At 69.4% G+C, this 57,001-nt stretch carries 50 protein-coding genes, 1 pseudogene and 1 riboswitch (2 of these 52 running past the window's edge); of the genes and pseudogenes, 25 read left to right on the top strand and 26 right to left on the bottom strand.

From position 1 onward, the window contains the following. The 3 genes from ACFSVL_RS03065 to ACFSVL_RS03055 form a co-directional block, all read right to left on the bottom strand. Positions 1 to 1,116, bottom strand: partial view of a fatty acyl-AMP ligase gene (locus ACFSVL_RS03065; RefSeq protein WP_378300189.1) — the 5' portion only. The gene continues 573 nt to the left of window position 1, outside the view; 1,116 of the gene's 1,689 nt are visible here — the first part of the coding sequence; the start codon lies at positions 1,114 to 1,116; the stop codon falls past the left edge of the window. A gap of 80 nt (positions 1,117 to 1,196) precedes the next feature. Next, entirely contained in the window at positions 1,197 to 2,966 is a 1,770-nt protein-coding gene (locus ACFSVL_RS03060) for an ABC-F family ATP-binding cassette domain-containing protein (RefSeq protein ID WP_378300187.1), read from the bottom strand. Positions 2,967 to 3,011: 45 nt separating this feature from the next. After that, on the bottom strand, positions 3,012 to 3,980 hold the full coding sequence (locus tag ACFSVL_RS03055; RefSeq protein ID WP_378300185.1) for a 4-(cytidine 5'-diphospho)-2-C-methyl-D-erythritol kinase: 969 nt from the start codon (positions 3,978 to 3,980) through the stop codon (positions 3,012 to 3,014). A gap of 121 nt (positions 3,981 to 4,101) precedes the next feature. On the opposite strand from ACFSVL_RS03055, the gene ACFSVL_RS03050 reads away from it, so the two are divergent. Continuing rightward, positions 4,102 to 4,572, top strand: coding sequence for a hypothetical protein (locus tag ACFSVL_RS03050; protein WP_378300183.1), 471 nt, complete (start codon positions 4,102 to 4,104; stop codon positions 4,570 to 4,572). 108 nt (positions 4,573 to 4,680) lie between these two features. Here ACFSVL_RS03050 and ACFSVL_RS03045 read toward each other — a convergent pair whose 3' ends face one another. From ACFSVL_RS03045 to metG, 6 genes are all read right to left on the bottom strand, one after another. Continuing rightward, the gene (locus tag ACFSVL_RS03045) at positions 4,681 to 5,694 is read right to left on the bottom strand and encodes a methionine ABC transporter ATP-binding protein (RefSeq protein WP_378300181.1); all 1,014 of its coding nucleotides are present in this window, start codon (positions 5,692 to 5,694) and stop codon (positions 4,681 to 4,683) included. A 216-nt stretch (positions 5,695 to 5,910) separates the two neighbouring features. After that, positions 5,911 to 6,001: riboswitch (SAM riboswitch) on the bottom strand. 461 nt (positions 6,002 to 6,462) lie between these two features. Beyond that, complete coding sequence (locus tag ACFSVL_RS03040) at positions 6,463 to 6,771, bottom strand: hypothetical protein (RefSeq protein ID WP_378300179.1); 309 nt, start codon at positions 6,769 to 6,771, stop codon at positions 6,463 to 6,465. A gap of 41 nt (positions 6,772 to 6,812) precedes the next feature. Further along, positions 6,813 to 7,655, bottom strand: a complete 843-nt coding sequence (rsmA, locus tag ACFSVL_RS03035) for a 16S rRNA (adenine(1518)-N(6)/adenine(1519)-N(6))-dimethyltransferase RsmA (protein WP_378300177.1) — start codon at positions 7,653 to 7,655, stop codon at positions 6,813 to 6,815. Positions 7,656 to 7,746: 91 nt separating this feature from the next. Beyond that, positions 7,747 to 9,207, bottom strand: coding sequence for a transglycosylase family protein (locus tag ACFSVL_RS03030; RefSeq protein WP_378300175.1), 1,461 nt, complete (start codon positions 9,205 to 9,207; stop codon positions 7,747 to 7,749). A gap of 349 nt (positions 9,208 to 9,556) precedes the next feature. Continuing rightward, positions 9,557 to 10,381 (bottom strand): TatD family hydrolase, encoded by an 825-nt coding sequence (locus ACFSVL_RS03025; protein WP_378300173.1) that lies wholly within the window; start codon positions 10,379 to 10,381, stop codon positions 9,557 to 9,559. 490 nt (positions 10,382 to 10,871) lie between these two features. Further along, positions 10,872 to 12,668 carry a methionine--tRNA ligase gene (metG, locus tag ACFSVL_RS03020; protein ID WP_378300171.1) on the bottom strand — a complete coding sequence of 599 codons (1,797 nt, stop codon included), beginning with the start codon at positions 12,666 to 12,668 and terminating at the stop codon, positions 10,872 to 10,874. A 61-nt stretch (positions 12,669 to 12,729) separates the two neighbouring features. Between metG and ACFSVL_RS03015 the strand changes: the two genes are divergently transcribed. The 5 genes from ACFSVL_RS03015 to ACFSVL_RS02995 all read left to right on the top strand — a co-directional run bounded on the left by ACFSVL_RS03015 (position 12,730) and on the right by ACFSVL_RS02995 (position 17,173). Further along, the gene (locus ACFSVL_RS03015; protein ID WP_378300169.1) at positions 12,730 to 13,317 is read left to right on the top strand and encodes a PadR family transcriptional regulator; all 588 of its coding nucleotides are present in this window, start codon (positions 12,730 to 12,732) and stop codon (positions 13,315 to 13,317) included. A gap of 95 nt (positions 13,318 to 13,412) precedes the next feature. Further along, on the top strand, positions 13,413 to 14,411 hold the full coding sequence (locus ACFSVL_RS03010) for an ATP-binding cassette domain-containing protein (RefSeq protein ID WP_378300167.1): 999 nt from the start codon (positions 13,413 to 13,415) through the stop codon (positions 14,409 to 14,411). Then, on the top strand, positions 14,401 to 15,165 hold the full coding sequence (locus ACFSVL_RS03005) for an ABC transporter permease (RefSeq protein WP_378300165.1): 765 nt from the start codon (positions 14,401 to 14,403) through the stop codon (positions 15,163 to 15,165). Before ACFSVL_RS03010 ends, ACFSVL_RS03005 begins: the two co-directional genes overlap by 11 nt. A 97-nt stretch (positions 15,166 to 15,262) precedes the next feature. Continuing rightward, a complete protein-coding gene (locus tag ACFSVL_RS03000) occupies positions 15,263 to 15,877 on the top strand; it encodes a glycoside hydrolase family 25 protein (RefSeq protein ID WP_378300163.1) in 615 nt (204 codons plus the stop codon). Positions 15,878 to 15,922: 45 nt separating this feature from the next. Further along, entirely contained in the window at positions 15,923 to 17,173 is a 1,251-nt protein-coding gene (locus ACFSVL_RS02995; RefSeq protein WP_378300161.1) for an aminodeoxychorismate synthase component I, read from the top strand. Between the two features lie 22 nt (positions 17,174 to 17,195). Here ACFSVL_RS02995 and ACFSVL_RS02990 read toward each other — a convergent pair whose 3' ends face one another. Then, positions 17,196 to 18,155 (bottom strand): quinone oxidoreductase family protein, encoded by a 960-nt coding sequence (locus ACFSVL_RS02990; RefSeq protein WP_378300159.1) that lies wholly within the window; start codon positions 18,153 to 18,155, stop codon positions 17,196 to 17,198. 176 nt (positions 18,156 to 18,331) lie between these two features. On the opposite strand from ACFSVL_RS02990, the gene ACFSVL_RS02985 reads away from it, so the two are divergent. After that, complete coding sequence (locus tag ACFSVL_RS02985; RefSeq protein ID WP_378300157.1) at positions 18,332 to 18,805, top strand: QsdR family transcriptional regulator; 474 nt, start codon at positions 18,332 to 18,334, stop codon at positions 18,803 to 18,805. Positions 18,806 to 18,988: 183 nt separating this feature from the next. On the opposite strand, the gene rsmI is transcribed toward ACFSVL_RS02985, so the two are convergent. After that, positions 18,989 to 19,828 (bottom strand): 16S rRNA (cytidine(1402)-2'-O)-methyltransferase, encoded by an 840-nt coding sequence (gene rsmI, locus ACFSVL_RS02980; protein WP_378300155.1) that lies wholly within the window; start codon positions 19,826 to 19,828, stop codon positions 18,989 to 18,991. Between the two features lie 54 nt (positions 19,829 to 19,882). On the opposite strand from rsmI, the gene ACFSVL_RS02975 reads away from it, so the two are divergent. Next, positions 19,883 to 21,451: a dolichyl-phosphate-mannose--protein mannosyltransferase gene (locus tag ACFSVL_RS02975; protein ID WP_378300153.1), complete on the top strand. Its 1,569-nt coding sequence runs from the start codon at positions 19,883 to 19,885 to the stop codon at positions 21,449 to 21,451. Here ACFSVL_RS02975 and ACFSVL_RS02970 read toward each other — a convergent pair. Beyond that, the gene (locus tag ACFSVL_RS02970) at positions 21,402 to 22,181 is read right to left on the bottom strand and encodes an AraC family transcriptional regulator (RefSeq protein ID WP_378300151.1); all 780 of its coding nucleotides are present in this window, start codon (positions 22,179 to 22,181) and stop codon (positions 21,402 to 21,404) included. The genes ACFSVL_RS02975 and ACFSVL_RS02970 overlap by 50 nt on opposite strands. 55 nt (positions 22,182 to 22,236) lie before the next feature. Between ACFSVL_RS02970 and ACFSVL_RS02965 the strand changes: the two genes are divergently transcribed. Further along, on the top strand, positions 22,237 to 22,806 hold the full coding sequence (locus ACFSVL_RS02965) for a class I SAM-dependent methyltransferase (RefSeq protein ID WP_378300150.1): 570 nt from the start codon (positions 22,237 to 22,239) through the stop codon (positions 22,804 to 22,806). A gap of 41 nt (positions 22,807 to 22,847) precedes the next feature. On the opposite strand, the gene ACFSVL_RS02960 is transcribed toward ACFSVL_RS02965, so the two are convergent. Then, positions 22,848 to 24,566, bottom strand: coding sequence for a protein kinase domain-containing protein (locus tag ACFSVL_RS02960; RefSeq protein WP_378300149.1), 1,719 nt, complete (start codon positions 24,564 to 24,566; stop codon positions 22,848 to 22,850). A gap of 177 nt (positions 24,567 to 24,743) precedes the next feature. Between ACFSVL_RS02960 and ACFSVL_RS02955 the strand changes: the two genes are divergently transcribed. Continuing rightward, positions 24,744 to 26,657: a propionyl-CoA synthetase gene (locus ACFSVL_RS02955; RefSeq protein WP_449224361.1), complete on the top strand. Its 1,914-nt coding sequence runs from the start codon at positions 24,744 to 24,746 to the stop codon at positions 26,655 to 26,657. A gap of 302 nt (positions 26,658 to 26,959) precedes the next feature. After that, complete coding sequence (locus ACFSVL_RS02950) at positions 26,960 to 28,534, top strand: beta-N-acetylhexosaminidase (protein ID WP_378300145.1); 1,575 nt, start codon at positions 26,960 to 26,962, stop codon at positions 28,532 to 28,534. On the opposite strand, the gene ACFSVL_RS02945 is transcribed toward ACFSVL_RS02950, so the two are convergent. Then, entirely contained in the window at positions 28,535 to 29,446 is a 912-nt protein-coding gene (locus tag ACFSVL_RS02945) for a LysR family transcriptional regulator (protein WP_378300143.1), read from the bottom strand. Positions 29,447 to 29,574: 128 nt separating this feature from the next. Here ACFSVL_RS02945 and ACFSVL_RS02940 point away from each other — a divergent pair, with 128 nt between their 5' ends. Both ACFSVL_RS02940 and ACFSVL_RS02935 read left to right on the top strand, forming a co-directional pair. Then, positions 29,575 to 30,954, top strand: a complete 1,380-nt coding sequence (locus ACFSVL_RS02940) for a M20 family metallopeptidase (protein WP_378300141.1) — start codon at positions 29,575 to 29,577, stop codon at positions 30,952 to 30,954. Continuing rightward, positions 30,948 to 32,228 (top strand): MFS transporter, encoded by a 1,281-nt coding sequence (locus ACFSVL_RS02935; RefSeq protein ID WP_378300139.1) that lies wholly within the window; start codon positions 30,948 to 30,950, stop codon positions 32,226 to 32,228. The genes ACFSVL_RS02940 and ACFSVL_RS02935 overlap by 7 nt, the downstream gene beginning before the upstream one ends. 10 nt (positions 32,229 to 32,238) lie before the next feature. On the opposite strand, the gene ACFSVL_RS02930 is transcribed toward ACFSVL_RS02935, so the two are convergent. Both ACFSVL_RS02930 and adh read right to left on the bottom strand, forming a co-directional pair. Then, positions 32,239 to 32,610, bottom strand: coding sequence for a DUF779 domain-containing protein (locus ACFSVL_RS02930; RefSeq protein ID WP_378300137.1), 372 nt, complete (start codon positions 32,608 to 32,610; stop codon positions 32,239 to 32,241). Then, a complete protein-coding gene (adh, locus tag ACFSVL_RS02925; protein ID WP_378300135.1) occupies positions 32,610 to 34,133 on the bottom strand; it encodes an aldehyde dehydrogenase in 1,524 nt (507 codons plus the stop codon). The genes ACFSVL_RS02930 and adh overlap by 1 nt, the downstream gene beginning before the upstream one ends. 106 nt (positions 34,134 to 34,239) lie before the next feature. Here adh and ACFSVL_RS02920 point away from each other — a divergent pair, with 106 nt between their 5' ends. Continuing rightward, positions 34,240 to 35,712 carry a helix-turn-helix domain-containing protein gene (locus ACFSVL_RS02920; protein WP_378300133.1) on the top strand — a complete coding sequence of 491 codons (1,473 nt, stop codon included), beginning with the start codon at positions 34,240 to 34,242 and terminating at the stop codon, positions 35,710 to 35,712. Between the two features lie 63 nt (positions 35,713 to 35,775). On the opposite strand, the gene ACFSVL_RS02915 is transcribed toward ACFSVL_RS02920, so the two are convergent. After that, positions 35,776 to 36,420: a lytic polysaccharide monooxygenase auxiliary activity family 9 protein gene (locus ACFSVL_RS02915; RefSeq protein WP_378300131.1), complete on the bottom strand. Its 645-nt coding sequence runs from the start codon at positions 36,418 to 36,420 to the stop codon at positions 35,776 to 35,778. Between the two features lie 172 nt (positions 36,421 to 36,592). Continuing rightward, positions 36,593 to 36,928 (bottom strand): ArsR/SmtB family transcription factor, encoded by a 336-nt coding sequence (locus tag ACFSVL_RS02910; RefSeq protein ID WP_378300129.1) that lies wholly within the window; start codon positions 36,926 to 36,928, stop codon positions 36,593 to 36,595. Positions 36,929 to 37,033: 105 nt separating this feature from the next. On the opposite strand from ACFSVL_RS02910, the gene ACFSVL_RS02905 reads away from it, so the two are divergent. Further along, positions 37,034 to 38,176, top strand: coding sequence for an FAD-dependent monooxygenase (locus ACFSVL_RS02905; protein WP_378300127.1), 1,143 nt, complete (start codon positions 37,034 to 37,036; stop codon positions 38,174 to 38,176). Between the two features lie 13 nt (positions 38,177 to 38,189). On the opposite strand, the gene ACFSVL_RS02900 is transcribed toward ACFSVL_RS02905, so the two are convergent. Continuing rightward, positions 38,190 to 38,984 carry a methyltransferase domain-containing protein gene (locus tag ACFSVL_RS02900; protein WP_378300125.1) on the bottom strand — a complete coding sequence of 265 codons (795 nt, stop codon included), beginning with the start codon at positions 38,982 to 38,984 and terminating at the stop codon, positions 38,190 to 38,192. 262 nt (positions 38,985 to 39,246) lie between these two features. On the opposite strand from ACFSVL_RS02900, the gene ACFSVL_RS02895 reads away from it, so the two are divergent. The 5 genes from ACFSVL_RS02895 (at position 39,247) to ACFSVL_RS02875 (ending at position 43,148) form a co-directional block, all read left to right on the top strand. Then, entirely contained in the window at positions 39,247 to 39,714 is a 468-nt protein-coding gene (locus tag ACFSVL_RS02895; protein WP_378300123.1) for an NUDIX hydrolase, read from the top strand. A gap of 79 nt (positions 39,715 to 39,793) precedes the next feature. Then, positions 39,794 to 40,579, top strand: coding sequence for an SGNH/GDSL hydrolase family protein (locus ACFSVL_RS02890; protein WP_378300121.1), 786 nt, complete (start codon positions 39,794 to 39,796; stop codon positions 40,577 to 40,579). Next, positions 40,576 to 41,145 (top strand): TetR/AcrR family transcriptional regulator, encoded by a 570-nt coding sequence (locus ACFSVL_RS02885; protein ID WP_378300119.1) that lies wholly within the window; start codon positions 40,576 to 40,578, stop codon positions 41,143 to 41,145. The genes ACFSVL_RS02890 and ACFSVL_RS02885 overlap by 4 nt, the downstream gene beginning before the upstream one ends. Before the next feature lie 213 nt (positions 41,146 to 41,358). Further along, the gene (locus ACFSVL_RS02880; protein WP_378300395.1) at positions 41,359 to 42,501 is read left to right on the top strand and encodes a sensor histidine kinase; all 1,143 of its coding nucleotides are present in this window, start codon (positions 41,359 to 41,361) and stop codon (positions 42,499 to 42,501) included. Further along, positions 42,498 to 43,148: a response regulator gene (locus ACFSVL_RS02875; RefSeq protein WP_378300117.1), complete on the top strand. Its 651-nt coding sequence runs from the start codon at positions 42,498 to 42,500 to the stop codon at positions 43,146 to 43,148. Before ACFSVL_RS02880 ends, ACFSVL_RS02875 begins: the two co-directional genes overlap by 4 nt. Here ACFSVL_RS02875 and ACFSVL_RS02870 read toward each other — a convergent pair. Together ACFSVL_RS02870 and ACFSVL_RS02865 are read right to left on the bottom strand one after the other, a co-directional pair. Continuing rightward, positions 43,115 to 43,339 (bottom strand): annotated as a pseudogene (locus ACFSVL_RS02870) (dehydrogenase); the annotation flags it as partial. The gene ACFSVL_RS02875 and the pseudogene ACFSVL_RS02870 overlap by 34 nt on opposite strands. Positions 43,340 to 43,377: 38 nt before the next feature. After that, positions 43,378 to 44,811, bottom strand: a complete 1,434-nt coding sequence (locus ACFSVL_RS02865; protein WP_378300115.1) for a phytoene desaturase family protein — start codon at positions 44,809 to 44,811, stop codon at positions 43,378 to 43,380. A 135-nt stretch (positions 44,812 to 44,946) separates the two neighbouring features. On the opposite strand from ACFSVL_RS02865, the gene ACFSVL_RS02860 reads away from it, so the two are divergent. Then, positions 44,947 to 45,678 (top strand): DUF2786 domain-containing protein, encoded by a 732-nt coding sequence (locus tag ACFSVL_RS02860; RefSeq protein WP_378300113.1) that lies wholly within the window; start codon positions 44,947 to 44,949, stop codon positions 45,676 to 45,678. A gap of 501 nt (positions 45,679 to 46,179) precedes the next feature. On the opposite strand, the gene ACFSVL_RS02855 is transcribed toward ACFSVL_RS02860, so the two are convergent. Beyond that, the gene (locus tag ACFSVL_RS02855; protein ID WP_378300111.1) at positions 46,180 to 47,103 is read right to left on the bottom strand and encodes a LysR family transcriptional regulator; all 924 of its coding nucleotides are present in this window, start codon (positions 47,101 to 47,103) and stop codon (positions 46,180 to 46,182) included. 204 nt (positions 47,104 to 47,307) lie between these two features. Here ACFSVL_RS02855 and ACFSVL_RS02850 point away from each other — a divergent pair, with 204 nt between their 5' ends. Then, a complete protein-coding gene (locus ACFSVL_RS02850) occupies positions 47,308 to 48,996 on the top strand; it encodes a 2-isopropylmalate synthase (RefSeq protein WP_378300109.1) in 1,689 nt (562 codons plus the stop codon). Here ACFSVL_RS02850 and ACFSVL_RS02845 read toward each other — a convergent pair. After that, a complete protein-coding gene (locus ACFSVL_RS02845) occupies positions 48,993 to 51,140 on the bottom strand; it encodes an MMPL family transporter (protein ID WP_378300107.1) in 2,148 nt (715 codons plus the stop codon). The two genes, ACFSVL_RS02850 and ACFSVL_RS02845, sit on opposite strands and share 4 nt — an antisense overlap. Before the next feature lie 223 nt (positions 51,141 to 51,363). On the opposite strand from ACFSVL_RS02845, the gene ACFSVL_RS02840 reads away from it, so the two are divergent. Then, entirely contained in the window at positions 51,364 to 52,545 is a 1,182-nt protein-coding gene (locus tag ACFSVL_RS02840) for a sensor histidine kinase (RefSeq protein ID WP_378300105.1), read from the top strand. Continuing rightward, a complete protein-coding gene (locus tag ACFSVL_RS02835; protein WP_378300103.1) occupies positions 52,542 to 53,222 on the top strand; it encodes a response regulator in 681 nt (226 codons plus the stop codon). Before ACFSVL_RS02840 ends, ACFSVL_RS02835 begins: the two co-directional genes overlap by 4 nt. 1 nt (position 53,223) lies before the next feature. Here ACFSVL_RS02835 and ACFSVL_RS02830 read toward each other — a convergent pair whose 3' ends face one another. Together ACFSVL_RS02830 and ACFSVL_RS02825 are read right to left on the bottom strand one after the other, a co-directional pair. Further along, positions 53,224 to 53,871 carry a response regulator gene (locus ACFSVL_RS02830; RefSeq protein ID WP_378300393.1) on the bottom strand — a complete coding sequence of 216 codons (648 nt, stop codon included), beginning with the start codon at positions 53,869 to 53,871 and terminating at the stop codon, positions 53,224 to 53,226. A gap of 11 nt (positions 53,872 to 53,882) precedes the next feature. Then, positions 53,883 to 55,214, bottom strand: coding sequence for a sensor histidine kinase (locus tag ACFSVL_RS02825; protein WP_378300101.1), 1,332 nt, complete (start codon positions 55,212 to 55,214; stop codon positions 53,883 to 53,885). Between the two features lie 169 nt (positions 55,215 to 55,383). Between ACFSVL_RS02825 and ACFSVL_RS02820 the strand changes: the two genes are divergently transcribed. Beyond that, complete coding sequence (locus ACFSVL_RS02820) at positions 55,384 to 56,559, top strand: MFS transporter (RefSeq protein ID WP_378300099.1); 1,176 nt, start codon at positions 55,384 to 55,386, stop codon at positions 56,557 to 56,559. On the opposite strand, the gene ACFSVL_RS02815 is transcribed toward ACFSVL_RS02820, so the two are convergent. Further along, a protein-coding gene (locus ACFSVL_RS02815) for a polysaccharide deacetylase family protein (RefSeq protein WP_378300097.1) crosses the window boundary here: on the bottom strand, positions 56,509 to 57,001 show its 3' portion. It continues 425 nt past the right edge of the window; the window shows 493 of its 918 coding nt (coding positions 426–918); the start codon falls outside the window, past its right edge — the gene reads right to left on this strand; it ends in the stop codon at positions 56,509 to 56,511. The two genes, ACFSVL_RS02820 and ACFSVL_RS02815, sit on opposite strands and share 51 nt — an antisense overlap.

Raw genomic sequence — 57,001 nt, 5'->3', positions numbered from 1 at the left:
AAGCAACGCGAACGATCGCACCTCGTCCGTCCCCCGCCGAGGATCCCCCTCCGGAACCGGCACCGCACGATTGTCTGCCTCAAGCGCATCGGCTTCGACAATGTCCAAAGTCAACCCAGTGAACAACGGCGCGAACGAAACCGCCAACGTCGCCTCAGCCATCCCATAAGCGGGAAAAACACACTCCGGCGGCATCTTGAATCGCTTCCCAGCGTCCACAAAGGTCTGGACGGCGGTCTCGTCGATCGGCTCCGCACCATTAAGTGCAATCCGCAGCTTCGACAAATCATAGGCGTTGTCGTCCTCGACCCGCGCCATCCGCTTACCCACAATGGCGTACGCGAAGTTCGGCGCGGCCGTCGTGGTACCGCCGTATTTGCTGATCAGTTCCGGCCAGATCAACGGCCCGGTGAGAAACTCGACCGGCGTGATCTTGACCAGCTCGACGCCGAACGTCATCGGCACGGTCAGGAAGCCGACCATGCCCATGTCGTGGAAGGTCGGCAGCCACGACACCATCACGTCGGTGTCGAATTCGAACTCCGCGCGGTCGACCATCGCCTTGACGTTGGTGTACAGGTTGCCGTAGGTGATCCGGACGGCCTTCGGCTCCGCGGTGGATCCGCTGGTGAGCTGCAGCAGCGCGGTGTCGTCCTCGGCGGTCGGCACGATCTCGGGCAGCGGTTCGGCTTTGGCGAGGTCGGAGATCAGCCGGTAGCTGATGCCCTTGCCCTCGAGCACCGGCGCGAGCTGGTCGAACGGTTCACCGAGCACGACCAGTTCGGCCCCGATCATCTCGAGCACCTTCACCGTGTCCTCGGCCCATTCGCCGAGGTCGGTGCGCGGCGTCGGCTGGTGCAGCATCGTCACACTGCCGCCGGCGAGCCACACCGCCTGCACGGTCGGCGCGATGAGCACCGGCGCGGCGGCCAGCACCGCCACCGCGCTTCCCGGCGCCAACCCGCCGCTGACCAGCCCGCCCGCGATCCGGCGCGCCTCGTCGTGCACCTGCGCCCAGGTCCGGCGCACCGGCTCCTTGGGCTCGCCGGTCACCATGCCGCGCCGCTGTCCCCGGTCCGCCGCAGTTCCGACCAGTGTGTCCACAAACCGACTCATGTGCGTCAGATTACTGTCCGGTTTCCGCGGACCGCCCGCGGCGGCGTGAACAGCGGATGTCCGGCGTCAGACGAGCTGCGTCACTCGGCGAGTTCGGAGGTCTCCAGCCACCGCGCCTCGACGTCGTCCTTCTCCGCCAGGACGGCCTTCAGTTCGGTGTTCAGCTCGATCAGCTTTTCCGGGTCGGTGGCCGCCTCGGCCAGCGACGCGTGCAGCTTCTCCTCACGCTTCGCCAGCTGGTCCAGCTTCCGCTCCAGGCGACCGAGTTCCTTTTGCGCCGCACGGGTTTCCGCCGCGCTGCGCTTGGCCTCGGTCTTCTCCGCCGCCGGTGCTTCCCGGCGCGGCGCGGCTTCCTTCGCGCGAGCGCGCCGCTGCAGGTACTCCTCGATGCCGCCCGGCAGGTGCGTGACCTTGCCGTCGCCGAGGAGCGCGTACGTGGCGTCGCAGACGCGCTCGACCAGGTACCGGTCGTGCGAGACCACGACCATCGTGCCCGGCCAGCCGTCGAGCAGGTCTTCGAGCTGTTGCAGGGTGTCGATGTCCAGGTCGTTCGTCGGCTCGTCCAGCAGCAGCACGTTCGGCTCGGCCATCAGCAACCGGCACAGCTGCAGCCGGCGGCGTTCGCCACCGGAGAGGTCACCGACCGGCGTCCACTGGCGGGCGGCCGGGAAGCCGAGCTTCTCGCCAAGCTGCGACGCGGTCATCTCCTGCTTGCCGAACACGACACGGCCCGCGACCTGCTCGATCGCCTGCAGCACCCGGAGGTCAGCGGGCAGATCGTCGAGTTCCTGGCGCAGGTGCGCGAGCGCGACCGTCTTGCCCTGCACGCGCCGGCCAGTCGGCGATTCGACGTCGCCGCCCAGCAGCTTCAGCAGCGTGGTCTTGCCGGAGCCGTTCACGCCGACGAGGCCGATCCGGTCGCCGGGGCCGATCCGCCACGTCACGTGGTCGACCAGCGTCCGGTCGCCGACCGTGAGCGACGCGTCTTCCAGCTCCAGCACCGTCTTGCCGAGCCGGCGTTTCGCGAACGCCATCAGCTCCACGGAATCGCGCGGCGGCGGCACGTCGGCGATCAGCGCCTCGGCCGCTTCGACGCGGTAGCGCGGCTTCGACGAACGCGCCTGCGGACCGCGGCGCAGCCACGCCAGTTCCTTGCGCGCCAGGTTCTGCCGCTTCTCCTCGGCGGTCGCGGCGAGGCGAGCCCGTTCGGCGCGCGCGAAAATCCAGTCCGCGTAGCCGCCTTCGTACTGTTCGACCCGGCCGTTCGCGACCTCCCAGGTGAGGCTCGCGACCGTGTCGAGGAACCACCGGTCGTGCGTGACGACCACGACCGCGATCCGCCGGCCCAGCAGGTGATCGGCGAGCCAGCGCACGCCTTCGACATCAAGGTGGTTAGTGGGCTCGTCGAGCACCACCAGGTCCAGTTCGCCAGTCAGCGCGGCGGCCAGCGCGACGCGGCGGCGTTCGCCACCGGACAGGTTCGCGGTCGGGGTGTCGAGGCCGATCGCGGTGATCCCCAGCCCGTCCACAATAGACCGGACGCGCGCGTCGGCGGCCCATTCGTGCTCGGCTCCGTAGCGCTGCAACACCACGTCGCCGACCGTGCTCCCGTCCGGCAGCTCGGTGCGCTGGGTGACGACGGCCATCCGCAGGTCGCGAACTTGGCTCACCCGGCCGGAATCCGGTTCGCTCAGTCCGGAAAGGACTTCGAGCAGCGTCGTCTTGCCGCCGCCGTTGAGCCCGACGACGCCGATCCGCTGCCCCTCGGCGACACCGAGGGAAACGTTGTCCAGCAACGGCTTCACACCGTAGGACTTGCTCACCGACTCCAGGTTGACCAGGTTGGCCATCCGGATCCTTTCCACTGTGGACTATTGATTCAAGCGATGGTTTTTTCAGGCGTGCACGCGTGGCGGCACGTTGCGCGGTGCGTCGTCGCCGCCGACCACGCGCGCGCCGGGCACCGGGCCGTGCGCGACCCGCACCGTGCGGCACACTCCCGCGCCGGACAGTTCGGCGGCCACCTCGACCGCGGTTTCCGCGTCGGAGCACAGGAACGCGCACGTGGGCCCGGAGCCGGACACACAGCCGGCCAGCGCGCCCGCGTTCACCCCGGCACGCAGCGTGCGCCGCAGGCCTGGCCGCAGCGACACCGCGGCCGCCTGCAAGTCGTTGCCGAGCAACAGGGCCAGCTGGCGAGGATCACCCGACGCGAGCGCCTCCACGACCGGCGTGTGCGACCCGATCCGCGGCGGTTTGCCGTCCGCGCGCAGCCGGTCGAGTTCGCCGAAGACCTTGGGGGTGGACAGGCCCTCCTCGTCGAAGGCCAGCACCCAGTGGAACGTGTGCCGCGCGAGCACCGGCACGAGCTGCTCGCCGCGGCCGGTGCCGAGCGCGGTGCCGCCGTACAGCGCGAAAGGCACGTCGCTGCCCAGCCGGCCGGCGATGGTGGCCAGCTCGTCGCGGGTGACGTCGAGCTTCCAGAGCGACGAGAGCCCGACCAGCGCCGCCGCCGCGTCCGCGCTCCCGCCCGCCATGCCGCCGGCGACCGGAATGCCCTTGCGCAGCACGATGCGTACCTTCGGCGCATCCGCGTCCGGCCTTCCGGCGTAGGCGGCCAGCTCGCGAGCCGCGCGCCACGCCAGGTTGGCACCGTCGGTGGGCACCCTGCGCTCGCCCTCGCCGTACACCTCGAGCCCCGGCTCGTCGGTGGCCGCGACGGTCACCTCATCGGTGAGCGAAAGCGCCTGGAAGACGGTGACCAGCTCGTGGAACCCGTCCGCCCGCAGGTCGCCGACGGCCAGGTGCAGGTTGACCTTGGCCGGGACCCGGACGGTGACTGGTGGTGGAACGACAGCGAGCACCCGTCCAGCCTACGTGGCTGCCGCAGGTCAGGCGCCGCCAGGAGAAAACGTTGGCACAGAAGTTCCCCCAGCCGTCGCTCCGGATTGGCCCGCCGGGCCAGTTTGGAAGTACTTTGGAAGTATGCGCGTGCCGGAGGTCAACCTGTCGGAGCTGTCGCTGCGCCCGCGCCAGGTGGTGGACCAGCTCGAACGTTCGCCGAGCCGTTCGGTCCGGATTCGCCGACGGGAGAAGGACAAACCAGATCTGCTGCTGGTCACCGCCGAGCGCGCGGAGCAGGTGGCTGCCGCGGTTTCGGCGGCCGTCACGCTCCTCGTGGAGCTGATGCGCCGCAACACGGAGACCGCGGAGACCGCCGAGGTGCTGCCCGCCGCGTTCCCGTGGGCGCGGTACCTGTCGGCGGCGGAGGTACGGACATTCGTCGGCGAACTGGCCGAAACCCTGGAGCGAGCCGAATCTCTCGGCAATCCGGTCCCGGTCGCCACCCTCGTCGCGAAGTGGAAGCAGACCGCGGAAGCGCACGCGGATCCGGCGCTGGCCGAGATCCTCCGCCGGAACGACCACAAAGGACAGTCGTCAGGACAGCTGTCCTAAAAGTTTGCCCACGTGACCTGACTGATGGGTCTCCGTGTCCCGCAGACGCGGCGAGGGCCGCCCCAATCGAATGGGACGGCCCTCGAAAACGGTTCGGCGAAAGGGAAATCAGGCAGCGACGACGCTCTGCGGACCGCGAGCCGGCTGGCTCACGTGCGCACCCCGGTCGGCGATCCAGGACAGCGCCGCGTCGGCCCGCTCGCCGCGGACACCGAGACGGAAGCGGGCGATCGGGGTGTCCCCGATGCGGGTGAGCCCGCCGCCGATGGTGGCCAGCTCCACGTCGAAGCGGCTGGCCGCCTCGGGCAGCAGGGCGCCCACCGACGCGAAGCCGATCAGCACGACATCGACCGAGCGGTCGTACTTCGCGGACTGGGCGCGCGACGTCTCGATCGACGGCAGCACCGCCTGCGCGGTCCAGCTGTCCGGCGTCGAGATCAGGTCCAGCACCGTGCCGCGCTCGACGATCGCACCGTTGTCGAGCACCGCGACGTCGTCGCAGACCCGGCGGACGACGTCCGCGTCCGGCGTGGTGACCACGATCGTCACGCCCAGCTCGGCGCGCGCCCGGTCGAGCACGGCGAGCACCGCGCCGGAGTCCTCCGGAGCGATCCCGGCGGTCGGGTCGTCGGCGAGCAGCACGGCCGGTCCGGCGGCGAGCGCCTTGGCCACCGCGACCCGGCGGAGCTGGCCTTCGGTGAGTTCTTCGGGCTTCTGCGTCGCGCGGGCGGTGAGGCCGACCAGGTCGAGCAGCGAGCCGACCCGGCTGCGCCGCTGCGGGCCGTCGACGCCGAGCTGCTCCAGCGGGCTGGCGATGTTGCCGGCGATGGTGCGCTCGGCGATCAGCTCCGGCTTGGTCCCGATCACGCCGAGCTGACGGCGGATCTCGCGCAGCCGCTTGCCGTCGAGCGTCGCGGTGTTGAGGCCGTCGAGCCGCACGACGCCGCGGTCGGGCCGCTCCTGCAGCGCGATGCAGCGGGCGAGGGTCGACTTGCCGGAACCGGACGGGCCCACGACGCCGAACAGCGAGCCGGCTTGCACGTCGACACTCACGTCGCGCAGGGCGGCGACACGATTTCCGTGGAAGGGAAAGGACTTGGACACGTTTTCGACAGTGATCACGAAAGGGCTCCAGGCAAAACGAGGCGCGGCGCCGTTTCCGGGCGCGCCAGGCGTCATCGAATTACCGTCCACAATGGACGGCGCAAGAAACTGCGGAAAAGACGATCAGGCGATGACCATGGAGCGTTGACACGCACATACCGTGCGGCGACCTTCGTCGACTACGCGCCGGCGGGTCAGCAGGAGCGGGCGGGTGACCCTCTTCATCGAAAACAGCCTCCATCGGTCCTGGCGGTAGCACCTGCCCTGCGGAGGGTGGTTGCTGCGACTTCGGCGAGCCAGGTCTCTCAGTCGCTCGGGATGGACGCTTTCGAGTAAAGCCGATCCCATTGGCTGAACGCAAGCTCGTTGGTGCAGATCACACGTCTGGTGGTGCCCGCATACCGGAACACCGCGTCCAGGACCCGGAAACCCGGAACCTCGGTCGCCGAACAGTGCCTCGACCTGCGCACCTGGCCCGCCAGCCGTCGGTCGCGAACAAGTTCGTTCCACTGTGGACGATCAGGAGATCTTATGGATCAATAGTTTTCTCGTTGTCAAGGGTGAGCTGGATGCGTGCCCCGGCACTCTCGCTGCCGCGTCGGCAACCGAGCCGAGATAGCACCTCGAAGCGAAGCATCTCGAACCGAGACAGCTGAACAATCCGTGCCGGGGAGCAGTCGGACTCCCCCGAATGCCAGCGCGCTGAGGAGCCGTCAGTCACAGCAAACCGGCCATCTCGGCAGCGACTGAGAGTAGTTGTACGGACACTCAGAAGGATTGATCCTGCTACCACCGGTACCGCTTCTTCGACGCGAAGTAGGCCACCGGGATCCCGGCCAGCACGCCCGCGAAGGAGAACCCGGCGATGTACGGGCTGCGGTCGTAGGAGGCCTGCTGCGCCCGCGCCATGGACTCGTAGGTGCCGCCGCCGCTGCAGAAGTACGACGGATCGCGCGGCATCACCCGGTCGCCGCACATCACCGCGTCCGGATCGTTGTACCGCATCGCCACCCCGGCCGCGATGCCGAGCAGCCCGCCGACGATCAGCAACGCGCCGACGAGCTGGAACAAGGCCAGCAAGAGGTTCCGGAGCATGCCGCGGAAGCTAGCCCGGTCCCGGCGGGAGGGGTCCCCGGTCAGGCGCCGGCGGCCGCGATCCGGGCGAACGCGTGCACGTCGAGCTGCTCGCCGCGCGTCTTCGGGTCGATCCCGGCCTCGGCGAGCAGTTCGCCCGCCCGCTCGGCGGATCCGGCCCACCCGGCCAGCGCCGCCCGCAAAGTCTTGCGCCGCTGCGAGAACGCCGCGTCGACCACCGCGAACAGCCGCGCGCGGTCCACTCCGGCGACCGGGTCGGTGCGGGTGAACGACACCAGCGCGGAATCGACGTTCGGGACCGGCCAGAACACCGCGCGTGGCACGGCTGCGACCTTGCGCGCCGGGCCGTACCAAGCCAGCTTCACGCTCGGCACGCCGTAGGTGCGGCTGCCCGGCCCGGCCGCCATCCGGTCCGCGACCTCGGTCTGGACCATCACGAGCCCGCTGCGCAGCGACGGCAGCTCAGCCAGCAGGTGCAGCACCACCGGCACCGCGACGTTGTACGGCAGGTTCGCCACGATCGACACCGGCTCAGCGGGCAGCTCAGCGGCGCGGACCCGCAGCGCGTCGGCACCGACGACGGTCAGCCGGTCCGCCGCCTCTGGCGCGCGCTCAGCCACCGTGCGCGGCAGCCGGGCGGCGAGCACCGGGTCGATCTCCACGGCGATGACCTCGGCACCGGCGGCGAGCAGGCCGAGCGTCAGCGACCCGAGACCGGGCCCGACCTCCAGCACGACGTCCCCCGGCGCCACGCCGCCGAGTTCGACGATGCGGCGGACCGTGTTGGGGTCGTGCACGAAGTTCTGCCCGAGCTTCTTCGTGGGCCGGACGTCGAGTTCGTCGGCCAGCCCGCGGATTTCGGCAGGCCCCAGCAGTTCCACCACCGGACGAGCCTACCCAGCGACAACGGGGCATACGAAAACAGGCGGCCGGGAGCGCGAGGCTCCCGGCCGCCTGCCGGAAATCGGAGGGTGCTCAGGCCTTGTGGCCGCAGCCCCATGCGCTGTAGCCGCCGCGGTCCTCGCGCACCTTCTCGGCGATCGCGATCTGCTGCTCGCGGGTGGCCTTGTCGGCCGTCGGGGCGTACTGCTGGCCGCCGTAGGCGTTCCAGGTCTGGCGGTCGAACTGGAGGCCGCCGTAGTACCCGTTGCCGGTGTTGATGGACCAGTTGCCGCCCGACTCGCACTGCGCGATGCGGTCCCACGCGCCGGTGTCGCCGATCGCGGGCGTCGGCGGCTTCTTGGTGCCGACCTTGATGATCTTGGCCTTGGCCTCGACGAGGACCTTCTCCGAGACGTGCTCGCGGGAGATCTCTTCGCCGTTTTTCTTGGTGACCTTGTAGGTCACGAGCTTCTTGCCCGGCGTGCCCTGGTCCTGGACGTTCTGCTGGCCCTGCAGCAACGTGGGGTCGTCGACCTTCTGCACCTCGGGGTCGATGGTCTCTTCCTGGTTGACCATCGACACGCCCATGCGGCTGACGTGGACCTCGGCGCCGTTCTTCAGGCTGACGTCGAGACCGCCGTCGATCGCGTCGTCCGGGCCGAGGTTCAGCTTGAGGTCGGAGACGAACTCCTTGGTGGTCACCGCGGTGGTGTCCACCTTGCGGGGCGCGTTGGTGCCGTCGAAAAGCGTGATGTGCTTGAGGGTCTTGACCTGGACGGTGGAGCCCTCGAGCGGCAGTTCGCCGGACGACGGCATCGACGTCCACGCGCCCTGGGACATCATGCTGCCCATGCCGAGCTGGTCCATGGCCTGGCCGAGCGTGGTCGCGCGGACCCAGGAGGGCCGCGACACGCCGTCCACGACGAGGTTCAGCTGACGCCCGCGCTCAAGCTTGATGACGCCGCCGTCGCCGACCGCGGCCTGTGGGGAGGGCGAAAGCGCGTCGTGCGCGCCGACCGACAGGCCCGCGTCCTCGAGCACCTCGCCGACGGTGTCGCCGTAGCTGTGCACGGTCTGCTGGTGGCCGTCGACGTCGACGGTGACGCTCTTGTTCATCGCGAGCGCCGCCGCGCCGCCGCCACCGATGGTGACCAGCAGCGAAAGCACGGCACCCTTGAGGAAGCGGCGCTTCCAGGTCTTGGTCGCCTCGCGCAGCCCCTCCTCGACCTCGACCTTCTTGGCCTGGGGGGAGGCGGTGCGGTCCTGCTCGACCTCGTCCGGGAGGACGAGCGGCGGAAGCATCGTGGTCTCGGCGTTGATGAGCCGGATCAGCTCGTCCACGTCGACGTCGATCTCCGACATCAGCGCGTCGGCGTCCGGGCCGAGTGCGGCGAGCACGTCCTGCTCGGTCACGCGAAGCTCGTCGGAGAAGTCGATCTGCCCGTAGGCGGTGTCCTCAAGCTCGCGGTCGAGCACGGCCACCGAACCAGCGGAGGAGGAGAAATACGCCGAACCCGCGTCAAGACGCGTGTCATCCTGCCGACTACCAGTCACCGGGTCGTTCCCTTTCCCAAGACATCGCGCGTACCTCGCGCGTCGTCCTTCGTTCGCGACGCACCCTCGGGCGCGCCTCTCAAGTCCGACACCCCCAGCCAGCGCCATCGTCACGGTCCCGAGTCGTACCAACCCCGGTTCCGCTTCCCCGACGTGCACTGACGTGACTGGTGGGCGTATCAGCCGGTTCCGCGTCGCGGTACCGACCGGCACGATCACGGGACAGTAACGGGTGTTGGCAGGTTGCGCAAACACCCCCCGGAGTGTCGTGACTTGCGTCACTCATCAGGTGGACGAATGCGCCTCCTCGAATGTCGCAATCCGTGCAACCCGTTGTGACAGTACGGAATCAGGCAGGCAGCCGGTATGCGCGTTCGGCAGTGGTCCGGACCGCTTCGGCCACCTCGTGGACCGCTTCGCCGCGCAGCTGAGCGAGGAAGCGGACGGTGTAAGCCGTGCAATACGGCTCGTTCGGCCGCCCACGGTAGGGATGAGGCGTCAGAAACGGCGCGTCCGTCTCCGCGAGGAACTGCCCACGCGGCACGATCCGCGCGGCTTCGTGCAGCCCGCGCGCGTTCTTAAAGGTGACCGTGCCGGCGAAGGACAGGATGTAACCCTTGTCGATACAACGGCGCGCGATGTGCTCGTCGCCGGAGAAGCAGTGGAAGACGACCGTCTCGGGCGCGCCTTCCTCGTCGAGGATGCGAAGCACGTCCTCGTGCGCGTCGCGGTCGTGAATCATCAGCGCCTTGCCAAGCCGCTTCGCAAGGTCGATGTGCCAGCGAAACGCCACCTGCTGCGCATCGTGCGGCGAGTAGTCCCAGTAGTAGTCGAGCCCCGTCTCACCGACCGCGACCACCCGCTCACCACGGGCCAGACGCTCCACTTCGGACTGTTCCGCAGGCCCGAACTCCTTGGTGCGCGTGGGATGGATGGCAACCGCAGCGAAAACCCGCGAGTCCCAGGTGGACGCTTCGGAGGCCCACCGAGCAGCCGCAAGATCATCAGCAACGGTGACGACACGAGCAACCCCCGCCCGCTCCGCCCGGTCGATCATCTCCGCGACATCAGCCGCGGTCTTCGCGCCACAAGCGTCGAGATGAGTGTGCGCGTCAACCACCGTCACCGGCAGCCGATCGGGAACCGGCGGAAGCTCACGCTTTTCGTCACCCATGCCCTCAAACTACTGCGCGCCAGCCGCCCAAAGCCGTGAGGGGAACCCTCACAGCCCCAGATTCCCCCAGGGTTCCCCTCACAGCCCCTCGGCGAGCCCGCCCATCCGTGAGGGGCCCCTTCACAGACCCAGATTCCCTCAAGGAGTCCTTCACGGACCACCCCCGCACCCACCCGCCGAAGCGCCCCAATGTGGCATTGGGTGCATCCCACGCACCCAATGTGGCGTTGGGTGCATCCCACGCACCCAACGCCACATTGGGGCGCAAGCCCCACCCCCACCAAAACCGCCACCAACGCACCCAAACCATCGAGGCACCCACACCACCCCCGCACCCCGATACGAAGCCCAAATGCGGACGGCGGGTGCTTGTCAAGGCATCTTTCCCGCCTTGACAAGCACCCGCCGTCCGTCATCACAATCGGGCTTCGGGGTGCCCCCACCGAGGACAAACCGCAATGTCGCCGCCAGGCGACGAGCCGTCAGCCAGTCACTCAGTCACAATCGGAGCCCACTCCGGCCCAGTCTCCCCCAACTTGGGATCCAGCTTCGTAAACAACGGCGTCGGCTTCTCCAGCGGCCGCCCCACCTCGATCGGCCGGGACTCCCACCGAGCCTGCTCCCCCGCGTAATCCCCGGTCAGAATCGGATTGACCCGATCCGGAAGATCAAGATCCTCAACCTCCTGAAGCTCAGGCTGAGCAGCCCAAACCCCAGTCCCGCCCAACGCCTCATGCACCTTCTGCGCCGAATGCGGCAGGAACGGCGTCAACAGGGTGTTCGCGTCACTAACCACCTGCAACGCGGTATGCAACACCGCGTCCCGCCGATCCGGATCCTCCTTGAGCTTCCAAGGCTCCTGATCCGACAGATACCGGTTAGCCGCAGTCACCACCCGCATCGCCTCAGCCGCAGCCAGTTTGAACCGCGACCGCGCCAAATGCCCACCAGCAGTCTCAAACGCCTGCCGAGACAGCGCCTTCAGCTCCTCATCCGCCGGAGCAGGCGCGGTGGGCGCAGGAATCGCCCCGTTGTTCTTGTGCGCCATCGAGATCGACCGGTTGACGAGGTTGCCCCACTCGTTGGCCAGCTCGAAGTTGGTCCGCCGGACGAACTCGTCCCACGTGAAGTCCGTGTCCTGAGTCTCCGGCCCAGCCACCGAGATGAAGTACCGCAGCGCGTCCGGCCCGAACTCGCGCAGGAAGTCGTGGACGTAGATGACCGTGCCCCGGGAGGTCGAGAACTTCGACCCGCTCATGGTGAGGAACTCGCTGGACACGATCTCGTCCGGCAGGTGCAGCTTGCCGTACTTGCCCGCTTCGCCGCCGTGGTCGCCTTCGCCGTTCTGGCCGAGCAGCAGCGCGGGCCAGATCTGGGCGTGGAAGGTGATGTTGTCCTTGCCCATGAAGTAGTACGAGCGGGCGTCGGGGTTGTTCCACCACTCCTGCCACGCGTCCGGCGTGCCGTTGCGGCGTGCCCATTCGACGCTCGCGGAGAAGTAGCCGATGACCGCGTCGAACCAGACGTAGAACCGCTTGAGCGGCTGGTCGCGCCAGCCGTCCAGCGGGATCTTCACGCCCCAGTCCAGGTCGCGGGTGATCGGGCGCGGCCGCATGTCGTCGATCAGGTTGCGGGTGAAGTTGAGGACGTTCGGGCGCCAGTCGGTCTTGGTGCCCAGCCAGTCGCCGAGGGTTTTGGTGAACGCGGGCAGGTCGAGGAAGTAGTGCTCGGTCTCGACGAACTTCGGCGTCTCGCCGTTGATCCGCGACTTCGGGTTGATCAGTTCGGCGGCGTCGAGCTGGTTGCCGCAGTTGTCGCACTGGTCGCCGCGCGCGCCGTCGTAGCCGCAGATCGGGCAGGTGCCCTCGATGTAGCGGTCGGGCAGCGTACGGCCGGTGGACGGGCTGATCGCGCCGCGGGTGGTCTTCGGGACCACGTAGCCGTTGCGGTTGAGGGCGAGGAAGATCTCCTGCGTCACCGCGGCGTGGTTGCCGGTGCTGGTGCGGGTGAACAGGTCATACGACAGGCCGAGGCCCTGGAGGTCCTCGTCGATCTGGCGGGTGTACTTGTCCGCGGTCTGCTGCGGGGTCATCCCCTCTTTGTCCGCCTGGACGGTGATCGGCGTGCCGTGTTCGTCGGTACCGGACACCATGAGCACCCGGTTGCCGGCCATTCGCTGGTAGCGGGAGAAGACGTCGGACGGGACGCCGAATCCGGACACGTGGCCGATGTGGCGGGGGCCGTTGGCGTAAGGCCAGGCCACCGCAGTCAACACAGGGGTGCTCATACCTGTTTAGCCTACGGATGCGCTCCAGTGCGTTTCGTGGTGGTCGGGGAAGGGAGAGCCGGTGTCGGCGACACGTCTGCTGGTGCTCGGGGTCGTGCGGATGTTCGGCCGCGCGCACGGCTACCAGGTGCGCCGCGAACTGCTGTCGTGGTCGGCGGACAAGTGGGCGAACGTCCAGCCCGGCTCGATCTATCACGCACTCAAGAAAATGACCGCCGAGGACCTGCTGGAGAAGATCGACGTCGAACCGGGCGACGGCGGTCCGGACCGGGTCGCCTACCGGCTTTCCCCAGCTGGCGAGCAGGAGTTCCAGGTCCTGCTCTCGAAGGGCCTGTCCGATCCGGGCGCGAGCAACGCGGAGCTGTGCGCGGCGATCAGCCTGATGCCCGCGCTCCCGCGCCGGAACGTGATCAGCCTGCTCCGGCAGAACCTGATCCACTTCGAGGCCGAAGAGCGCCGGTCACAGCTGGGCCTGGAAGACGAGACCTGGAACAAGCCGCCGCACGTGTCCGAGCTGTTCCGGCTGTGGGGCGGGATCGCCAGGGCCAGCCGGGAATGGCTCACCGGGCTGATCACCAGGCTGGAAGCGGGCGAGTACGTGATGGCCGACGACCCCGGCTCGGCGTTCGGGTCGCCCGCCCCCGAGTAATCAAATTTGACTAACCGCTCTTTTCTCGGGCACAGTGTGCGCGTCAACTAGTCAAGATTGACTAGTTGATCTTCTGGGAGGAGAGGGGTTTGTCCATGATCACGGCACGCGGACTCGAGCGGCGGTTCCGCCGCAAGGGCCGAGCCGGCGGGGAAGTGCACGCGGTGAAGGGGGTCGATCTCGACGTCGAGGCGGGCGAACTGGTCGGGTTTCTCGGCCCGAACGGGGCGGGCAAGACCACCACCCTGCGGATGCTCACCACGTTGCTGAAGCCGACCGCGGGCACGGCGACCGTCGGCGGGCACGACCTGCTCACCGACGCGGCGGGGGTGCGCCGCAACATCGGGTACGTCGCACAGGGCGGCGGGACCGCGCCCGAATCGCGCGTCGGCGAAGAGCTGGAAATGCAGGGCAGGCTGTACCGGATGAGCAAGGCCGACGCGATCGCGCGCGGCAAGGTGCTCGCCGACCAGCTCGACCTGGCCGGGCTTGACCAGCGGGCCACGAAGACGCTGTCCGGGGGCCAGCGGCGCAGGCTCGACATCGCGATGGGGCTGATCCACTCGCCGGGGCTGGTCTTCCTCGACGAGCCGTCCACCGGGCTCGACCCGCAGAGCCGGGCGAATCTGTGGGACCACATCCGGCGACTGCGCACGGAACAGGGCGTGACGATCTTCCTGACCACGCACTACCTCGACGAGGCGGACGCGCTGGCCGACCGGCTGATCGTGATCGACGACGGCCGGATCGTCGCCGAGGGACATCCGGACGCGCTGAAAGCACAGGTGTCCGGCGACGGCGTGGCGATCGAGGTGGCTCCCGAAGCCACCGAGGCCGCCGCGGACCTGGCCCGGCAGCTGACCGGCGCGCACGAGTTCGCGGTGACCCCGGGGTCGATCCGGTTCCGGGTGCCGCGCGGCGACACCGCGATGCCGGAACTGCTGCGCGCGCTCGACGCCAAGGACATCACGATGACCGCCATGCAGGTCACGCGGCCGACCTTGGACGACGTATTCCTTACTCTCACCGGCCGGTCGCTGCGCGAAGCCGAGCAGCCCGCGCCGGCGGAACCGGAGGTGTCCGGTGTTGCATGACACCTGGCTGATTTTCCGCCGCGACATGACCGCGGCGCTGCGGAACCCGGCGTGGCTGCTGATCGGCCTCGCCCAGCCGCTGCTGTACCTGTTCTTCTTCGGCCCGCTGCTGGTGAAGTCGCTGAACGCGCAGGGAATGTCCGATGTCGACGGCTGGATGGTGCTCACGCCGGCGCTGATCGCGCAGCTGGCGCTGTTCGGCAGTTCGTTCGTGGGCTTCGGGCTGCTGGCCGAGTTCCGGTCCGGCGTGGTCGAGCGGATGCGGGTCACCCCGGTGCACCGGACCGCGCTGCTGCTCGGGAAGGTGCTGGCGAACGCGCTGCAGGCGGTCGTGCAGTCGGTGCTGATCATCCTGCTCGCCTACCTGGTGTTCGACCTGAACGCGCCGTTCGGCGGGGTGCTGCTGAGCCTGCTGATCGTGTTCCTGCTCGCGCTCACGCTGGCGTCGTGCTCCTACGCGCTGGCGCTCACGCTCAAGAGCGAGGAGTCGTTCCCGGCGCTGCTCAACGCGGTGCTCATGCCGTTGCTGCTGCTGTCCGGGATCCTCATCCCGATCACCGCGGGACTGGCGCCGAAGTGGCTGTACACGATCTCGCAGATCAACCCGTTCCGGCACGTGGTCGACGTGGAGCGCAACAGCTTCCGCGGCGACTTCTCGATGGACGCGCTGTTCACCGGAAGCGTGGTCATCCTGGTCATGGCCGTTTTGGCCGTGTGGTGGGGAACGCGCACCTTCCAGCGGGAAAACGCCTGATCAAAGCCTATCGACACGCCGGGAAAGGTCACCCCGCTCCGGAATTCCGGACGTAGGGTGGCCTTTCACCCGTCGTGGGGCTTGTCAGGGGTGCGAGGTGGCGGAACCGGAGAGTGGGCGCGGGCTCACGCTCACTCATCGCGAGCAAGTGCTCGATTGGGCGGCGGTGCGCGGCGCCGACGTGCGATTCGCCTCGGTGACCATCAGTGAGAACGTCAACTGGAGCGACCCCGGCGCGGAGCGGACGCTCGCCGCGGCCCAGCACGCGGGCATCCACACCGGAGCCCGGCACTACGCGCGGCCCGGCGCTGTGCACGACCAGGCCGACCATTTCGTCCGGACGGCGAGCAGGCTCGGGGCGTTCGCGCCCGGCTCGCTCGCGCCCGCGCTGGAGGTGGATGCCCAGAGCGTCGACGACCGGTTCGTGAAGGCGTGGATCAAGCACGTGCGGCACGCCGCGAAGATCCGCCGGGTGCTCGTGTACGCCGGGCACGACTGCTGGGCGCACCGGCTGCACCCGGATCGCTGGGCCGACCCCGACGTGGTGCTGTGGCTCGTGCGGCACAACGGCATTCCCGGGCGGCCCGGCTGGTTCCACTCACGGCTCGGGCTGCACCAGCACGCCTTCGCGCCGGATGTGCCGGGCGTCGACGGGCCGGTGGCACAGGACGCGGTGGTGTATCCCTTCGCACTGTCCGATGTGCTGCTCTGATCACCTTTTCCGCTGGTCATCCCCGGTTTCCGGCACAATGGCGCGATGCGTTTCCAGCGGCTGCGGACCGACCTGACCCCTTCGCGGGTGCTCGTCCTGCTGTCCGCGTACGCCCGGGCGCACGGACTGCCCGAGCCGGCCGCGGTGTGCGGGGACTGGTTCGGTTCGCGGGCGGTGGTGGCGCCGTTCGTGGCGGTGACTCCGCGGCCGTTCCCGTCGGCTTTTTCGGTCTCGGGTCCGTCCGACCGGATCGGTGGCGGGTGGTTCGGGTTCCTGGCTTACGACCAGGCGGATCCGTCCGGCCGATCGACCGGGGTTCCGTTGTCGGCCTGGGGCTGGGCGGATCATGTGCTGCGCTGGGACGCGGCGGGAGCGTGCTGGTTCGAGTCGCTCGAAGGGGACGCCGACGCACAGTTTGCCGTGATTGAGCGTGCGCTGGCTGGGTCCGCCGAGTTGTCGTGGTCCGCCAGCTCATTGGACCGGCCTGCCGGACACGAGCAGGCGGTGAAGGCGTGCGTGCACGAGATCGAGGCGGGCGAACTGTTCCAGGCGAACGTCTGCTCGCGGTTCACCGGGACGTTCGAGGGTTCGCCTGCCGCACTGTTCGCCGAGGGGGTGCGGCGGCTGGCTCCGCGGCGGGCGGCTTACGTCACCGGTGAATGGGGTTCGGTGGTTTCGCTGTCGCCGGAACTGTTTTTGGAGCGCCGCGGCCGTCGCGTGCGGTCCTCGCCGATCAAGGGGACGTTGCCCCGTCGCGGTCCGGCGGACGACGGCAACGCGATCCGGTTGCGGCGGTCGGAGAAGGACGTCGCGGAGAACGTGATGATCACCGACCTGGTGCGCAATGACCTCGGGCGGGTGTGCGAGGTCGGCAGCGTCGTGGTGCCGGAACTGCTTGCCGTGCATCCAGCTCCGGGGGTGTGGCATCTGGCGTCCACTGTGGAGGGTGTGCTGGCGGACGGGGTGACCGACGCCGGGCTGCTGGCGGCGACGTTCCCGCCGGGTTCGGTTACCGGCGCGCCGAAGATCCGGGCGCTGGACCTGATCGCCGAGCTGGAACCGGCCGCGCGCGGCGTGTACACCGGCGCGGTCGGATTGCTGTCACCACTGGCGGGGCTGGAGCTGAACGTGGCGATCCGGACGTTCGAGATCGCCGGGGGCCGGATCGCGCTGGGGGTCGGCGGCGGGATCACGGCGGACTCGGACAGTGCCGCGGAGTGGCAGGAATGCCTGGACAAAGCCGCGCCGCTGGAGGAGTTGCTGGCTGGGCCTCGTGAGTGTGAAACCCGGTTCTAACCGGGTTTCACACTCACGAGGCTTACCGGCGCGGGTCGAGCAGCAGCTTGCCCGTCGTGCCGCGCGAGCGCAGCGCCTCGTGTGCCTTCCGGGCGTCCGCCAGCGCGTACTCGCCGCCCGCGATCGCGCGGATCTTCCCGTCCCGCACCATGGTGAACAGCTCGGTGAGCGCGGTGCCGAAAACGTTGCCCGGCAAGCGGAACACGTGCGGCAGCCACATCCCGGCGACGGTCGTGCTGTGGCCGAGCAGGTTGCGCAGCTCGATCGGCTTCGGCGAGCGGCGGCCGGCCATCCCGTAGAACACCAGGCGGCCGAACGGGGCCAGCGCGGCGATGCTCTGGTCGGTCGTCGGGCCGCCGACCATGTCGAGAACGATGTCGACTCGCTTGCCGCCGTTGGCTTCCCGCAGGACTTCGGTCATGTTCTCCGCACGGGAGTCGACCGCGACGTCCGCGCCGAGTTCGATCGCCAGCGCGCGCTTTTCGTCGCTGCTGGCGGTCGCGATGACGCGGCCCGCGCCCCATGCGTTCGCCAGTTGCACCGCGATCGACCCGACCCCGCCCGCCGCGGCGTGCACGACCACGGTCTCGCCGGGTTCCAGGTGGGCGTTCTTGCGCAGCATGATCCACGCGGTCGCGCCCTGGACCAGCATGGACAGCGCGTTCAGATCGTCGACGCCGTCCGGCACCGGGAAGGTCATGGCTTCGTCGGCCGCGACGCGCTCGGCGTAACCGCCGCCGCCGTTGAGCAGCGCGACCACGCGCTTGCCGTCCGCCGTGCGACCGACGACCTCGCCGCCCGGCACGAGGGGCAGCTTGCTCGGGGCGAGGTACGAGTTCTCCGCCTGGTGCGTGTCGGCGTAGTTGAGCCCGACGCGGTCGACCTCGATCAGCACCTGCCCCGGCCCGGCCACCGGATCCGGCAGCTCGACCGGCTTCAGCACCTCGGGACCGCCGAACTCGGTCACCTGCACAGCACGCATCTTCGCGGCTCCTCTCGCTCTTCGTGAGACATTCTGCCATATGTCTCATCGATGGGACACTCTCTGCTAACGTCTCACTCATCGACACGCCACTAGCCACCCGTACCTCGCGACCCGACGCCGTCGCGGCCTTCCGGCTCGCCCGCGCCCGGTTCCTCGCCGGCGACCGCGTGGACATGCGCGACCTGGCCGGCGACCTCGGCGTCAGCCGCGCGACCCTGCACCGCTGGGTCGGCAGCCGCGATCACCTGCTGAGCGAAATCCTGTGGGCGGAAACGGCCTCGGTGCTGGATAACGTGAGTTATGCAGGCCGCGGCGGGGACGGCATCGCGGAGGCAATCGGGGCGTTCGTGCGGACGGTCAACGCGTCGTCTCCGTTTCGCGCGTTTCTGCGACGGGAGCCGGAGCGCGCGCTGCGGTTGCTGACGACTAAGGCGAGCTTGGTGCAGTCGCGCACGATCGAGAAGGTGCGGACGCTGCTGGCGGACGAGGCGGCAGCGGGACGGCTGGAGTCGCCGCTGCCGGTGGGGGATCTGGCGTATTTGCTGGTGCGGGTCGGGGAGTCGTTTATCTACACCGACGCCATCACCGGCGAGGAGCCGGACGCGGAAAAGGCTTTGGTGGCGGCGAAAATGCTCTTGCGTCACTAAAGTGCCAGGCTTCGCCCAGGGGGCAATGACGAAAATCTCGCGAAATGCCCGATTAGTGCCCGTGCGACCAGGTACCTAGGTCCGTGAGGGGCACCCTGAGGGAATCTGATTCCCTCAGGGTGCCCCTCACGGACCTGAGAACAAGCGGTGGCAGCGAAAAAGCTCGTTCGCGGCGGGGACGCATCACTTCCGAGCCGCGAGCACCGCCGCGTAAAGCTCCTTTGTAGACACCCCAGCCGCACCAGCCACTTCAGCCGCGACGGTCTTCAGCCGCTCCCCCGAGGCGACCCGCTCCGCCACCTCCGGCACCAGATCCGACACCTCCACCTGCCGAGGCGTCGCGCCCTCCAGCACCACGGTGATCTCCCCGCGAACCCCGTCTGCGGCCCACTCGGCCAGTTCCGCGAGCGTGCCGCGTTTGACCTCTTCGTACGTCTTCGTCAACTCCCGGCACACGGCGGCCCGGCGCGTCCCGCCCAGCGCGGAAGCAGCGTCCGACAGCAGCGAAGCGACCCGGTGCGGCGATTCGAAGAACACGACCGTCCGGCGTTCCCCGTCCAGCTCCGCCAGCCACTTCGTCCGCTCGCCAGGCTTGCGCGGTGCGAAGCCTTCGAAGCAGAACCGGTCGCACGGCAGCCCGGACAACGCAAGCGCCGTCGTCACCGCCGACGGGCCGGGCAGGCAGGTGATCGGCAGGTCTTCCTCGACGCACGCGGCCACGAGACGGAAGCCGGGGTCGGAAACGCTCGGCATGCCTGCGTCGGTCACCACCAGCACGGTCTCGCCGCCGTGCAGCGCCTCCAGCAGCTTGGGCAGCCGGGCGGTCTCGACGTCCTCGTAGAAGCTGACCACCCGGCCGACGGGCGACACGCCGAGTGCGGAAGCGAGGCCGCGCAGGCGCCGGGTGTCCTCGGCCGCGATCACGTCTGCCGAGCCCAGCGCCTCGATCAGCCGGGCGGACGCGTCGCCGGGATCGCCCAGCGGGGTGGCAGCGAGCACGAGCCGTCCGGACGCAGAAGTCATGGCAGTCAGCCTAACCAGACGCCGCCGGTGGATCAGGCCGTACTATCGGGCCCCGTGACCGCGCTGCTGACCCGTGCCGACGACGAGAGCGTGCGGCCGGACCCGGTCGACGCGCGCCGCCCTCCGACTGACCGCGTAGCCACCCTGCTCGGCCGGGCCATGCCCGCCGACCGGCTGCGCGGCTGGATCGTCACGATCGTGCTGACCGTGATCGGCGGCGTCGTCCGGCTGCAGAATCTGGGCTTTCCCACCGACCACAACAGTCCCGTCTTCGACGAGAAGCACTACGTGCCCCAGGCCGCGCAGATGCTGCGCAACGGCGGGTACGAGGACAACGCCGGGTACGAGCTGATCGTGCACCCGCCGCTGGCCAAGGACTTCATCGCGTTCGGCGAGTGGCTGTTCGGCTACAACGGCTGGGGCTGGCGATTCATGTCGGCCGTGGCCGGCACGCTGATCGTGCTGCTCACCGTGCGCATCGCGCGCAGGCTGACCCGCTCGACGCTGCTCGGCGGCATCGCGGGCGTGCTGGTGATCTGCGACGGCGTGCTGCACCTGCAGTCGCGGATGGGGATGCTCGACATCTTCATCGCGTTCTTCGTGCTCGCCGCGTTCGCCTGTGTGCTCTGCGACCGCGACCAGGTGCGGCAGCGGCTGGCCGTCGCGGTGCGCGAGGGCTGGGTCGGCGAATCGCAGTGGGGGCCGAAGCTCGGCTTCCGGTGGTGGCGGTTCGCGGGCGGGCTGATGATCGGCCTGACCTTCGGCGTGAAGTGGTCGGCGCTCTACTATATCGCGGCGTTCGGCCTGCTGACGGTGTTCTTCGACGTCGCGGCCCGGCGCGCGGCGGGCGTGCAGCGGCCGTGGGTCGGCACGATCCGGCGGGACGTCGCGCCCGCGCTGTGGGCGATCGTCGTCGTGCCGGTGCTGATGTACCTGGCGGCGTACTGGGCGTGGTTCGCCAGCGAGACCGCGACCGACCGGCACTACACCGAGATCAAGAATCTCGACCCGGGCATGTTCGGCTGGATCCCGCCCGCGCTGCGCTCGCTCGGCAGCTACACCGCCAACGTGCTGCATTTCCACGAAACCCTGCTGACGCCCAAGGACAATCCGCATCCGTGGGAGTCGAAGCCGTGGACGTGGCCGATGGGCCTGCGGCCGATGCTCTACTACTACGACGGCAACGTCACCGGCTGCGGCGAATCGCGCTGCCTCGGCGCGACGATGCTGATCGGCACGCCCGCGATGTGGTGGCTGGCCGTTCCAGTGCTCGGCTGGGGCCTGTGGCGCTGGTTCTTCCGCGCGGACTGGCGCTACGCCGCCGTGCTCACCGGTTACTTCGCCGGCTACCTGCCCTGGTTCACCAACATCGACCGGCAGATGTACTTCTTCTACGCCACGCCGATGGCCCCGTTCCTGGTGCTCGGGCTGGTGCTGGCGCTCGGGCAGATCCTCGGCAGCGCCAAACGCGGATTCGAACGCCGGGGCACCGGTCTGCTCGTCGTGTCGCTCTACGTCGGGCTGGTGGTGGCGAACTTCGCCTGGCTGTGGCCGATTCTGAACGGCATCCCGATCACGAACGACCACTGGCAGGCGGAGATGTGGCTGCCTTCGTGGCGCTGAAGTAGGCCCCCGGCGGCACCCCGACAGCCCGGCGGAAAGCGGCGACGAACGCGCTGGCTGTCGCGTACCCGATGCGGTGCGCGACGGTCGTCATCGGCAGTCCCTGCGCCAGCAACGGCAATGCCGCGCGCAGCCGTGCTTGCGTGCGCCAGGTGCCGAACGTCATCCGGCAGTCGCGGACGAACGCGCGGGCCAGCGTCCGTTCGCTCGCGCCGACTTCCCTGCCTAGCTCCGCCAGGCTGCGCGAGTCGGCCGGGTCGGCGAGCACCGCGTCGGCGACGTCCTTCGCGCGCGGGTCGGCGGGTGCGGGCACGACGATCGGTGCCACGTCCATCGGCTCCAGCAGATCGAACGCGACCGCCTCGGCGCGGCGGCGGGCGTCGTCGCTGATGCCGTCCGCGGACAGGTGCTCAAGCAGTTCCCGCAGCAACGGCCGGACGATCACGATTCGCGGAGCAGGCCAGTCGACTGGGCACTGGTCCGGATAGGCGTAGATGCCGCGCAGTTCGGTGTGCCCGACCGCGCCGGTGCGATGCCAGACGCCGACCGGGATCCAGAGCGCGCGCGTGGACGGCAGCACCCATTGCGCGTCGCCGACCATCACCGCGGCGACCCCGCGCGCGGCCCAGACGAGCTGATGCGCCGGATGCTCGTGCCAGGGGAACCAGGCACCGGCCGAGATCGGGAGGTCGCCCAGCAGCATCGCGCCGGTTTGACCGTACTGCGACATGACGTGACAGCCTATCGTCTTCCGGTCAGAGTAAGCCCACCCTAACGTCGGGATCATGCCGATGAACCTGATGCACCGGAAGCTCTGCAGCTCGGAGAAATGGGCCTCGATGGTGGCCGGGGTGCTGCCGGATTGGCTCGCCCGCTTCTCGCTCGGCGACGACGTGCTGGAAATCGGACCCGGGTTCGGGGCCACCACGCGAGTGCTGGTGGACGCCTTGCCGCGGCTGACCGCGATCGAGATCGACCCGGCGTCGACCCGGCTGCTGGAGGAGAAGTACGGGGACCGGGCGGACATCGTCGAGGGCAGCGGCGCGGAAATGCCGTTCGATGACGGCCGGTTCTCCGGGGTCGTGTGCTTCAACATGCTGCACCACGTGCCGACCGACGCACTGCAGGACCGGATCTTCGGGGAGGCGTTCCGGGTGCTGCGTCCGGGCGGCACCTACTGCGGGGTGGACAGCCAGCTCAGCTTCGGATTTCGGTTGCTGCACATCGGGGACACGATGAACGTCCTCGATGCGGGCACGCTGCCTGAGCGGTTGGCGGCGGCGGGGTTCGAGCAGGTGCGGGTGGAGTGCGAGCCGAAGAAACGGCTGGAGTTTTCGGCGGTGAAGCCGTCGTGAGTGTTAATCGCGGTTCTAACCGGGATTAACACTCACGAGGCTCAACGAGGCGACCGGCGCGGCACGATCTGCGTGACTGGTCCGTCCAACGGCTTGCCCGCCCGGCTCAGCCAGCCGTCGACCTCACGGCGCACCGAGTTCAGCGTCGGACGCCGGCGCGGCTCCGGATCCAGCGACGCCGCCAGGATCCGCGCGTGCACCGAACGCTGCGGCATGTGCGTGACCGGATCGGCCCTGGCCGCGGCCATCAGCGCGGCCATCGGCGTCTCGCGGGTGCCGCGCGGCGGCTGGCCGGTGAGCGCGTAGCTGACCGTGGCGGCGAGCTGCCAGGCGTCCGAGGCCGGGCTCGCCGGGGAGCCCATCGCCTGCTCCGGCGCGACGAAATCGGGCGTGCCGATCATCATCCCGGTGGCGGTCATCTTGGAATCGCCCTGGCTGCGGGCGATGCCGAAGTCGATGAGGTGCGCGATGCCCGCCGGGTCGAGGATGACGTTGGACGGCTTCACGTCGCGGTGCAGCACGCCCCGCTCGTGTGCCGCGACCAGCGCGCCCGCCATCGTGGACCACAACCGGCCCGCGGCGACGTCGTCGATCGGGCCCTGTCCGTCGACCACCTCGGCGAGCGGGCGGCCCTGCAGGTACTCCATGACGAGCGCGAGCCCGTCCGGCTCCTCGGCCAGGTCGTACACGCGGACGCAGTTGGGGTGGTTGACCACGGCCAGCGCCCGCGCCTCGCGCTGCATGCGCTCCTCGGTGTCCCGGTCGGGCGCGTGCGCGATCTTCAGCGCGACAGTGCGGTTGAGCTGGGTGTCGACGGCCTCCCAGACCGTGCCGAACCCGCCGGTCCCGAGCTGGCGGACACGCCGGTACCGGCTGCTGCCCGCGTTGCGCGAGCCGGGCGGCGGCGGGATCATCCCGGGCGCGGCGGCCAGTGCCCCGGCGGGCGGCGGCTCCGGCGCGGAGGTCAGCGCGGTGGCCGGGTACGGCTTGTTCTGCGGCGGCGGAGGCGGCGGCAGCGGCTCCCGGCGCGGCGGCGGCGCGGCGGGCGGTTCGTCGCGGCGCGGCTCCGGCCGGTTGATCACCGACCACGGCGGCGGGCCGACCAGCGCGACCGGGATCAGCCCCAGGATGCTGAACGGCAGGAACCCGAGCCAGAAGTGCACCGCGGTGTTGGCCGACATGCCCGCCGACGCGACCGCCATGACCACGAACGGAATCCAGAAGAACCGCGACGGCCACTTCGGCCCGCGCCGGAAGGCGGTGCGCGCCTGCAGCATCACGAACAGCAGCGAACCGACCGGCAGCACGGTGAAGGCGAGCAGGTACAGCGCGTAGGACAGCTTGAGTCCACGCGGGTAGAAGAGCGTCTCGAAGACGTTCGAACCGCCGCCGAGGTAGGTCTTCTGCACACCGACGAACGAGCAGTAGTCCTTGCTCAGCGTGCCCGCCTCGGAGGCGGACAGCCCGCTCGCGCCGCCCGCGTTGGCCGCGCGGAACGTTTCCGAGATGCCCGACGAGATCAGCCACGGGAACACCAGCACGCTGACCACGCCGATCAGCCCGAACACGGTGAGCGTGGTCGCGTCGTACCGGTTTCCGGTCCCCTTGCGCACGATCGCCACGATCAGCGCCCCGGCCGCCGGGAAGAGCGCGACGAGCGCACCCGCTGTGGTCGTCGCCCACACCCAGTCGCCCGGGCAGAACTCCGGGCCGAACAGGGTGTGCGCGAGCGAGAGCAGCGCGCTCCCGATTCCGCTCACCGGCTGATTCCCCTCACTGTCAGTGTTGACCTCATGCCGCTGCGCGGCCAGTCTCCCTGGTCCAGCTTAGGACGCACACGTCCTTCGCGGGGTTGCCGGGTCACGCCGGGATCGTGATCCACTGCATCATTCTCGCCTGACCTCGCTGACCTGCGACCGGCCGCGCGAAAGGCCATCATGAGGGCAGATTTGGCCGTCGACGGCAAAGGAGACCTCGTGGGCGCGTACACCGAGACGTACCGGCGCAGCCTGGACGACCCGGAGCAGTTCTGGCTTGAAGCCGCCCGGGCGATCGACTGGACGCAACGTCCTACCCGCGCGCTCGACTCGTCCGCCGCGCCGTTCTACCGCTGGTATCCCGACGGCGAGCTGAACACGTCGTACAACGCGCTCGACCGGCACGCTGACAGCGGCCGCGGCGCGCAGGACGCGTTGATCTGGGATTCGCCGGTCACTGGACGGAAGCGCCGCTACACCTACGCCGAACTGCGGGACGAGGTCGCGACCTTCGCCGGGGCGCTGTCGGCGCTCGGCGTCACCCGCGGCGATCGCGTGATCCTTTACCTGCCGATGATTCCGCAGGCGGTCATCGCGATGCTCGCCTGCGCGCGGATCGGCGCGGTGCACTCCGTGGTGTTCGGCGGGTTCGCGCCGAAGGAACTGGCCGCACGGATCGAGGACGCGAAGCCGAAGCTGATCCTCGCCGCGTCGTGCGGGATCGAGCCGACGCGGATCGTCGAGTACAAGCCGATCATCGACGCCGCCCTCGCGACCACCGAGCATCAGCCGGACCACGTCGTGGTGTTCCAGCGCGAGCAGGCGCGCGCGGAGCTGTCCGGCACCGACCTCGACTGGAACGAGCTTGCCGCCGACGCCGACCCGGTGGATCCGGTTCCGGTGAAGGCGACCGATCCGCTGTACATCCTCTACACCTCCGGCACCACCGGCCGGCCGAAGGGCGTGGTCCGCGACGCGGGCGGGCACGCGGTCGCGCTGGCGTGGTCGATGGGGGCGCTGTACGACGTCCATGCCGGGGATGTCTGGTGGACGGCTTCCGACGTCGGCTGGGTCGTCGGGCATTCGTACATCGTCTACGCGCCGTTGCTGGTCGGCGCGACAACCGTGCTGTACGAAGGGAAACCCGTCGGGACTCCGGACGCGGGCGCGTTCTGGCGGGTCATCTCCGAACACGGCGTACAGGCGCTCTTCACCGCGCCGACGGCGTTGCGCGCGGTGAAGAAGGTGGACCCGGACGCGGACGAGCTCAAGAAGTACGACCTGGCCAGGTTCCGCACCCTGTTCATGGCGGGTGAGCGGCTCGATCCCGAGACTTACCACTGGGCGCACGACATCCTCGGCACGCCGGTCGTCGACCACTGGTGGCAGACCGAAACCGGGTGGCCGATCGCGGCCAATCCGCGCGGGCTCGAACCGATGCCGGTCAAACCCGGGTCGGCGACGAAACCGGTGCCTGGCTGGGACGTGCGCATTCTTGATCAAGCGGGCGAAGAACTCCCTGCGGGCCGCGAAGGCGCGATCACGTTGAAGCTGCCGCTGCCGCCGGGCTCGCTGCCGACGCTGTGGGGTGACGACGAGCGCTACCGCGAGGCGTACCTCTCGCGCTACCCCGGCTACTACCTGACCGGCGACTCGGGCTACCTCGACGAGGACGGCTACCTCTTCGTGATGGGCCGCACCGACGACGTGATCAACGTGGCCGGGCACCGGCTGTCGACCGGTTCGATGGAGGCGGTGCTGGCGTCGCATCCGGCGGTCGCGGAGTGTGCGGTGATCGGGGTCGCGGACCAGCTGAAGGGGCAGGTGCCGCGCGGTTTCGTGGTGCTGAAGGCGGGCGTGGAGCTGTCCGAGGAGCAGCTGCGGGACGAGCTGGTCGCGCTGGTCCGCCGGGATATCGGGCCGGTGGCGGCGTTCCGGGACGTGTCGGTGGTCGGGGCTTTGCCGAAGACGCGCTCGGGGAAGATCCTGCGCAAGACGATGCGCGGGATCGCCGACGGCCGCGACGAGCCGGTTCCGTCGACGATCGAGGACCCGTCGGTGCTCGACGCGCTGCGGACGATCCTGCGGCCCTGACGACCGCCCCAATGCCACATTCGGTGCGCTCAACGCACCCAATGTGGCGTTCGGTGCGCTCAACGCACCCAAAGTGGCGTTCGGTGCGTCCAGCGCACCCAATGTGGCGTTCGGTGCGTCCAGCGCACCCAATGTGGCGTTCGGTGCGTCCAGCGCACCCAATGTGGCATTGGGGGCGTGCGGGGATCCCGGCGAACGGGACATCCGCGGTGAGCCGACCCTTTCGGGCGTTGTCAGCGCCCCGCAAAGTGGTCTATACCTCTTGAAGTCCGCCTTCTCCGCGACGCGACCGGAGGTATGCCGTGAGGAAGACCCTGTCCAGGGCCGTGCTCGGGGTGACCGTGCTCGGGCTCGCCGCGGTGGGAGTGCCCGGGCCGGCCTCGGCGAGTCCCGCGCCCAGCGAACGGCAGGTCACCGACCTCGTGCCGGTGCCAGTGCACGCCGTGGCGAAGGCGGACGCGACCTTCCGGCTCACCCCGCTCACGGTGATCCGCGCCGGGCACGGCACCGGCGACGTCGCCGCGTACCTGCGCGGGCTGCTGCGGCCCGCGACCGGCTTCCCGCTGCCGGTGGTCCCGGCGAGCCCGGGGCTGTCCACGATCTCGCTCGACCTCGGCAACGCCGACCCGCGCGTCGGTGACGAGGGGTACCAGCTCGACGTCACGAAGAAGGGCGTCCGGCTGCGGGCCAACACTTCCGCCGGGCTGTTCGTCGGCGTCCAGTCGCTGCGGCAGCTGCTGCCGTCGGCGATCGAGGCGAGGACCGTGCAGCATCGCGCGTGGACGATCGCCGGCGGCAGCGTGCTCGACTACCCGCGGTTCGCCCACCGCGGCGCGATGCTCGACGTCGCGCGGCATTTCTTCACGCCCGCGCAGGTGAAGAAGTACATCGACCAGATCGTCCAGTACAAGATCAACACGCTGCACCTGCACCTCAGCGACGACCAGGGCTGGCGGATCGAGATCAAGAGCTGGCCCCGGCTCGCGACCGAGGGCGGCAAGACCGCGGCGTACGGCGACCCGGGCGGGTACTACACGCAGGAGCAGTACAAGGACATCGTCGCCTATGCCGCGAGCAGGCACGTGACGGTCGTGCCGGAAATCGACATGCCGGGGCACACGAATTCGGCGCAGTCGGTGTACGCCGAACTTAACTGTGACGGCAAAGCGGTCCCGCCGCGTACGGACATCGAGGTCGGCTACAGCTCGTTGTGCATCAATTCGCCGACCACGTACCGATTCGTGGAAGACGTGATCCGCGAACTGGCCGCGATCACGCCGGGCAAATACATCAGCATCGGTGGCGATGAGGCGCATTCGACGCCTGCGGAGGACTACAAGACCTTCTACGAGAAGGTCAGCCCGATGGTCGCCAAGTACGGCAAGCTGATCACCGGCTGGCACGAAATCGTGAAGACCCCGCTGCCGACGTCTGCCGTTCCGCAGTACTGGGATCAGGGCGGTCCGAACGCGGACATGGCCGCCGCCGCGGCGCGCGGGAACAAGTTCATCATGTCGCCCGCCAATCACTCCTATCTGGACATGAAGTACACGGAATCGACGAAGCTGGGCCAGGATTGGGCTGGTCTGGTCGAGGTCCGCGACGCATACGAATGGGATCCGGCGACGCTGGTGCCCGGCGTCGAGGAGAAGTCCGTCGCCGGGGTCGAGGCTCCACTGTGGACGGAGACGATCCGCACCAGCGACGATATCGAGTACATGGCCTTCCCGCGGCTGCCGGGAGTCGCGGAGATCGGGTGGTCGCCGCGCTCCGCCCGGGCCTGGGAGCCCTACCGGGAGCGCATCGCCAAGCAAGCGCCCCGCTGGGAAGCGCAGGGAATCGACTTCTACCGCTCCCCGCAGGTCGACTGGAAGTAGTCACCGCGTCCGGGGAGCGCGGACCAGCGAGGTCAGCACCGACAGGAACCGGGTGAGCGCCGGCGGCAGCGACCGGCCGGCCATCGTCTGCACCTGCGCCTCCCGCTTCCCGAAGACCGGATTGTCCACCAGCACGTAAGCAACGCCTTCCTCCGCCGCGTCGGCGTGCGGGTCGCCGAGCCCGCCTACCAGCGCGAGCCCGCCGCCGCGGCGCACGAACTCGTACTGCGGGGCCAGCTCGCCGCACGTCAGGACCCCGTTCACCGTCCGGTCCTCGATCCGGACCGCGATGTCCAGCAGTTCCCGCAGGCTGTGGCCGGGGACGGGCAGCGCGATCGGGTACTCGCACAGCTCGGCCACGCTCATGCTGTCTCGGCCGGCCAGCGGGTGATCGGTCGGCACGATCGCGTACACCGGCACGACCACCGCGCTTTCCACCCGTACCCCGCGCTGCGGTCCGGTCGCGTAAGTCACCGCGACGTCCGCCGAACCTTCCAGCACCCGCCGGGTCGCCTCCGCCCGCCCGACGACGTCGAGCTGGAACGTCACCTCGGGGTGCTGCTCGCGAAACCGCGCCATCGCCTGCGGCACCACCCGCCGCGCGAACCCTTCCGAACACGCCACGGTCAGCATCCTGGCTTGCCTGGCCCGGCCCGAACGCAGCTCGCCGAGCAGCGCCGCGGACTCGGCTTCGGTGCGGCGCAGGTGGTCCAGCAGCAGGCTCCCGGCTTCGGTCGGCAGCATGCCGCGCGGATGCCGGACGAACAGCGGCACCCCGATCGACGTCTCCAGCTTCGCGATCTGCCTGCTGATCGCCGACGGCGCGACGGTCAGCGTGGTCGCCGCTTCGGTCACCGAACCCGTGCGGGCGACTTCCAGGAAGTAGGCCAGCCCTGTCGGCAGGAGTCGCATGGCACCCTCTTTCGGTTCCGGTTTGCCGAAATCAGCACGGTAGCCGATGAAAACGGCAATGGTCACGGCCGGGGAGAGCGGCTTACGCTGCGCGCACCAGCCGGAGCCGACTCCCGGGAGACGCCCTCATGACCGCACCCGAACTACGTTCCCGCGCCCAGAATCTGGTGGACTCCGGCGAGTTCTTCGCCGCGCTGGCACGGGCGGTCAGCTATCCGACGGTCAGCACCAGTCCGGACGGCCGAGTTGCCGTCAAGGCATACCTGGACGAGGTGCTGACCCCCGCGTTGACCGACCTTGGCTGCACGGCCGAGACATACCCGAATCCCGATCCGGCCGGTGGCCCGTTCCTCGTCGGGACCCGGGTGGAGTCGCCCGAACTGCCGACGGTGCTGTGCTACGGGCACGCCGACGTCGTCGACGGACACGCCGGCCAGTGGCGCGAGGGCCGCGACCCGTGGACGCTGACCGCGGACGGCGACCGCTGGTACGGCCGCGGCGCCGCCGACAACAAGGGACAGCACCTGATCAACCTCACCGCGTTGCGGCTGGTGCTGGAACACCGGGGCGCGCTCGGCTTCAACCTGAAGTTCCTGTTCGAAACCGGCGAGGAGATCGGTTCCCCCGGGCTCGCCGAGTTCGCCGCGCAGCACCAGGATCTGCTGGCGGCGGACGTGCTGATCGCGTCCGACGGACCTCGGCTGGACGCGGCCACGCCGACGCTGTTCCTCGGCGCACGGGGCGGCGTCCGGATCGATCTCGACGTGGACCTCCGGCCGGACGCCTACCACTCCGGCAACTGGGGCGGGCTGTTGCGCAACCCCGCGACGACCCTCGCCGGCGCGATTTCGTGTCTCGTCGACGGACACGGCCGCGTGCGGGTTCCGGAGCTGCTGCCCAGCGAACTGCCGCACACCGTGCGCGAGGCGCTGAGCGGCGTCGTCGTCGCGAACACCCCGGGCGATCCCGTCCCGGACGAGAACTGGGGAGCGCCGGGGCTGACCGCGGCCGAACGCCTTTACGGCTGGAACACGTTGGAGGTGCTGGCGTTCGGCGCGGCGGACATCGACCATCCGGTGAACGCGATTCCGGGCCGGGCGCGGGCGGTGCTGCAACTGCGTTACGTCACCGGGACCACGCTCGACGGCATGGCCGAGGCGATCCGTAAACACCTTGCGGCGCAAGGGTTTTCGATGGTCGAGGTGAGCCTGTCCGAGAGCTACGTCGCGAGTCGCACGCCGGTCGAGGACCCATGGGTCGGCTGGGCGCGGGCCGTCCTGTCGTCGGTCGCCGAGCTTCCCGTCGCCACCTTGCCCAGCTTCGGCGGCGGCCTGCCCAACCACGTCTTCACCGACATCCTCGGCATGCCAACGCTGTGGCTGCCGCATTCGTACCCCGGTTGCCTGCAGCACGCACCGGACGAGCACCTGCTCATGCCGATCGCCCGCGAGGGACTCGTGCTCGCCACCGCGCTGTTCGACGCCCTCAGGGAGGACGCCCCGTGCTGAGCGCGAAGAACTCGTCCCCCGCGACGGCCCGAAGCGGCGTCGGCACCCGTCGCGCCGTCGTCGCGGCGGTCATCGGCAACGCGCTGGAATGGTTCGACATCGCGATCTACGCGTTGATGGCGAGCTACATCGGCAAGGCGTTCTTCCCCGGCGACAACCCGGGGATCCAGCTCGTGGAGGCGTACGCCGTCTTCGGCATCACCTTCCTGATCCGGCCGCTCGGCGGGCTGATCCTCGGCTCATACGCCGACCGCCGGGGCAGGCGGCGCGCGCTGGTGCTGACGATCCGGCTGATGGTCCTCGGCACCTTTCTGCTCGCGGTGCTGCCGGGGTACGACACGATCGGCGTGTTCGCCCCGCTCGGCGTGATCGTCGCCCGGCTCGTGCAGGGCTTCGCCGCGGGCGGCGAATTCGGGGCGGCGACGTCGTTCCTGATCGAGCGCGACGATCGGCGCAAGGGCTTCCTCGGCAGTTTCCAGTTCGCCAGCCAGGGCTTCGCGACCCTGCTGTCGGCCGCGTTCGCCGCCGGGCTGACGGCGCTGCTGCCCGCCGCAGAGATGGCGTCGTGGGGCTGGCGAGTCCCGTTCGTATTCGGCCTGCTCGTCGGCCCGGCTGGCTACTACCTGCGCAAGCACGTCGACGAATCGCCGCGCGCGGAGGCGGACCGGCCGGAATCCGCGGTGCGCGAGGTGTTCCGCGACCAGTGGGGCGGCCTGCTGATCGCCGGCGGCGCATTGGTCGTGTCGACGGCGCTGAACTTCATCCTGCAATCGCTGCCCGCGTTCGCGATCAAGAATCTCGGCCTCGACGCCTCGGCCTCGTTCACCGCGCTGCTGATCACGTCCGTGCTGCTGACCTTGGTGCCGCCGCTGGCCGGGATGCTCTCGGACCGCGTCGGCCGCATCCGCATGATGAGCGGCGCGGCGGTGCTGATCGGGATTTCCGTGGTGCCGCTGTATCTCTGGGTCACCTCGGCGAGGTCGTTCGCCGTGCTGGCCGTCGCGATGGCCGCGCTTGGCTTGCTGAAAGCGGTCTACTTCGGACCGTTGCCCGCGGTGATGGCCGACGCCTTCCCGGCGAAGACGCGGGCGACCGGGCTCGCCTTCAGCTACAACGTCTCGGTCGGCCTCTTCGGCGGCTTCACCCCGACCATCGCCACCGCGCTGGTCACCGCCACCGGCTCGCCGGTCTCCCCCGGCTACTACCTGGCGGCGACGGCGATGGTGAGCCTGGCGGCGCTGTTCGCCGCTCACCGGCGCCGAGGCATCCGGTGAGCGGCGAGGGTTATCCGTTCAGCGCCGCCGATTCCTCGTCGCTGAGCAGCCGGGACCGGATGAGGAACCGGACCCCTTCCGGTGCTTCGAGGGAGAATCCGCTGCCCCGCCCGGGCACCACGTCGATGGTCAGATGCGTGTGCTTCCAGTACTCGAACTGCGGTCCGGACATCCACACCGGCACCGCGCCGACGCCGTCCACCGCCAGGTCGCCCAGATGCACGTCGCGGGCGCCGACGCGGAATTCGCCCGCCGGGTAACACATCGGGGCGCTGCCGTCGCAGCATCCGCCGGACTGGTGGAACATCACCGGCCCGTGGACCGGCGCCAGCCGCCGCAGCAGGTCGGCGGCGGCAGGCGTCAGGTCCACCCGCTGGCTCATCAGAAGAAGCCCAGCGCCTGGTCGGAGTAGGAGACCAGGAGGTTCTTCGTCTGCTGGTAGTGGTCCAGCATCATCTTGTGGTTCTCGCGGCCGATGCCGGACGCCTTGTAGCCGCCGAAGGCCGCGTGCGCCGGGTAGGCGTGGTAGTTGTTCACCCACACACGACCGGCCTGGATGTCGCGGCCCGCGCGGTAAGCGGTGTTCCCGTCGCGCGACCAGACGCCGGCACCGAGGCCGTACAGGGTGTCGTTGGCGATCTTCAGCGCGTCGGCGTAGTCGTCGAACCTCGCCACCGACACCACCGGGCCGAAGATCTCCTCCTGGAAGATCCGCATCTTGTTGTCGCCCTCGAACACCGTCGGCTGCACGTAGTAGCCGCCGGACAGGTCGCCGCCGAGGTCGGACCGCTCCCCGCCGGTGAGCACCTTCGCGCCTTCCTGCTTGCCGATGTCGATGTAGGACAGGATTTTCTCGAGCTGATCGTTCGAGGCCTGCGCGCCGATCATCGTCTCGGTGTCGAGCGGGTTGCCCTGCTTGATCTTCTTCACGCGCTCGACCGCGTCGCCGAGGAACCGGTCGTAGATGCCGGACTGGATCAGCGCGCGCGACGGGCAGGTGCAGACCTCGCCCTGGTTCAGCGCGAAGAGCGCGAAACCCTCCTGTGCCTTGTCGTAGAACGCGTCGTTGGCCGCGGCGACGTCGTCGAAGAAGATGTTCGGGCTCTTGCCGCCGAGTTCGACGGTCACCGGGATGATGTTTTCGCTGGCGTACTGCAGGATCAGCCGTCCGGTGGTGGTCTCGCCGGTGAAGGCGACCTTGCGCACGCGGTCGCTCGACGCGAGCGGTTTGCCCGCCTCGACGCCGAATCCGTTGACCACGTTCAGCACGCCCGGCGGGATCAGGTCGCCGATGATCGACAGCAGCAGGTGGATCGACGCCGGGGTCTGCTCGGCGGGCTTCAGCACGATCGCGTTGCCCGCGGCCAGTGCCGGGGCGAGCTTCCAAACGGCCATCAGCAGCGGGAAGTTCCACGGGATGATCTGGCCGACGACGCCGAGCGGCTCGTGGAAGTGGTACGCGACCGTGTTTTCGTCGATCTGCGAGATGCCGCCCTCCTGGGCGCGCAGCGCGCCGGCGAAGTAGCGGAAGTGGTCGATCGCGAGCGGGATGTCCGCGGCGAGGGTTTCGCGGACCGGTTTGCCGTTCTCCCAGGCCTCGGCGACCGCGATCCGCTCGAGGTTCTGCTCCATCCGGTCGGCGATCTTGAGCAGGATGTTCGCGCGTTCTTCGGTCGAGGTGCGGCCCCACGCGGGCGCGGCGCCCTCGGCCGCGTCGAGCGCCCGGTCGATGTCGGCCGCCGTCCCCCTGGCGATCTCGGTGAAGGTCTTCCCGGTCACCGGCGTCGGGTTCTCGAAGTACTGCCCGCTGGCCGGCGCGACGTATTCGCCGCCGATGTAGTGGTCGTAGCGAGTCTCGTAGTCGACGACGGCGCCGTCGGTGTTCGGTGCGGCGTATACGGCCATCTTGCCCTGCCTCGTTGCTGGTCGGTGACGGTCGGCGGCGACCGTAGGCCGGGCAACGTTGCGCCAACGTTGCAGCCTTGTGACCAGGGTCTCTACTCTCATTCACGTGGCGGAGCTGCCCGAACCCGACCTGCTGCGCGATCCGGAGTCGTACGCGCGGCTGCTCCGCCATGTCCGCGAGGCGGTGCTGTCCGGGGCGACCGCGCCGCGTTCCCCGCGTTCGGTGGTGTCCGCGTCGTGGGAACGCTCGCTGGCCGCTCGCGTGGACCCGGACGCTGGCGAGGCGCCGCTGATCTGCGAGGCGGACGAACTCACCGAGCTGCGTGCGGAGCATCCGCTGGCCCCGGTGCTGCCGCTGTTGCGCGAGATGCTGGTGAGCATCGCCGACGACGCCGAGCACATGATGATCGTGACCGACGCGAACGGGCTGATCCTGTGGCGCGAGGGCGCGACCGGCGTGCTGCTGCGCGCGGACCGGGTCGCGCTCACCGAAGGCACGCGCTGGAGCGAAGAGGCGATCGGCACGAACGCGATGGGCACGACGCTCGCGACCGGGCAACCGGTGCAGATCTACTCCGCCGAACACCTCGTGCGCCGCTATCACACGTGGACCTGTGCGGCGGCCCCCGTCCGTGATCCGGACACCGGCGCGCTGCTCGGCTCGATCGACGTCAGCGGCCCGCTCCGCACAGTGCATCCGGCGATGTTGTCGCTGGTCACCGCCACCGCACAGCTGGCAGAGGGACGGTTGCGCGCCCAGCTGGCGGTCCGCGACGAGAAGGTGCGGCGAGCGAACATGCCGCACCTGGCGTCGTTGCGCGGCCGCCCCGGCGCGCTCCTTTCCGCGGGCGGACGGGTACTCGCCGCCGAGTCGTGCACGCTTCCGTCCACTGTGGAGGTACGTAAAGGCGGTGGCACGGTCACACTGCCGGACGGCCGGATCGCCACCGTCGACCCGCTCGACGAGGGCTACCTGCTGCGGATCGCCACGTCCGGCTCGGCGACCCGGCGGCGGTTGTCGCTGGAATACCTCACCGACGGTCCCGGATCGACCACTGTGGACGGTCGGGATATCCCGTTCACCTTGCGGCACGCGGAATTGCTGACCCTGCTCGCGCTGCAGCCGCGTGGGTTGTCGGCGGAGAAGCTGGCGCTGCAGTTATACGGCGAGGCAGGCAATCCGGTGACCGTGCGCGCCGAGATCCACCGGCTGCGCACCCAGCTCGGCACTGGGGTATTGCAGACGCGCCCGTACCGCCTCGCGGCGACGGTGGACGCGGACTTCCTGCGTACCAAGGCCGCGCTGCGAGCAGGAGATGCCGCGGCGGCGGTCCGGTCGTTCCACGGTCCGTTGCTGGAGGAGTCGGAATCGCCCGCGATCCTGGAGGAACGCGAGTCGATCAGCGCGCAGGTCCGGCAGCTGGCGTTGAACAGCGGGGACGCGGATACGTTGTGGGCGTTCTGGGAAACCTCCTGCGGTGCCGATGATCTGGCGATCGTGGACGCGTTGTGCGCGGTGCTTTCGCCGTCGGATCCACGGCTGGCGGCGGTGCGGACGCATCGCGCCCGGCTGGGCTGAGGCTTTCGGTTCGGCCGGCAGCGGTCTTCGCTGCCGGCCGGACCGCGGAGATCAGCTTCAGGTTCAGGGGAAAACCACGTCCGAGCAGGAGTAGAAGGCCTCGCCGGAGTCGGGCCAGTGGCGTTGCCAGATCGAGTAGATCAGGTGCCTGCCGGTGTGCCCGCCGGGGATGTTCGCGTGGAGCTGGTAGGCATTGCCGGAGATCGGCGGGTTGTCCTGCTTGTAGAACGGGGTGTCTTCGAGGTCGGACCACTTGAGCGGTTTCGTCGGGTCGTAACCCGGCTTCGTGATGTACAGCTCGAAGGTGCCCTCGTGCGCGGCGGTCAGCTGGTACTGGAAGGTGTACGCGCCGCTGCCCGGCATCGTGGTCGCCGGCCAGTCGGCGCGGGCGAGGTCGAGACCCTTGTACTTGTCCCGGCCGGCACTGCACAGCTTGCCGTCCGGGATGATCTCGCGGCTGTGGCCGCTGGCGTCGCCGATGTTGACCTCGTCCCAGTCGTAAATCGGCCAGCTGTCGCCCACCGCGATGGCGGCCTTGCACGCGGCGGACTGCGGATTCTCCGGACCCTCCTCGAAACATTGCATGATCCGGCTGATCGGATTGCCCATCGAGCCGTGCGCGAGGGCGGGAACGGCGGTGAACACCGAGGCCGTGCCGAGCACGGCGGTCAGTATCGCGACTTTGACGGTGGCGCGGGAAAATTTCATCGCAGGGTTCCTCTCATAAGAGGTCTAGACCACCCCACGGTAGGTGCCCCGGTGTACCGGCTTGTAGGCCCGAAAGTCGGGCGCGGGCGTTTCGCGCCTGCTCCGCCCGTGACAGTCGGTTGACGGTTCTCGCGCAGCTCACTCGTCCAGCCGCCGAAGCGCAAGGCCGAGGCTACGGAGCGTCGCTTCCGCCGCGGCGCTCCACGGCCAGCAGGTCGAGCAGGCCGGGGAGCCGGCGGTTGATTTCCGCCCGGCGCAACCGGATTCCCTTCCGGTTCCCGTAATTGATCTCGTGGATGAGCCCGGCTTCACGCAAAACGCGGAAGTGGTGCGTCTGCGTCTGCTTGGACACCGGGAGGTCGAACGAGTTGCAGGTGCGCTCGCCGTCGCTCCGGTCCGCCGCCAGCTCCGCGATCACGGTGCGGCGATGCTCGTCGGCGAGCGCGCGGAACACCGTGCCCAGATCGGCACTCCCAGCCTCGTCTTCCGCCGGACCTGACCCGGTCATCGCCTCACCTCTTTCAGGTACGTCTTGCATCGTACCTGACGCCCGTGCTTGACTGCAGGTACGACGATCGACGTACCTGAAACCCGCTCCCCGAAAGGTTGCGCCATGACGCCTTCTCGCGTCCTGATCCACGGTGCCGGTATCGCCGGCCCCGCTCTCGCCTACTGGCTGGCCCGGCACGGGTACCGGCCGACGGTCGTCGAGCAGGCCAAGGAACTGAGGTCCGGCGGCAGCGCCATCGCCGTCAAGGAACCCGCGCTGACGGTCGCCCGGAGCATGGGCATCGTCACGCAGCTGCGCGAGGTCGCCACCACTTCGAGCGCCCTCTCGCTCCTCGACCCGGACGGGCGGCAGCTCCTCCGGGTCCCGACGACTTCCCCGCAGTCGATCGAAGTAACCCGCTCCGACCTGTCCACGGTGCTGCACCAGGCAGCGCGCGACGACGCGGAGTTCCTCTTCGACGACACGATCACCAGCCTCCGGCAGGACCGATCGGGCGTCGAGGTCACCTTCCGCCGGTCACCGCCGCGCCGTTTCGACCTGGTCGTCGGCACGGATGGCATCCATTCCCCGGTGCGCCGCCTGGTTTTCGGACCGCCGGAGCAGTTCACGACCAGCCTTGGCCTGTACAGCGCGACCGTGCCGCTGGAGCCCGGCGCACTCGATGACCCGGAGGTGGCGGTGATGCTGACCGCGCCCGGCCGGATGCTCACCGTCCACCCGTCCCGGGGAAAGCCACTCGCGATGTTCACCTTCCGCGGCGGCCGAGTGCCCGGCTACGACCGCCACGACACCGCACTGCACAAGCGCATGGTGGCCGAGGCGTACGCCGGAATCGGCTGGCGAAGTCCCGAACTGGTTGAGGCGTACCAGAACCACCCCGCGCCCTTCTTCGATCCGCTCGCCAACGTGCGGATGGACATGTGGTCGCGCGGCCGCGTGGTGCTACTCGGCGACGCGGCATCCGCGGTAGCGCTGCTCGGCGACGGGTCAAGCATGGCGATGGCCGGCGCACACACGCTGGCCGAAGCGCTCGCTGCGCATCCCGGTGACCATGCCCGCGCCTTTCAGGCCTACGAGGCGAAGCACCGGCGGCTGGTGGACCCGAAGCATCGGCGCGTCAGCCTTGTCGCCAGGCTGCTCGTCCCGCGAACTCGGTATGGGCTGGCGGTGCGCAACGCCGTGGGCCGGGTCGTCGGGCTCGCTACCCGGAACGCCTTGCCTGCCAAGGAGAACAGCCGGGTTTGAGCGGCTCGCCCCGTCACTTGCTCGGGGCTTTCTCCCAGATCGACACGTGTTTGGCGCTTTCCGCGGTGAACTCCGAGCGGTTCCAGTCCGCCCAGCGGTATTTCAGGCTCATCCCGGCGATGCGCGCCATGAGGTCCATCTCGGCAGGCCAGGCGTAGCGGAAGGGAATTCGGCGGAACCGCCCGGTCCCGTCCGGGGACACGGTGACGTGGTTCGAGGTGAACTGCTGCGTGACCACGTCGTACTGGTCGAACCCGACATAGCCGCCAGCGGTGCCAGGTGCCACTGCGAACGGGACAGTGTCCTGCCCAGGCGGTAGGCGACGCAGGTCCGGCAGGCCCACCTCGACGAGGAACAGCCCGCCCGGCCGCAGGTGCGCGGCCGCATTGCGGAAGACGTCGACCTGCCCGTCCTGCGTGGTCACGTTGCTGATCGTGTTGAACACCAGATAGACCAGGGAGAACTGACCGGCCAGCCGAGTCGTCGTCATATCGCCGAGCACGACGTCGACCGCGTCGCCGCCCGGCTTGTCCGCGATCCGCGCCGCCATCGCCCGGCTCAGCTCGATGCCGCTCACCGGCACCCCGCGAGCGGCCAGCGGCGCGGCGATCCGCCCGGTTCCGACGGCGAACTCGAGCACTGGACCGTCGGCCAGGTCTTCGAGAACGTCCACCATGGGCGTCACGATCTCGGGCGCGTTCGCGCCGCCCGGGTCGTCGTAGCCCGCGGCCACGCTCTCGGGGAACCAGCCGTCCGCCGGGTCATCGGCCGAACCGATCATGGTGGCCGACGCTACGCCGTCGGCCATGCGGTCCTCACCTGATTTTTCGAGGTCGACGAGCACTTTGGCCAGCACTGCCTTGTCCGCCTGGCCGGGAGGGTCAATGTCAGCGAAAAACGTGCTTAATGCCGGTATGACCGGTTCTTCAAGTCCGTGAGGGGCCCCCTGAAGGAATCAGATTCCCTCAGGGAGTCCCTCACAGACGGCCTGGGCGAACACGCCTCAGCCGCACCCATCACGCCGCCTTGAGTCCCTGACATTTGCCGATAGGTTCGCTGGGGAGGTGCGGATGAGTTTCCGGCTGGCGGCGTATGCCGTATGCATCGAGGACGGGCGGGTGTTGCTCGCCCGCCATGTCTCGTCGGCGGGGGACACGAACTGGACTCTTCCGGGCGGCAAGGTCGAGCATGCCGAGGATCCGTTCGACGCGGTGGTCCGGGAGGTCGCCGAGGAGACGGGCTGCGAGGCGGTGGTCGAACGCCTGCTGGGCGTGGACTCCAGGGTGATTCCCGCCGCTGAAGCGCGGTTGGGGATGGAGCACCAGAACGTCGGCGTCTTTTACCAAGTCCGGATTACCGGTGGCACCTTGCGGCCCGAGCCGAACGGCGAGACCGCGGAGTCGGCCTGGACGTCGATGTCGGATGTCGCCGGCCTGCGCCGATCGTCGCTCGTTGACGTCGGTCTCGCGTTGGCGCGGACGCGTCCGGCAACCGGCCACGTCTCTCCCGTGGCGGTCGGCGGCCTGATCCGGCATTGACCTGACCCCGAGGTAGACACCGTCTACTTACTTTGATAGACAGTGTCTACAAGATGAACCAGGGGTTACGGAGAGCGGAATGGGTTTCCACACGTTCGTCGCGGTCGGCGACAGCTGCGCAGAGGGGCTGGACGATCCGTACCCCGACCACAGCCGGTACCGCGGCTGGGCGGACTACGTCGCCGGGCGGCTCGCGCGCGACGAAACCGGGTTCCGCTACGCCAATCTGGCCGTGCGCGGGCGACGGCTGGACCAGATCGCGACGGAGCAGCTCCCGGCGGCAGAGCGGCACGAACCGGACCTGATCGCGTTGTTCGGCGGCGGCAACGACGTGATGAGCCGAGGCTGGGACGCCCGCACGGTCGCCCGTCGCGTGGACACTGCGATCCGGCAGTGCACACAGATCGCGCCGAACGTCGTCACCTTCACCTTGAGCGACATCGCGCACCGCATGCCGCTGGGCGGGCGGATGCGGCCGCGGGTCACCGCGCTCAACGACGCCATCCGCGAGGCTTCGGTCAGCTACGGCGCGAAGCTCGTCGACCTTTGGCCGGATCAGGCCGCGCACGACTCGCGCTACTTCGGACCGGACCGGCTGCACCTGTCGCAGGCCGGGCATCTGCGGGTGGCCGGGCACGTGCTCGACCGGCTCGGCGTCGAGCACGACGGCAGCTGGCTTCAGCCGCTGCCTGGCTCCCCGGCCCAAGGCAGCGCGATCGCCGACCTGCGCTGGCTGTGGCAGGAAGTGCTGCCGGTGGGGATCACGCGGTTGCGCAACCGGCTCATCGGCCGGTCCCCTGGCGACGGCTTCCTGCCGAAGCGCCCCGAACTGCTGCCCGTCGCCTTCTCCGAAGCTCAGGTATGAGCGCGCGTCAGCGGTTGATCCAGACCGCGGCGGACCTTCTCGTCGGCTCCGGCGTCGAAGCCGTGACGTTGCGCGGCATCGCGAAGGCGGCTGGCGTGTCGCACGGTGCGCCGCTTCGCCACTTCTCGGGACGTGCGGAGCTGTTGTCCGCCGTAGCGACGCTTGGCTTCACACAGTTGCTCGAACGCGGTGCGCAGCTGCCCGACGGCACCCCGCGAGAACGCGTCACGGCCGCCTGTCACGCGTACGTCGACTTCGCGGTGACAAACCCGGCCATGTTCGAGCTGATGTTCCGTCGCGACCTCATCGACCCGGAAGAGCCGGGGCTGGTCTCGGCCAGCAGTGCCGTCTTCGACACCTTCGCGGAGCTAGTGCGCATCGACCGCGCCGAAGCGGACGACGACCGGCTGCGGCCGGGTACGGACCCTCGGCTGGTCGCAGCGTCACTGTGGGCTGCACTGCACGGTCTCGCGCAGCTGTGGCTCTGGGGTGGACTCGCTGGAGCGAGCTTCGCGCCTTCGCCGGAATCAGCGTTGGCGGTGACACTCGACGCATATCTGGGGTGAAGCTCGGCGGAGAGCCTGGAATCCTCCCCACCCCTGGCCCTCCGCCGAACAGCGCGAATGGATGACCATTCAAAACCGACGGTAACCGCTCGGTCCCTTCCGCGGAATCCACCCTTCGCCGCAGCCGCGGGTAAACCCTGGCGGTAGGCGGCCTGCCGCGAGCGCGGTACGGAATTGGGAAACCGCCGGTCAGCAGGTAGTTTCGGGCGCGTGATGCGGATCCTGCGGGCCCGGCCGCTCCGCACGGACTCGCTGTTGGCGGCCGCGGTCGGACTATTCCTCTTTGCCGGGGCGGCGGTCCACCACGGCTCCCTCGGCGACCGGCCGGGGCTGCCCGGGCTGCTGCTCGCGGTGGCGGGCGCGGTGCCGCTGGCGGTCCGGCGGCGCTATCCGATCGGCGTGCTGATCACGGTCACCGTGCTGGTCGGCGCGTTCGCGCTGGCCGGGTACCGCGCGACGCTCGGCCGTCCGGACCTGCTGATCGCCGCGTACACGGTGTGGGCGCACTATCCGGTGCGGCGAGCCTGGCCGCCGTCCCTGTTCGCGGTGGCCGGCTTCGAGGTGACGATGCTCGTCGGTGACAGCTCGAACCCCATCGGGGACACGGTGATCGCCGTGCTGCAGGCGTCCGCGACTGTCCTCATTGGACACTCGGTCTACCTTCGCCGGCTCGCGCTGCACGCGACCGCGGAACGCGCCGACCGCGCGGAGCTGGCGGTGGTGGAGGAGCGGCTGCGCATCGCGCGCGAACTGCACGACGTCGTGTCGCACCACCTGTCGGTGATCTCCGTGCAGGCGAACCTCGCGCGGTACGTCTTCGAGTCCGAGCCGGGCACCGCGCGCGGCGCGCTCGACACGATCACCGGCACGACCACCGAGGCGCTGGACGAACTCCGGCGGCTGCTCAGCGTGCTGCGGCCGCCGCGGCACGAACCGGGCGAATACCGTCCGCAGCCTGGCCTTGAGGAGCTTCCCGCGCTGGTCAGCCGTGTCCGCGAGGCCGGGCTCTCGGTACAGGCGCGATTCGCCGGAACGCCGCGGACGCTGCCGTCGGGGCAGCAGCTGTGTGCGTACCGGATCGCGCAGGAAGCGCTGACGAACGTCCTCAAGCACGCGCCGGATTCGCTCGCCTCGCTGGAGGTGGAGTACCTGGACCGCGCGCTGCGGCTGAGCGTGGCCGACTCCGGCGGCGGACCGCGCACCGACGGCAACCCCGCCGGTCATGGCCTCGTCGGCATGCGGGAGCGGGCGCGTATGTACGGTGGCGAAATCGAAATCGGGCCTCGCGAACCGGCGGGGTTCGAGGTTGTGCTGACCCTCCCGTACCCGGGCCGGACCACCGGAGAACCGAAGTGACCAGTGTGCTCGTGGTGGACGACCAGGACCTCGTCCGCGCCGGTCTCGTCGCGTTGCTCAACGCCGCACCGGGCGTCGAGGTCGTCGGCGAGGCACGGGACGGGCTGGAGGCCGTGCGCGAAGCGGCGCGGCTGCGGCCCGAGGTGATCCTGATGGACATCCGGCTGCCGGGCCTCGACGGCGTGTCGGCCACCGCCCGCGTCCTCGCCGGGCCGGACAACCCGCGGGTGCTGATCCTGACCGTCTTCGACCTCGATGAGTACGTGTACCGCGCGCTGCGGGCCGGCGCGTCCGGGTTCCTGCTCAAGGACAGTCCGCCGGAGACGCTGATCTCCGGCATCCAGGCGGTGGCGCGCGGGGACATGCTGTTCGGCCCGACGGTCACGCGGCGGCTGGTCGAGGCGTACACGAGCGCGCCGCCGGCCGAGCCAGCGCCGGAGCTGAACGGGCTGACCGAACGCGAACGCGAGGTGCTCCGGCTGGTCGGCACCGGAATGCCGAACGGGGAGATCGCGGCGCGGCTGCTGGTCAGCGAGGCCACGGTGAAGACGCATCTCAATCGGTTGATGCCGAAGCTCGGGATTTCCAGCCGGGCGCAGGCCGTGGTGGTCGCTTACGAAACTGGCTTGGTGCGGCCTGGCCGGTAGCCGAATTCGTTGCGCAGCACTCGTTCCGCGGCGTGCTGACCGGCCATTCCGTGCACACCGGGGCCGGGCGGCGTCGCGGCCGAACACAGGTAGACACCGCGCAACGGCGTGCGATACGGATCCCAACGCAAGACCGGCCGCCCCACCACCTGACGCATCGTCACCGCCGCAGCCGCGATGTCACCACCAAGCTCGGGATTTCCAGCCGGGCGCAGGCCGTGGTGGTCGCCTACGAAACCGGCCTGGTCCGACCCGGCCGGTAACCGAATTCGTTGCGCAGCACCCGTTCCGCCGCGTGCCGACCGGCCATTCCGTGCACACCAGGGCCCGGCGGCGTCGCGGCCGAGCACAGGTAGACACCGCGCAACGGAGTGCGATACGGGTCCCAGCGCAAGACCGGCCGCCCCACCACCTGACGCATCGTCACCGCCGCAGCCGCGATGTCACCACCGACGTAATTGGCGTTGTACGCCTCGAAATCGCTCGCCGGGATCGCACGCGCGGCGAGGATCGTGTCGCGGAAGCCCGGCGCGAAGCGTTCGATGCGGCGGATGATCGCGGCGGTCGGGTCGAGCGGATCTCCGTGCGGGACATGGGCGTACGCCCAGATCGGCTGTTTGCCGGGCAGACCGCGCGACGGGTCGGCGGCCATCGGCTGCGCGAGAAGGACGAACGGGTCCCTAGCCCGTTTGCCCTGGGCCACCGCGTTTTCCGCCGCGTGCACCTCAGCCCTGGTTCCGCCGATGTGGACAGTACCGGCCTTGGCGAGTTCCTTCTCCCGCCACGGGATTGCTTCGGACACCAGGAAGTCGACCTTCGCCGCTGCTGGGCCGTAGCGGACTTTCTCCAGCGCCCTGCGATACGGCTGCGGCAGTAACGGCCCTGCGAGGTCTAGGACGCCCTTCGGCGCTAAGTCGAGCAGCACGACGCGCGCGTGCGCTAACTCGCGTACGTCGGCGACGCGCGCGTTGGTGTGTACGCGACCGCCGTGTGCCTCGATGTCCGCAACGAGCGTGTCGGTGATCCGTTGCGAACCGCCACGCGGGATTGGCCAGCCTGTGGTGTGCGCGAGGTGGCCGAGCAGCACCGCGATGCCGCCGCCCACCAGTGACGGCAACCGGCCAAGCGCGTGCGCCTCGATACCCGCGATGAGCGCTGCGGCTTCCTTACTGCGGAAGGGATTCGCCGTCACCGCGAGGGCGCGCGTCGCGAGGTACGCCGCCGTACGCGGTCTCGGCGGGTGGCGAAGGTCGCCGAGAAGGACTTCGGTGATCTCGGAGGTGTGTTCGACCAGCGGTGCCATGAAGCGACGCCATCGGTCCCCGTCGCGCCCTAGCCGCGCGCAGGTGCGTTCGAGATCCGCGTACGCGATGGCCGTGGTCTTCTCGTCGATCGGATGTGCGTACGGGACTTCGGGATGACAGAGGTCGAGATCGAACTGACGGAGAAAGGGCGAGGCTGCCGCCATCGGATGGACCGCCGAGCAGATGTCGTGGATGACGTCCGAATCGAACAACCGCGTCGACCGCGCCCCGCCGCCCGGCTCGGCCGCCGCCTCGAACACCTCGACCGACAGCCCGGCGCGCGCGAGCACCACGGCCGCGGCCAGGCCGTTCGGCCCCGAGCCGACGACCGCGACGTCCTGCGTGACGGGAGGAGACACGGCTCGATCGTAAGGTTGCGACGGACCGGGCGCCCAGTGTCACTCCCGAACACCTGATCGAATATTGTCGTACCCCACGCCTACCGTGCACCCCATGCCGGTCCGCACGGGCCGCGCCTGCTGGAGAGGGGGGTCATGCCCGACCACGACACGTTGCTGGAGCGCGTGCGAAAGCTGCTGGCCAAGGCAGAGGACCCGGCCGTCACCCCGGCCGAAGCCGAGCTGTACAACACCAAGGCGGCGCAGCTGATCGCGCGGCACGGGATCGACAACGCGATGCTGGCCGCGTCCGGCCAGAGCGGCGACGACATCACTGTGCTCAAGCTGCCGATCGCCAATCCGTACAGCCGCGACAAGGCCAGTCTGCTCACCAGCATCGCCTACCCGTTGCGCTGCCGGACCCTGCTGCACCGGGTCGGACAGGGGGTCGAGGGGGTCACCGTGTTCGGCTTCCGCACCGACCTCGCGCGGGTCGAATTGCTGTTCACCAGCCTGTTGCTGCAGGCGAGCACGCAGCTCACGCGGGTGCGGCCGGAGGAGCGGGTGTTCCGCGAATCGCTGGCGGCGTACCGGCGCACGTGGCTGCACGGTTTCGCGCGCGCGGTCCACGAGCGGCTGACGGTGGCGGAGGAGAACGCCGCGCGGACGTATTCGGATGTCGCCGGCGGGAAGTCGGCGGAGCTGGTGGTGCGCGACCGGACGGCGTTGGTGCAGCAGGCTTTCGACCGCGAGTACGGAGATCTGCGCTCGGCCGCACCACGACGGTTGTCGGGGTCGGGGTACCGGGAGGGGCACCGGGCCGGGACCCGGGCGAATCTCGACCCGGCGGCATTGGGGAGGCGGCGGTCGGCGCTTCCGGTGCGGTGAGGCTGGTTCCTCAGGTCCGTGGGGCCGGGGCTAAGACTGTGCGGTGGGTGCGTTGAGGCGTATCGTTTTTGCCGGAGCTCGTGCGGCTCTTGTCCAGACTGACGCGAGCAACGGGAGCTGGTTTGTCGTCCGTGAGGGGAACCTTCACGGACCCTGATTCCCTCAGGGCTCCCCTCACAGACCTTCGGATACGTTCACATGGGCATCAATCAGACATTTCTCCGACTTGAGCGTCCTTTATGGACGGTCAACAGGCGCAGGCCGCCGCCTCAAGTCCCCGCCGAGCCGAGCTTTCCCGGCTGGTCGCGCCGGTGCGGCCGACCGGAAAGCCGCCGCTGGAGTCCATTGTGGACTAACGAGAACGGGGCACCGATCCGTGGCTGCGCAGTCACGAGCGGCTCGGCGACGGGCACACCGTCGTTCCCGGCGGAATCGCGCCAGTACTCGCGTCGACAGAGCAGGATCTAGGCGTCTACGTCTGGTACGAACACCCGCTCTGACCTACTCCCAGCTAGGCAGCCACACTCCGTCCCCCGGTTCCTGGCCCGTCACCAGGTAATCGCGTAGCTTCCGCACCTCCGGATGCGCGGACTCCCGCCGCCACAGCAGCGACATCGGGTACACCGGCGCCGGGTCGACCACCGGGATGCGGCGGAGGTCGTACTCGTCCGGCCAGAAGTAGCGGGAACCGGTGCCCACGAAGGTGGACAGGTCCGGGGACGTCGCTAGTTCGTCCAGCATCGTTTCGTTGCCGAAGACCGGGCCGGTGACGTCGATGGCCAGGTCGAACGCCTCGGACAGCTCCGCGTAGTACGCGCCCCATTCCGTGCTCGCCGACAGGCCCGGCATCCAGATCCGGTGGCCGACCAGCTTCGCGATCGGCACCGAGGGCAGGTCGGCGAACGGGTGTCGCGGGCCGACGAGCAGCTCGTGGGCGTCGTAGTCCACGACACCGCTCATCACGCCACCCGGAAGGGGGCGCTTCGGCACTCCGCGGAAGGCCGCGTCGACGGTACCGGCCGCGACCGCGGCGACGGCGGCGTCGAAGGTCAGCTCGGCGCCGGTGGTCACGACTTCCAGCTCCACCTCCGGGAACGCCCGGTGGAAGCTCAGCGCCAGATGCGCCGACTTGGTCCGCCGGTTCAGCACGTCGACGCGCAGCGGGCGTTTCTCCGGGCGCACCGAAGCGAGCGCCCGCTTCTCCGCGTCGAGCAGCGTCCGGGCGTGCGGCAGAAACGCCTCGCCATCGCTGCTCAACCGGGCTCCGCGCGCGGTGCGGGTGAACAGCCGCACCCCCAGGTCGCGCTCGAGCGCCCCGACCCGTTTCGACACCGCTTGCTGGGTGATCCCCAGCTCCGCGGCCGCCTCCTGGAACTGCCCTCCGTCCACGACGGCGACGAAGGTCCGTACGAATTCCAGCTCCACGGGGCAATCCTAAGCGCTCGCGCCGCCCGGCGCGGGCAAGCAACCCAACCCCGCTACTTGTCTGAGGAGTTGTGTTACGCTTCGCCTCGATGTTCACGCGCCTTCTTCTCCTTCGCCGCCACGGCGGGGCCTGACCGGACCGGCCCCCCGCCGTGGGGCGAGCACGTGTGCCGGTCGGCTGACGACCCCCGAGAAGGACCGCAGATGACCACCGTGTGGAACCGGCAGCGCGCCTCGCGCATGCCCTCGCATCGTTACCGCGACGTCTACCAGCGCGTCGACGTCCCCAACACCGGCCGGGACTGGCCGGGCAACCGGATCACCCACGCCCCGCTCTGGGTGCCGGTCGACCTGCGCGACGGCAACCAGGCACTGGCCGAGCCGATGGACCCGGCCCGCAAACGCCGGTTTTTCGAGCTGATGATCACCATGGGATACAAGGAGATCGAGGTCGGCTACCCGTCCGCCTCGCAGACCGACTACGACTTCGTCCGGCTGCTCGCGGACACCGGACTGGCCCCGGACGACGTCACCATCGTCGTGTTCACCCCGGCCCGGCGCGACCTGATCGAGCGCACCGTGGAGTCCATTCGCGGGATCCGCAACGACGTCGTGATCCACCTGTACACCGCCACCGCGCCAACCTGGCGTTCGGTGGTCCTCGGCCACGATCAGGCGTCGCTGAAAGACCTGATCCTCGCCGGCGCCCGCGACGTTCTGCGTGCGGCAGGCGACCTGCCGAACGTGCGCTTCGAGTTCTCCCCCGAGGTCTTCAACCTCACCGAACCGGACTACGTGCTGGAGATCTGCGACGCGGTCACCGAGACGTGGCAGGCGAGCCCGGACCGTCCGGTGATCCTGAACCTGCCGGCGACCGTCGAGATCGCGACGCCCAATGTGTACGCCGACCAGATCGAGTACATGCACCGCAACCTCGCCCGCCGCGATTCGGTGATTCTGTCCGTGCACCCGCACAACGACCGCGGCACCGGCGTCGCGTGCGCCGAACTCGCGGTGCTGGCCGGTGCGCAACGCGTCGAGGGCTGCATCTTCGGCAACGGCGAGCGCACCGGCAATGTCGACCTGGCGACACTGGCGCTGAACCTGCACGCCCAGGGCGTCGACCCGATGATCGACTTCTCCGACATCGACGAAATCCGCCGCACCGTCGAGTATTGCAACCGGATCGAGGTGCACGCGCGGCATCCGTACGTCGGCGATCTCGTGCACACGGCGTTCAGCGGCACCCATCAGGACGCGATCAAGAAGGGCTTCGCCGAACACCACGCGCGCGCCGCGGAGACCGGCGTGCCCGCCCGAGATCTCGACTGGCGCGTGCCGTACCTGCCGATCGACCCGGCGGATCTCGGTCGCGACTACGCCGCCGTGATCCGCGTGAACTCCCAGTCGGGCAAGGGCGGAATCGCCTACCTGCTGGAAAGCGAGTACGGCATCACGTTGCCGCGCAGGCTGCAAATCGACTTCGCACGCCGCGTCCAGGACCACACCGACAACTCCGGACACGAGGTGACCGCTGCCGAACTGTGGCGGCTCTTCGAGGCTGCCTACCTGCAGCCAAACCCGGCAATCACGTTGTCCCGCTTCGAAAACTCGGCCGACGAGCATACCAGCATCACCTTGCGCATTGACGGAACCGAGCACACCAGCACCCACGCCGGAACCGGGCCGGTCGAAGCACTCGCCGCGGCGCTCGGCGACCAGGGGCGCAAGGTCGACATCGTGGCCCTGCACCAAACGAGCATCGGCTCCGGCAACGACAGCGAAGCGTTGACGCTGCTGGAATATCGCACTGACAGCGGTACACAGTGGACGGCTGGCCGGGACCGTTCGGTACTCGCGGCCAGCCTGAACGCGGTGGTGAATGCCGCCTAGCTAGGGATGCGCGGACGCAGCGGCCACCAGAGCGCCTTGCCGAAAAGCGCGGCGAGCGCGGGGACCAGCACCAGCGAAAGAACGAGCGCGGAGAGCATGATGCCGAGGGCCATCGCGAAGGCGACCTGCTCGTTGCCGGGGCTGGTGGCGAGCGTGGCGAAGGAGCCGGCGAGCACCAACCCCGCGGTCGCGATGGCCGGTGCGGTGTGCCGGACCGCGCGAGCCACCGCGGCCCGTGCTGGGCCCGGTCGCTGCGTCTCCTCCCGGATCCGGTCGGTGATGAGGATGTTGTAGTCGGTGCCCAGCGCCACGACGAACAGGAACAGCACCAGCGGAAGCGTGAAGTTGACTCCGGGATTGCCAGCGACGTGCTGGAACAGCAGCGTGGCGGCGCCGAGGGTGGCGGCGAACCCGAGCCCGACCGACAGCATCAGGACCACCGGCGCGAGCAGGCTGCGCAGGAGCAGCAGCAGGATCAGCGCGATCAACGCGGCCGCGACCGGGAACACGATCTTCAGGTCGTGGTCGACAGCGGTGGAGATGTCGGCGAAGATCGCCGCCGTCCCGCCCACGTGTGCGGTGATCCCGCTCGGCGTGTTCCGGGCGACGGCGGCCCGGACCGGTCCGGCGGCGAGGTCACGGGCCTGCTGGCTCTGCGAACCGGCGGTCAGGTAGACGTCGATCCGGGCGGCCTGGCGATCCTCGTTCAGAACCGCCGGCGCGACCTGGCCCACCCCGCTGACCCGGGCGAGCGCTTGGCCGAGTCCGTCGAGCCGTTCGACAGTCAGGACGGAGCCGTCCTCCGTGGTGACGTAGACACTCGTCGGGTCGGACACTCCGGCGGGCAGCGCGCGGGCGATCTCGGCCGAGGTGGCCACGGCGGGAGTCGGGTCGCCGGAGTCACCCCGGCCGTAGTCCATCCGGATTCCGGTCAACCCCGCGGCCAGCGCGCCTAGCAGGGCGACGGAGGCGGCCGCCATCATCAGCGGTCGTCGGGTGACCAGCGAGGCGAGCTGGGCGGCGCGGCCTTCGGCGGGCTGGCGGCGCAACGAGGCGGAGGGCCAGAACATCTTTCGCCCAGCGACCGCGAGCAGAGCGGGCATCAGGGTCAGGCTGCCGAGCAGCATCACCAGTACCGCGACGGCGATCGCGGGCCCCAGCGAACGGAACTGCCCGAAGGTCGCCGCGCCCAGCGTCGCGAACGCGGCGACGATGGTCAGCGCCGCCGAAGCGATCGCGGTGCCCACCCGGGCGGAGACCTGACCGGCTGCCTCGCGGGCGGGCTGCTCAGGGTGGTCGCGCAGGTGCTCGCGGAAGCGGAACAGCAGGAACAGCAGGTAGTCGATGCCGATGCCGAGCAGCACGACGGAGATCAGGTCCGGGGTCCCCGCGTCGAGCTTGTGCCCGGCGAGCAGCGCGGCCCCCGCCACCGCTCCAGCCGCGGCACCGCCGATCAGCGCGACCGCCAGCAGCGGCAGCAGGGCCGCCAGCACGCTGCGGAACACCAGCACGTTGAGCAGGATGATGAAGACCATGACCAGCGCGCTGCCCACTTTCGCGGCGACCTCGTGGGCATCGGTCGTGTCGACGCGCTCGGCGAGACTCCCGGTGAAACCGGTCCGCATCCCCGCCTCGGCGAACTGCGTCCGGGCTGAGTCCCGGAAGGCCCGATAGACCCCCTGGACCCCCTTGTCCGAGGGATTTCCCGTCAGCTGCACGGAAAGCAGCGTGAAGCTCCGGTCGGGCGCGGTCGTGGCCGGGACGATCCGCGGCGTCTGGGAGCGGTCCGGGACGAGGAACCGCGGCAGGTCGTCCTCAGTGGGCATGATCACCTGACGGCGAGCCAGTTTCGCGGCCTCGGCCCCGATCCGCTCCTGGTCCGCGACGCCGAGCGCGGTGCCGTCGGCGCGGGCGACCAGCACCGTCACCGTGGTGGCGTCGGGGTTCACCCCGAACCGTTCCTCGGCGATCCGCTGCGCGGCGGCCGAGTCGTATCCACTGGGAAGGAAGTCGGCTGCCTGGTGCTGGGTGACGCGGGCGAGCAGGGTCGGGGTCAGCGCGATCAGGGCGGCGCCGAGCAGCATCCAGACGGCGATGACCCGCCACGGTCGGCGGGTGGAGTATCCGGTCAGGGCGCGGATCACGAGAGGTTTCCTCCGGCAGAAGTGCTTGTCCGCCGGGGATTCCCGGCCGGATCTCAGTCCAGCACTCCGAGGGGCCGCCGGGCGTCGGAGCGGCGGATGATCCGGAAGCGGGCCCGCGGTCCTTCCTTGGCCGGGGACTAGGACCCTGGTCCTAAGCCCAGCTCGCCGCGGGCGCCGTGCGACCCTTTCCGGAGCCGGGAAGCCGGACACAGGGAGAACAGACATGTCCAGGAACCGGCAGCACCCGCGCGGCACCGAGCCGCCGTGGACCCGCAACGACGCGCTCGTCGCCGGCGGTGCCTGCGTGCTGAACCTGCTCAGCTATGTGTTCTTCAGCGCCCCCGACAGCCGGTACGACGTGCGGGCGACCGGCTTCCTCCTCGTCGCGCTGGCGGCGATCCCGCTGCTCGCCCGGCGGACGCACCCCGTGGCAGCGCTCGCTGCGGTGCTGGCGCTCGACGTGACAGCCACCTTGACCGTTCCGCTGCCCAGCCATTTCGGTGCCGTTTTGGTGGTCGCGCTGTACTCGGTCGCCCGGTCACGCAGCAGCTGGGTGACCGCGGCCGCGGCCGTCGCGACGGTGTCGCTGACGTTGCTGAGCCAGAGCGACGGCGGGATTCCGCCGTGGCGGGACGTCCTGACCCCGTTCCTGACCGCGCTGATCGTCGTCGGCACCGCGCTGGTGATCAACCGCTGGCAGCAGGAGGTCGCGGCCAACCGCAAGCTTCTCGCCGACCGCGCGGTGGCCGACGAACGCCGTCGCATCGCCAGGGAACTGCACGACATCGTGGCGCACCACATCACCACGATGCAGCTGATGGCGGGCGGGGCCCGGGCCAATATCGCCGAACCAGAGGTCGTCCGGGAGGCACTGACCACATTGGAGTCCTCCGGGCGGCTCGCGCTGCGCGAGATGCGCCAGCTCCTCGACGTGCTGCGGGCCGACGACGAACCGCAGGCCGCGCCGTCACTGCCTCAGCCTGGTGTCGACGGGCTCGACCGGCTCGTGGCGGAGTCCGGGCTGCCGGTCGAGTTCAGCGTCCACGGAACGCCGCGTCCGCTGCCGCCGACGGTCGGCCTCACGGTGTTCCGGATCGTCCAGGAAGCCCTCACCAACGCGCGCAAGCACGCGGGGCACGCCCGGGCGTGGGTGGAGCTGACCTACCGGCAGGACAGCGTCCGGGTCGAGGTGCGAGACGACGGTGGCGACAGCCCGCCGCCGGACACCGCGCCGGGTTCGAGCGGCTTCGGCCTGATCGGCATGCGCGAGCGGGTCGCCCTGCACAACGGCACCCTCGCCGCTGGCCCGCGCACCGACGGAGGTTTCGCCGTGGTGGCCGATCTGCCGCTGACCACGGACCAGGCCGCCGACGCGGCCGCCGAGCACGAAGGGACCTCGCGATGACCGAGCCGGTGATCAGGGTGCTGATCGCGGACGACCAGCCGCTCGTCCGGCGCGGCCTGTCGCTGATCCTCTCCCCCAACGCCTCCTTCGACGTGGTGGGCGAGGCCGAAGACGGCGCGCGGGCCGTTGCCCTTGCCCGGGAATTGCGGCCGGACGTCGTGGTGATGGACGTCCGGATGCCGGTCCTGGACGGGATCAGCGCCACGCGGGAACTCGCCGCCGCCGTGCCCGGCTGCCGGGTGCTGGCGCTGAGCACCTTCGACCTCGACGAGTACGTCGTGGGCGCGCTCCGGGCCGGGGCCTGCGGATTCCTGCCCAAGGACAGTTCCCCGGAAGACCTCGCCGCGGCGATCCGCACGGTCCACGCCGGCGACGCGGCCGTCGCGCCGCGCCTGCTCACCCGGCTGATCGCGGCCTACGTACGACCGCATTCCGCTGCCCCGCAGACCCCCGCCGACGGCAACGGCCTCACACCGCGAGAGGTCGAGGTGTGGCGGCTGATGGCCACCGGCCTCGACAACGCCGAGATCTCCCGCACACTGGAAATCAGCCTCTCCACGGTGAAAAACCACATCACCGGCCTCTTCGACAAGCTCGCCGTTCGCGACCGCGCGCAAGCGGTCATCGCGGCTTACGAATCAGGGCTCGTCACCGCCCGCACGACGCAGGACGGCTGAATCAGCCTCCGCCACGGAGGAACGCCAGTACCGCCAGCACCCGGCGGTTCCCGTCGTCGGTCGGCGGCAGGTCGAGTTTCGCCAGGATGCTCCCGACGTGCTTGCCCACCGCGGCGTCGGACACCACCAGCCGCCGGGCGATCGACGCGTTGGAGTGGCCCTCGGCGATCAGCGACAGGACTTCCCGCTCTCGCGCGGACAGCCGGGCCAGCGGGTCGGCTTGCCGGCGCAGCAGCTGGCGCACCACCTGCGGATCCACCGCCGTTCCGCCGTCGACGACCTGACGCAGCGTCCCGACGAATTCCTCGACGTCGACCACCCGGTCCTTCAGCAGGTAGCCGACCCCGCGGCCCTCCGCGGAGTCGAGCAGATCGGCCGCGTGGTGCTGTTCGACGTATTGGCTCAGCACCACCACGGCCAGCTCCGGCCGGGTGCGCCGCAGCTCGACCGCCGCGCGCAGGCCCTCGTCCGAATGCCCTGGCGGCATCCGGATGTCGGTGAGCACCAGGTCCGGATCGTGCTCCCGCACCGCGGCGTGCAGGCCTTCGGCATCGCCGACCGCGGCGACCACCTCGAAGCCGAACCGCTCCAGCAACCCGCACAATCCCTCGCGCAGCAGCACCTCGTCTTCGGCGAGGACGACCCGCATCGGCTCTCCCATCAGCACGGCAACTCCACTCGGACGACGGTCGGCCCGCCTACCGGACTGCGCACCCACATCCGGCCGCCCAGCACGGCGACCCGGTCGCTCAGCCCGGTGATCCCGGTGCCGCGCGCCGGATCCGCGCCGCCGGCCCCGTTGTCCCACACCTCAACAGTAAGCAGGCGACCGGCAAGCCGGGCGCTCACCGAGGCGCAGCTGGCCGCGGAATGCTTGGCGACATTCGTCAGCGACTCGGCGACCACGAAGTAAGCAGTGGACTCCACCGGCTCCGGCAGGCGCGTCGGCACCGCTGAGTCGACGGTGACCGGCACCGCGCAGCCATCGGCGAGTTCCTCCAGCGCGGCGGGCAAGCCGAGTTCGGCGAGCGCGCGCGGGTGGATTCCGTTGATCAGCTCACGCAGTTCGACCATGAGTTTCTTGGCCTGGTCGTGCGCGTCCGACACGGCCTTCGCCGCCTCCGAATCCGGCGGCAGATCGACCTTCGCGAGCCCGAGCTGCAGGCTCAGCCCGACCAGCCGTTGCTGCGCGCCGTCGTGCAGATCGCGTTCGATGCGCTTGCGTTCCGCGTCGAAGGCCGACACCAACCGGGTGCGGGATTGCGCCACCTCGGTCAGCTCGCCACGGAGCTTTTCCGCCGCGCCGTCGGTGAGCAGCGCACGCGCCAGCAACGCGTGCAGACCAGCGAATCCGGCCACCAGATAGCCGGACAGCACGAGCAACAGCACCCCGGCCAATGCGTACGGCACCGCCCCGCCCGGAGTGGAAACCTCGGTGAAACCAACGGAAATCGTGTCGTTCGCGTTGACGAGCAATGGACTGGCCACCAGGACCACTGCGAACAAAGCGACCATGCCGGCTACTGCGTACAGCGCGGGAATGGCGGTGCACAGCAAAACCGCGTAGCCGAGTTCGCGCCACGACGCCGGTTCGGTGTAGCGCGCCCGCATTCGGGGCCACCAGCCCGGTTCGTGCGTCGGTCCAAAGGGGACGGTCACCGGGTTGAGGTCGACCATGCGCAGCCGCTGCCGTTCGACGCCGGCCACCACCGCCGCCCACGCCGGGCCCGCGCTCAGGAACAGCAGCATCCCGAACACCGAGGCCACCGCGAGGAGCCCGAGGTTGGCCGTCTGCCCGTGTATGACGCGGCTCACCAGCAGCGCGAGCGGCAGCAGGCAGAACCCGAACGGCAGGCCGAACAACAGCGTCATCGGGCCGGTGCTCAGCCCGTAGAGCAAGGCCCGCCACGGCCAGGAGGAAATCAGGAACGTCCGGCGCGCCACGGCATCCAGGACGGTTCGGGGTTTCACGGTCGGAGAAACGGTAGCCACGGGATCCAGATTAGCCAGCGGATCGGCCGGGCTCGATCGGTTTGCCCGTAGTCTCCGGGGTAGGGCTAGGCATACCAAGGCGGCATGCGGGCGTCCGTCCGGCCGGGCACCTCCAGCACGCCATCTCGGCATTGACTTCAAGTTAGGTTTAAGTCTTACTTTCGGCGTCGTGACCGAAACCATCGACGCCGGGATCCGGCGACCACCGAAGTCCTTGCTGGCGACCCTGCTCGGCGTCAGCACCATGACCATCATGGCCAGCGCCACCATCACCCCCGCGCTGCCCGGCATGCAACAGCACTTCGCCGCCGAACCGCACGCGGAGCTGCTCGTCCGGCTGGTACTCACGTTGCCCGGACTGGCGATCATGGTGTCCGCGCCGTTGCTGGCGAGACTGAGCGGCCGGACCGGACGCGTGCCGGTGCTGGTCGGCTGCCTCGCCCTCTACACCATCGGCGGCGGATCCGGTCTGCTGCTGGATTCCCTTCCCGCCTTGCTGGCCAGCCGGGCCGTGCTCGGGATCGGCATCGCGGGCATCATGACCACGTCGACCGCGTTGATCGCCGACCATCACCACGCCGACGAGCACGGCCGGGTGCTCGGATTGCAAGGCGCGGCAATGGGTTTCGGCGGCGTGGTCGCCATGCTGCTCGGCGGTCTGCTGGCCGCGATGGACTGGCGAGGGCCGTTCGCCATTTACCTGCTGGCGGTTCCGATGCTGGTGCTCGTGCTGCGTTTCGTGCCGGACGCACCCGTCCAGCCCGCCGATCCGACGGACACCACGTCCGCGTCGCCGTGGCAGCCGCGATTGCTTGGGTTGTACGCGTTGATTTTCGTTGGAGTCGTGGTCTTCTACACCGTTCCGACGCAGGCTCCGTTCTGGCTGGCCGAAGTCGGCGGCGCGGGACCGGTGGTCGCGGGGGCGTTGATCGCCGCGGTTAATCTGGTGATGACCTTGGTGGGCTTGAACTTCCGCCGCCTGCGCGCCCGCTGGGCCTTCCCGGCGCTGGCTGTCGCGATGTTCGCCGCGTTCGCCGTCGGGCTGGTCGTGCTGGGCACTGCCGGTGCATTGTGGACAGCCGCGCTGGGCATGGTCGTGGTCGGACTTGGCGTGGGGCTGCAGAATCCGACCATCAACGGATGGCTGGTCTCGACGGCCGCGCCGGGTGCGCGGACTCGCTCGCTGGGATTGCTGACGTCCGCGTTGTTCCTCGGGCAATTCTCGTCGCCGCTGATCGCGCAGCCGGTGATCGACGCCGTCGGGATGGGGACGACGTTTGTCCTTTCCGGAGCGTTAGCCGCGGTGGTCGCCCTTGTCGTGGCGGGAATCCACTGGCGACGATGACACGTAGTCGACGACTTGGGCATGCGTGGCGAACCAGACCCCGTCGTGCGAAGCGATGTGCTCCAGCAGTTCAGTGAGAATCGCGATCCGGGAACGATGCCCGATGATGTGCGGGTGCATGGTGAGCTGGAAGAGCCCGCCCTCGGCCAAGGCGACATCGAACTCGTCACGCCAGATCCGCAGCACTTCCCGCGGCGCGGTATACGGTCGCTGCGCACTGAAGCGATCCATCCCGAAATACGGCGCGTCGTCGCGAATCCATTCCACCGGAAGCTCGACAACGCCCGTCGGTTCGCCGTCGGCGAGGATCTCGTAGCAGTCGTTGTCCGCCATCAAGGACGAGTCGTATGCCAGGCCCAGCTCGCGAATGATCGCGAGGGTGGCTTCGGAAAAGTCCCAGGACGGCGTGCGGATGCCGACCGGACGCGTGCCGCTGAGCTGT

The sequence above is a fragment of the Amycolatopsis silviterrae genome (assembly GCF_042684085.1).
GTDB classification, from domain to species: Bacteria; Actinomycetota; Actinomycetes; order Mycobacteriales; family Pseudonocardiaceae; genus Amycolatopsis; species Amycolatopsis silviterrae.
Note: the sequence above shows the minus strand (reverse complement) of the source record. Positions and strands in the feature narration are given on the sequence as shown.

Coding starts and splice junctions, on each gene's coding strand:
- ACFSVL_RS03060 (WP_378300187.1), bottom strand. CDS start 2,966: ATGGCCAACCTGGTCAACCTGGAGTCGGTGAGCAAGTCCTACGGTGTG.
- ACFSVL_RS03050 (WP_378300183.1), top strand. CDS start 4,102: ATGCGCGTGCCGGAGGTCAACCTGTCGGAGCTGTCGCTGCGCCCGCGC.
- ACFSVL_RS03040 (WP_378300179.1), bottom strand. CDS start 6,771: ATGCTCCGGAACCTCTTGCTGGCCTTGTTCCAGCTCGTCGGCGCGTTG.
- ACFSVL_RS03025 (WP_378300173.1), bottom strand. CDS start 10,381: ATGGGTGACGAAAAGCGTGAGCTTCCGCCGGTTCCCGATCGGCTGCCG.
- metG (WP_378300171.1), bottom strand. CDS start 12,668: ATGAGCACCCCTGTGTTGACTGCGGTGGCCTGGCCTTACGCCAACGGC.
- ACFSVL_RS03010 (WP_378300167.1), top strand. CDS start 13,413: ATGATCACGGCACGCGGACTCGAGCGGCGGTTCCGCCGCAAGGGCCGA.
- ACFSVL_RS02995 (WP_378300161.1), top strand. CDS start 15,923: ATGCGTTTCCAGCGGCTGCGGACCGACCTGACCCCTTCGCGGGTGCTC.
- ACFSVL_RS02990 (WP_378300159.1), bottom strand. CDS start 18,155: ATGCGTGCTGTGCAGGTGACCGAGTTCGGCGGTCCCGAGGTGCTGAAG.
- ACFSVL_RS02985 (WP_378300157.1), top strand. CDS start 18,332: ATGCGCGACCTGGCCGGCGACCTCGGCGTCAGCCGCGCGACCCTGCAC.
- rsmI (WP_378300155.1), bottom strand. CDS start 19,828: ATGACTTCTGCGTCCGGACGGCTCGTGCTCGCTGCCACCCCGCTGGGC.
- ACFSVL_RS02970 (WP_378300151.1), bottom strand. CDS start 22,181: ATGTCGCAGTACGGTCAAACCGGCGCGATGCTGCTGGGCGACCTCCCG.
- ACFSVL_RS02965 (WP_378300150.1), top strand. CDS start 22,237: ATGCCGATGAACCTGATGCACCGGAAGCTCTGCAGCTCGGAGAAATGG.
- ACFSVL_RS02955 (WP_449224361.1), top strand. CDS start 24,744: ATGAGGGCAGATTTGGCCGTCGACGGCAAAGGAGACCTCGTGGGCGCG.
- ACFSVL_RS02945 (WP_378300143.1), bottom strand. CDS start 29,446: ATGCGACTCCTGCCGACAGGGCTGGCCTACTTCCTGGAAGTCGCCCGC.
- ACFSVL_RS02940 (WP_378300141.1), top strand. CDS start 29,575: ATGACCGCACCCGAACTACGTTCCCGCGCCCAGAATCTGGTGGACTCC.
- ACFSVL_RS02930 (WP_378300137.1), bottom strand. CDS start 32,610: ATGAGCCAGCGGGTGGACCTGACGCCTGCCGCCGCCGACCTGCTGCGG.
- adh (WP_378300135.1), bottom strand. CDS start 34,133: ATGGCCGTATACGCCGCACCGAACACCGACGGCGCCGTCGTCGACTAC.
- ACFSVL_RS02915 (WP_378300131.1), bottom strand. CDS start 36,420: ATGAAATTTTCCCGCGCCACCGTCAAAGTCGCGATACTGACCGCCGTG.
- ACFSVL_RS02910 (WP_378300129.1), bottom strand. CDS start 36,928: ATGACCGGGTCAGGTCCGGCGGAAGACGAGGCTGGGAGTGCCGATCTG.
- ACFSVL_RS02905 (WP_378300127.1), top strand. CDS start 37,034: ATGACGCCTTCTCGCGTCCTGATCCACGGTGCCGGTATCGCCGGCCCC.
- ACFSVL_RS02900 (WP_378300125.1), bottom strand. CDS start 38,984: ATGGCCGACGGCGTAGCGTCGGCCACCATGATCGGTTCGGCCGATGAC.
- ACFSVL_RS02895 (WP_378300123.1), top strand. CDS start 39,247: ATGAGTTTCCGGCTGGCGGCGTATGCCGTATGCATCGAGGACGGGCGG.
- ACFSVL_RS02890 (WP_378300121.1), top strand. CDS start 39,794: ATGGGTTTCCACACGTTCGTCGCGGTCGGCGACAGCTGCGCAGAGGGG.
- ACFSVL_RS02885 (WP_378300119.1), top strand. CDS start 40,576: ATGAGCGCGCGTCAGCGGTTGATCCAGACCGCGGCGGACCTTCTCGTC.
- ACFSVL_RS02880 (WP_378300395.1), top strand. CDS start 41,359: ATGCGGATCCTGCGGGCCCGGCCGCTCCGCACGGACTCGCTGTTGGCG.
- ACFSVL_RS02860 (WP_378300113.1), top strand. CDS start 44,947: ATGCCCGACCACGACACGTTGCTGGAGCGCGTGCGAAAGCTGCTGGCC.
- ACFSVL_RS02850 (WP_378300109.1), top strand. CDS start 47,308: ATGACCACCGTGTGGAACCGGCAGCGCGCCTCGCGCATGCCCTCGCAT.
- ACFSVL_RS02840 (WP_378300105.1), top strand. CDS start 51,364: ATGTCCAGGAACCGGCAGCACCCGCGCGGCACCGAGCCGCCGTGGACC.
- ACFSVL_RS02835 (WP_378300103.1), top strand. CDS start 52,542: ATGACCGAGCCGGTGATCAGGGTGCTGATCGCGGACGACCAGCCGCTC.
- ACFSVL_RS02830 (WP_378300393.1), bottom strand. CDS start 53,871: ATGCGGGTCGTCCTCGCCGAAGACGAGGTGCTGCTGCGCGAGGGATTG.